Origin of the sequence: Microbacterium atlanticum, assembly GCF_015277815.1 — a bacterium.
GTDB lineage: Bacteria > Actinomycetota > Actinomycetes > Actinomycetales > Microbacteriaceae > Microbacterium > Microbacterium atlanticum.
In genome coordinates this window covers 1725379-1783049 of record NZ_CP063813.1, presented here as the reverse complement: position 1 = coordinate 1783049, position 57671 = coordinate 1725379, and the positions used below count along the sequence as shown (strand labels likewise).

The 57671-nt window shown below is 70.4% G+C and carries 47 protein-coding genes, 4 tRNA genes and 1 other RNA gene (2 of these 52 only partly in view); 22 read left to right on the top strand and 30 right to left on the bottom strand.

Translation table 11 applies throughout. From position 1 onward, the window contains the following. Together IR212_RS08010 and pdxY are read left to right on the top strand one after the other, a co-directional pair. Positions 1–810, top strand: partial view of an aminotransferase class I/II-fold pyridoxal phosphate-dependent enzyme gene (locus IR212_RS08010; RefSeq protein ID WP_194398374.1) — the 3' portion only. The gene continues 534 nt to the left of window position 1, outside the view; only the last 810 of its 1344 coding nucleotides appear in the window; its start codon lies beyond the left edge, outside the window; the stop codon is at positions 808–810. 7 nt (positions 811–817) lie between these two features. After that, positions 818–1669, top strand: a complete 852-nt coding sequence (pdxY, locus tag IR212_RS08005) for a pyridoxal kinase PdxY (protein ID WP_194398373.1) — start codon at positions 818–820, stop codon at positions 1667–1669. Positions 1670–1690: 21 nt separating this feature from the next. Here pdxY and IR212_RS08000 read toward each other — a convergent pair whose 3' ends face one another. Continuing rightward, complete coding sequence (locus IR212_RS08000) at positions 1691–2272, bottom strand: HIT family protein (RefSeq protein WP_194398372.1); 582 nt, start codon at positions 2270–2272, stop codon at positions 1691–1693. Then, positions 2269–4284 carry a threonine--tRNA ligase gene (gene thrS, locus IR212_RS07995; protein ID WP_228479541.1) on the bottom strand — a complete coding sequence of 672 codons (2016 nt, stop codon included), beginning with the start codon at positions 4282–4284 and terminating at the stop codon, positions 2269–2271. Before thrS ends, IR212_RS08000 begins: the two co-directional genes overlap by 4 nt. 307 nt (positions 4285–4591) lie before the next feature. On the opposite strand from thrS, the gene IR212_RS07990 reads away from it, so the two are divergent. Beyond that, complete coding sequence (locus IR212_RS07990; protein WP_228479540.1) at positions 4592–6166, top strand: hypothetical protein; 1575 nt, start codon at positions 4592–4594, stop codon at positions 6164–6166. A gap of 42 nt (positions 6167–6208) precedes the next feature. Here IR212_RS07990 and IR212_RS07985 read toward each other — a convergent pair. The 3 genes from IR212_RS07985 to IR212_RS07975 form a co-directional block, all read right to left on the bottom strand. Then, positions 6209–6283 (bottom strand) — tRNA-Val (locus IR212_RS07985). Between the two features lie 27 nt (positions 6284–6310). Then, positions 6311–6384: transfer RNA gene (locus tag IR212_RS07980), tRNA-Cys, on the bottom strand. Between the two features lie 53 nt (positions 6385–6437). After that, positions 6438–6510, bottom strand: a tRNA-Gly gene (locus tag IR212_RS07975). Between the two features lie 157 nt (positions 6511–6667). On the opposite strand from IR212_RS07975, the gene IR212_RS07970 reads away from it, so the two are divergent. Beyond that, positions 6668–6740, top strand: a tRNA-Val gene (locus IR212_RS07970). 47 nt (positions 6741–6787) lie between these two features. Here IR212_RS07970 and IR212_RS07965 read toward each other — a convergent pair. From IR212_RS07965 to zapE, 3 genes are all read right to left on the bottom strand, one after another. Continuing rightward, positions 6788–7306, bottom strand: coding sequence for a type II toxin-antitoxin system PemK/MazF family toxin (locus IR212_RS07965; RefSeq protein ID WP_194398371.1), 519 nt, complete (start codon positions 7304–7306; stop codon positions 6788–6790). A 76-nt stretch (positions 7307–7382) separates the two neighbouring features. Then, positions 7383–8624, bottom strand: coding sequence for an ammonium transporter (locus IR212_RS07960; RefSeq protein WP_194398370.1), 1242 nt, complete (start codon positions 8622–8624; stop codon positions 7383–7385). 180 nt (positions 8625–8804) lie between these two features. Beyond that, on the bottom strand, positions 8805–9833 hold the full coding sequence (zapE, locus tag IR212_RS07955) for a cell division protein ZapE (RefSeq protein ID WP_194398369.1): 1029 nt from the start codon (positions 9831–9833) through the stop codon (positions 8805–8807). Positions 9834–9978: 145 nt separating this feature from the next. Here zapE and IR212_RS07950 point away from each other — a divergent pair, with 145 nt between their 5' ends. Together IR212_RS07950 and IR212_RS07945 are read left to right on the top strand one after the other, a co-directional pair. Next, positions 9979–10884 carry a sulfurtransferase gene (locus IR212_RS07950; protein ID WP_194398368.1) on the top strand — a complete coding sequence of 302 codons (906 nt, stop codon included), beginning with the start codon at positions 9979–9981 and terminating at the stop codon, positions 10882–10884. A 39-nt stretch (positions 10885–10923) separates the two neighbouring features. After that, positions 10924–11364 (top strand): SufE family protein, encoded by a 441-nt coding sequence (locus IR212_RS07945; protein WP_194398367.1) that lies wholly within the window; start codon positions 10924–10926, stop codon positions 11362–11364. A 13-nt stretch (positions 11365–11377) separates the two neighbouring features. On the opposite strand, the gene IR212_RS07940 is transcribed toward IR212_RS07945, so the two are convergent. Continuing rightward, positions 11378–12607 carry an alpha/beta hydrolase gene (locus tag IR212_RS07940; protein ID WP_194398366.1) on the bottom strand — a complete coding sequence of 410 codons (1230 nt, stop codon included), beginning with the start codon at positions 12605–12607 and terminating at the stop codon, positions 11378–11380. Positions 12608–12632: 25 nt separating this feature from the next. Here IR212_RS07940 and IR212_RS07935 point away from each other — a divergent pair, with 25 nt between their 5' ends. The 4 genes from IR212_RS07935 (at position 12633) to IR212_RS07920 (ending at position 17853) form a co-directional block, all read left to right on the top strand. Next, entirely contained in the window at positions 12633–13223 is a 591-nt protein-coding gene (locus tag IR212_RS07935) for a DUF3000 domain-containing protein (protein WP_194398365.1), read from the top strand. Beyond that, positions 13216–14415, top strand: a complete 1200-nt coding sequence (locus IR212_RS07930) for a ribonuclease D (protein WP_194398364.1) — start codon at positions 13216–13218, stop codon at positions 14413–14415. The genes IR212_RS07935 and IR212_RS07930 overlap by 8 nt, the downstream gene beginning before the upstream one ends. Positions 14416–14487: 72 nt before the next feature. After that, the gene (locus IR212_RS07925; protein ID WP_194398363.1) at positions 14488–15693 is read left to right on the top strand and encodes a thiolase family protein; all 1206 of its coding nucleotides are present in this window, start codon (positions 14488–14490) and stop codon (positions 15691–15693) included. Positions 15694–15705: 12 nt separating this feature from the next. Then, on the top strand, positions 15706–17853 hold the full coding sequence (locus IR212_RS07920; protein WP_194398362.1) for a 3-hydroxyacyl-CoA dehydrogenase NAD-binding domain-containing protein: 2148 nt from the start codon (positions 15706–15708) through the stop codon (positions 17851–17853). A gap of 70 nt (positions 17854–17923) precedes the next feature. Here the strand turns inward: IR212_RS07920 and pepN are convergent, their stop codons facing one another. From pepN to dut, 6 genes are all read right to left on the bottom strand, one after another. After that, positions 17924–20443: an aminopeptidase N gene (gene pepN, locus IR212_RS07915; protein WP_194398361.1), complete on the bottom strand. Its 2520-nt coding sequence runs from the start codon at positions 20441–20443 to the stop codon at positions 17924–17926. A 79-nt stretch (positions 20444–20522) separates the two neighbouring features. Next, on the bottom strand, positions 20523–22478 hold the full coding sequence (dxs, locus tag IR212_RS07910; RefSeq protein ID WP_194398360.1) for a 1-deoxy-D-xylulose-5-phosphate synthase: 1956 nt from the start codon (positions 22476–22478) through the stop codon (positions 20523–20525). Between the two features lie 97 nt (positions 22479–22575). Continuing rightward, positions 22576–25410 (bottom strand): aconitate hydratase, encoded by a 2835-nt coding sequence (locus IR212_RS07905; protein WP_273542116.1) that lies wholly within the window; start codon positions 25408–25410, stop codon positions 22576–22578. A gap of 133 nt (positions 25411–25543) precedes the next feature. After that, the gene (locus IR212_RS07900; protein WP_194398358.1) at positions 25544–26329 is read right to left on the bottom strand and encodes a DUF3159 domain-containing protein; all 786 of its coding nucleotides are present in this window, start codon (positions 26327–26329) and stop codon (positions 25544–25546) included. Further along, the gene (locus IR212_RS07895; protein ID WP_194398357.1) at positions 26326–26925 is read right to left on the bottom strand and encodes a DUF3710 domain-containing protein; all 600 of its coding nucleotides are present in this window, start codon (positions 26923–26925) and stop codon (positions 26326–26328) included. The genes IR212_RS07900 and IR212_RS07895 overlap by 4 nt, the downstream gene beginning before the upstream one ends. Next, on the bottom strand, positions 26922–27374 hold the full coding sequence (dut, locus tag IR212_RS07890) for a dUTP diphosphatase (protein ID WP_194398356.1): 453 nt from the start codon (positions 27372–27374) through the stop codon (positions 26922–26924). The genes IR212_RS07895 and dut overlap by 4 nt, the downstream gene beginning before the upstream one ends. 12 nt (positions 27375–27386) lie before the next feature. Here dut and IR212_RS07885 point away from each other — a divergent pair, with 12 nt between their 5' ends. Continuing rightward, a complete protein-coding gene (locus tag IR212_RS07885) occupies positions 27387–27878 on the top strand; it encodes a DUF3093 family protein (RefSeq protein WP_194398355.1) in 492 nt (163 codons plus the stop codon). Here the strand turns inward: IR212_RS07885 and IR212_RS07880 are convergent. Then, positions 27853–28146, bottom strand: a complete 294-nt coding sequence (locus IR212_RS07880; RefSeq protein WP_127817896.1) for a DUF4193 domain-containing protein — start codon at positions 28144–28146, stop codon at positions 27853–27855. The two genes, IR212_RS07885 and IR212_RS07880, sit on opposite strands and share 26 nt — an antisense overlap. Positions 28147–28359: 213 nt before the next feature. Between IR212_RS07880 and sepH the strand changes: the two genes are divergently transcribed. Further along, the gene (sepH, locus tag IR212_RS07875; RefSeq protein ID WP_194398354.1) at positions 28360–29400 is read left to right on the top strand and encodes a septation protein SepH; all 1041 of its coding nucleotides are present in this window, start codon (positions 28360–28362) and stop codon (positions 29398–29400) included. A gap of 12 nt (positions 29401–29412) precedes the next feature. Here the strand turns inward: sepH and IR212_RS07870 are convergent, their stop codons facing one another. Beyond that, complete coding sequence (locus IR212_RS07870; protein ID WP_194398353.1) at positions 29413–30525, bottom strand: alkaline phosphatase family protein; 1113 nt, start codon at positions 30523–30525, stop codon at positions 29413–29415. A 68-nt stretch (positions 30526–30593) separates the two neighbouring features. On the opposite strand from IR212_RS07870, the gene IR212_RS07865 reads away from it, so the two are divergent. Continuing rightward, positions 30594–33053 carry a DNA gyrase/topoisomerase IV subunit A gene (locus IR212_RS07865; protein WP_194398352.1) on the top strand — a complete coding sequence of 820 codons (2460 nt, stop codon included), beginning with the start codon at positions 30594–30596 and terminating at the stop codon, positions 33051–33053. A gap of 17 nt (positions 33054–33070) precedes the next feature. Here the strand turns inward: IR212_RS07865 and IR212_RS07860 are convergent, their stop codons facing one another. After that, complete coding sequence (locus tag IR212_RS07860; RefSeq protein WP_420488620.1) at positions 33071–35152, bottom strand: DNA gyrase/topoisomerase IV subunit B; 2082 nt, start codon at positions 35150–35152, stop codon at positions 33071–33073. Positions 35153–35320: 168 nt separating this feature from the next. On the opposite strand from IR212_RS07860, the gene IR212_RS07855 reads away from it, so the two are divergent. Further along, a complete protein-coding gene (locus tag IR212_RS07855; RefSeq protein WP_194398351.1) occupies positions 35321–35545 on the top strand; it encodes a DUF7455 domain-containing protein in 225 nt (74 codons plus the stop codon). A gap of 8 nt (positions 35546–35553) precedes the next feature. Here the strand turns inward: IR212_RS07855 and IR212_RS07850 are convergent, their stop codons facing one another. Both IR212_RS07850 and IR212_RS07845 read right to left on the bottom strand, forming a co-directional pair. Next, positions 35554–36603, bottom strand: coding sequence for an alanine racemase (locus IR212_RS07850; RefSeq protein WP_194398350.1), 1050 nt, complete (start codon positions 36601–36603; stop codon positions 35554–35556). Continuing rightward, positions 36600–37292: an alanine racemase C-terminal domain-containing protein gene (locus IR212_RS07845; RefSeq protein ID WP_194398349.1), complete on the bottom strand. Its 693-nt coding sequence runs from the start codon at positions 37290–37292 to the stop codon at positions 36600–36602. Before IR212_RS07845 ends, IR212_RS07850 begins: the two co-directional genes overlap by 4 nt. Positions 37293–37337: 45 nt before the next feature. Here IR212_RS07845 and IR212_RS07840 point away from each other — a divergent pair, with 45 nt between their 5' ends. Continuing rightward, entirely contained in the window at positions 37338–38360 is a 1023-nt protein-coding gene (locus IR212_RS07840) for a sugar-transfer associated ATP-grasp domain-containing protein (protein ID WP_194398348.1), read from the top strand. A 155-nt stretch (positions 38361–38515) separates the two neighbouring features. Here IR212_RS07840 and IR212_RS07835 read toward each other — a convergent pair whose 3' ends face one another. From IR212_RS07835 to IR212_RS07825, 3 genes are all read right to left on the bottom strand, one after another. Beyond that, positions 38516–39211 carry a coenzyme F420-0:L-glutamate ligase gene (locus IR212_RS07835; RefSeq protein ID WP_194398347.1) on the bottom strand — a complete coding sequence of 232 codons (696 nt, stop codon included), beginning with the start codon at positions 39209–39211 and terminating at the stop codon, positions 38516–38518. Then, positions 39208–40554: an RNA polymerase sigma factor gene (locus tag IR212_RS07830; protein WP_194398346.1), complete on the bottom strand. Its 1347-nt coding sequence runs from the start codon at positions 40552–40554 to the stop codon at positions 39208–39210. Before IR212_RS07830 ends, IR212_RS07835 begins: the two co-directional genes overlap by 4 nt. A gap of 248 nt (positions 40555–40802) precedes the next feature. Beyond that, the gene (locus IR212_RS07825) at positions 40803–41723 is read right to left on the bottom strand and encodes a PAC2 family protein (protein WP_194398345.1); all 921 of its coding nucleotides are present in this window, start codon (positions 41721–41723) and stop codon (positions 40803–40805) included. 123 nt (positions 41724–41846) lie between these two features. On the opposite strand from IR212_RS07825, the gene IR212_RS07820 reads away from it, so the two are divergent. The 3 genes from IR212_RS07820 (at position 41847) to sucB (ending at position 46596) form a co-directional block, all read left to right on the top strand. Beyond that, the gene (locus IR212_RS07820; protein ID WP_194398344.1) at positions 41847–43334 is read left to right on the top strand and encodes a leucyl aminopeptidase; all 1488 of its coding nucleotides are present in this window, start codon (positions 41847–41849) and stop codon (positions 43332–43334) included. Beyond that, positions 43331–44704, top strand: coding sequence for a dihydrolipoyl dehydrogenase (gene lpdA / locus IR212_RS07815; RefSeq protein WP_194398343.1), 1374 nt, complete (start codon positions 43331–43333; stop codon positions 44702–44704). The genes IR212_RS07820 and lpdA overlap by 4 nt, the downstream gene beginning before the upstream one ends. Before the next feature lie 62 nt (positions 44705–44766). Continuing rightward, positions 44767–46596 carry a 2-oxoglutarate dehydrogenase, E2 component, dihydrolipoamide succinyltransferase gene (sucB, locus tag IR212_RS07810; RefSeq protein WP_194398342.1) on the top strand — a complete coding sequence of 610 codons (1830 nt, stop codon included), beginning with the start codon at positions 44767–44769 and terminating at the stop codon, positions 46594–46596. 19 nt (positions 46597–46615) lie between these two features. Here the strand turns inward: sucB and IR212_RS07805 are convergent, their stop codons facing one another. Next, positions 46616–47941, bottom strand: coding sequence for a hypothetical protein (locus IR212_RS07805; RefSeq protein ID WP_194398341.1), 1326 nt, complete (start codon positions 47939–47941; stop codon positions 46616–46618). A 125-nt stretch (positions 47942–48066) separates the two neighbouring features. Between IR212_RS07805 and IR212_RS07800 the strand changes: the two genes are divergently transcribed. Continuing rightward, positions 48067–48777 (top strand): DUF4191 family protein, encoded by a 711-nt coding sequence (locus IR212_RS07800; RefSeq protein ID WP_194398340.1) that lies wholly within the window; start codon positions 48067–48069, stop codon positions 48775–48777. Between the two features lie 17 nt (positions 48778–48794). Here IR212_RS07800 and IR212_RS07795 read toward each other — a convergent pair whose 3' ends face one another. Beyond that, entirely contained in the window at positions 48795–49187 is a 393-nt protein-coding gene (locus tag IR212_RS07795; RefSeq protein WP_228479539.1) for an RDD family protein, read from the bottom strand. Positions 49188–49319: 132 nt separating this feature from the next. On the opposite strand from IR212_RS07795, the gene glnA (IR212_RS07790) reads away from it, so the two are divergent. Further along, on the top strand, positions 49320–50744 hold the full coding sequence (gene glnA, locus IR212_RS07790) for a type I glutamate--ammonia ligase (RefSeq protein ID WP_194398338.1): 1425 nt from the start codon (positions 49320–49322) through the stop codon (positions 50742–50744). A 304-nt stretch (positions 50745–51048) separates the two neighbouring features. Continuing rightward, positions 51049–51672: a peptidase M23 gene (locus tag IR212_RS07785; RefSeq protein WP_228479538.1), complete on the top strand. Its 624-nt coding sequence runs from the start codon at positions 51049–51051 to the stop codon at positions 51670–51672. Positions 51673–51701: 29 nt separating this feature from the next. On the opposite strand, the gene IR212_RS07780 is transcribed toward IR212_RS07785, so the two are convergent. The 3 genes from IR212_RS07780 to IR212_RS07770 are packed head-to-tail and all read right to left on the bottom strand — an operon-like array spanning position 51702 to position 56330. Next, positions 51702–54704, bottom strand: a complete 3003-nt coding sequence (locus IR212_RS07780) for a bifunctional [glutamine synthetase] adenylyltransferase/[glutamine synthetase]-adenylyl-L-tyrosine phosphorylase (RefSeq protein WP_194398336.1) — start codon at positions 54702–54704, stop codon at positions 51702–51704. Between the two features lie 12 nt (positions 54705–54716). Further along, positions 54717–56054, bottom strand: coding sequence for a type I glutamate--ammonia ligase (glnA, locus tag IR212_RS07775; RefSeq protein ID WP_194398335.1), 1338 nt, complete (start codon positions 56052–56054; stop codon positions 54717–54719). Between the two features lie 51 nt (positions 56055–56105). Further along, positions 56106–56330, bottom strand: coding sequence for an SPOR domain-containing protein (locus tag IR212_RS07770; RefSeq protein WP_194398334.1), 225 nt, complete (start codon positions 56328–56330; stop codon positions 56106–56108). A 94-nt stretch (positions 56331–56424) separates the two neighbouring features. Between IR212_RS07770 and ppgK the strand changes: the two genes are divergently transcribed. Further along, positions 56425–57189, top strand: a complete 765-nt coding sequence (gene ppgK / locus IR212_RS07765) for a polyphosphate--glucose phosphotransferase (RefSeq protein ID WP_194398333.1) — start codon at positions 56425–56427, stop codon at positions 57187–57189. A gap of 51 nt (positions 57190–57240) precedes the next feature. Here the strand turns inward: ppgK and rnpB are convergent. Together rnpB and IR212_RS07755 are read right to left on the bottom strand one after the other, a co-directional pair. Continuing rightward, positions 57241–57608: RNase P RNA component class A (rnpB, locus tag IR212_RS07760), an RNA gene on the bottom strand. A 46-nt stretch (positions 57609–57654) separates the two neighbouring features. Further along, a protein-coding gene (locus IR212_RS07755) for a bifunctional 3'-5' exonuclease/DNA polymerase (protein WP_194398332.1) crosses the window boundary here: on the bottom strand, positions 57655–57671 show its 3' end. 1714 nt of this gene lie beyond the right edge of the window; the window shows 17 of its 1731 coding nt (coding positions 1715–1731); its start codon lies off the right edge, out of view; it ends in the stop codon at positions 57655–57657.

Genomic DNA, 57671 nt, shown 5'->3' with positions numbered 1-57671 from the left:
TTCCTCACCAGCATCCACACCGTCCGCATCGGCGGCTACCGCGCCGTTCCGGTGCCGGTCGACGACGAGGGCATGACGGTGGAGGGACTGCGAGCGGCGCTGGACCAGGGCGTCCGGGCCGTCGTCCACACCCCGCGCGCGCAGAACCCCACGGGCGCGAGCCTCTCCCCGCAGCGCGCGGCGGAGCTGCGCGCGGTCCTGCGTGATCATCCGTACGTGCTGGTCATCGAGGACGACCACTTCTCCATGCTGTCCCGGCAGCCGTTCCACTCGGTCATCGCGGCGGATCATCGGCGGTGGGCGCTGGTGAGGTCGGTGTCGAAGTTCCTCGGGCCGGACATGTGCCTGGCGGTGACGGCATCCGATCCCGAGACGGCCGAGCGGCTCGCCATGCGCCTCACCCCCGGCACCACCTGGGTGAGCCACCTGCTCCAGCGGCTGACGCTCGCGCTGGTGACGGATGCCGCCACCCTGGCGGCGATCGAGCGCGCCGGCGCCCACTACGCGACCCGCAACGCGGCGTTCGTCTCGCGGCTGGCGACGGCGGGCGTGCCCGCGCAGGCCGGGGACGGACTGAATCTGTGGATCCCGCTGCCCGTGCCGGCGCGGGCGGTGTCGGAGCAGCTCATGCGGCGGGGCTGGCTCGCCCGCCCCGGCGACGAGTTCGTGCTCGGCGACGCCCGCGGGTCCCATCGTCTGCGCCTCACGGTGCACGACCTCGACGACGCCGATGCCGACCGCCTCGCCGCGGACGTCGCGGCCGCGGTGCGGGCTGCCGGGGGGCGGCTCGTGATGCGGGAAGTGGCATGATCGAGCGGTGAAGATCCTCTCGATCCAGTCCGCGGTCGCCTACGGCCACGTCGGCAACTCCGCCGCCGTCTTCCCGCTGCAGCGCATCGGCGTCGAGGTGCTGCCGGTCTACACGGTGAACTTCTCCAACCACACCGGGTACGGCGCGTGGCGCGGCCCCCTCATCAGCCCCGACGACGTGCGAGACGTCATCACCGGCATCGAGGAGCGCGGCGCGTTCCCCCAGATCGACGTCGTGCTGTCGGGGTACCAGGGCGGTGAGGGGATCGCCGATGTGATCCTCGATGCCGTCGCGCGCGTCAAGCGGGCCAACCCCGACGCCGTGTACGCCTGCGACCCGGTGATGGGCAACGCCGCATCGGGCTGCTTCGTCGCGCCCGCCATCCCCGTGCTGCTGCGCGAGCGCGTGGTGCCGGCGGCCGACATCATCACCCCCAACCAGTTCGAGCTCGGCTTCCTGACCGGCACCGAGCCGACCGACCTCGAGTCGACCCTCGCCTCGGCCGACGCCGCGCGCGCGATGGGGCCGAGCACGGTGCTCGTCACGAGCGTCGCCCGCCCGGAGCGCCCCGACGGCACCATCGAGATGCTCGCCGTCACCGACGACGGGGCCTGGATCGTGCAGACACCGCACATCCCGATGAAGGCGAACGGCTCCGGCGACGTCACGGCCGCGCTCTTCACCGCGCACTACCGCCGCACCGGCGACGCGGCCGATGCGCTGGCTCGCACGACCTCGAGCGTCTACGACCTGCTGGAGCGCACGCACGCCTCAGGAGAGCGCGAACTGCAGCTCGTCGAGTCGCAGGAGGCCTATGCCGACCCGCGCCTCCAGTTCGAGGTCACCCGCGTGCGCTGACCTCGGAGCGGCATCCGATCCTCAGGCGTTCCAGGCGTCGAAGACGACCCGGCGCACGTCGCCGAGCAGCTGGGGCAGCGCCTTCGTCTTGGCGATGATCGGGAAGAAGTTGGCGTCCGAGCCCCAGCGCGGCACGATGTGCTGGTGGAGGTGCTCGTCCACCCCCGCTCCCGCCACATGTCCCTGATTCATGCCGATGTTGAAGCCGTCGCACCGTGAGACCTGGCGCAGCACCCGCATACCCTGCTGGGTCAGCAGGCCGATCTCGGCGACCTCCGCTTCGGTCGCCTGGTCGTACGTCGCGATGTGCCGGTACGGGCAGATCAGCAGGTGGCCGGAGTTGTACGGGAACAGGTTCAGCAGCGCGTATGCCGTCCGTCCGCGGAACACGATGAGCCCGTCCTCGTCGGACTTGCGCGAGGCCTCGCAGAACGGGCACTCCTTGCGGAGCACCTCGGGACCTGCCTGGATGTACGCCATCCGGTGCGGCGTCCACAGCCGCTGGAACTGGTCGGGCACCCCGGGGAGCCTCGCCGCGTCGACGAGCGCCGGGTCTGCATCCGTCCCGGGGACGCCCGACCCGGTCCCGTCGACGGGGGTCAAGAGAAGTCCTCCGCGGTGTTCACGAGCGCGTGGGACGCGATCGCCTCACGCACGCGACGCACGGCGTCCGCGATCGGCACGCCGTTCTCCTGCGACCCGTCGCGGAAGCGGAACGAGACCGTACCGGCCGACCGGTCCTGCGCCCCCGCGATGAGCTGCAGCGGCACCTTCTGGGTGGTGTGGGTGCGGATCTTCTTCTGCATGCGGTCATCCGAGACGTCCAGCTCGGCGCGCACACCCTCGCTCCTCAGCTGGGCGACCACCTCGCCGAGGTAGTCGGCGAAGTCCTCGGCGACGGGGATGCCCACCACCTGCACGGGGGCCAGCCACACCGGGAACGCGCCGGCGTAGTGCTCGAGCAGGATCGCGAAGAACCGCTCGATCGAGCCGAACAGCGCGCGGTGGATCATGATCGGCCGCTTCTTCTGGCCGTCGCGATCGGTGTACTCGAGCTCGAACCGCTCGGGCAGGTTCGGATCGACCTGGACCGTGGAAAGCTGCCACGTGCGCCCGATCGCGTCGCGCGTCTTCAGGTCGATCTTCGGGCCGTAGAACGCCGCCTCGCCCGGCACCTCGGTGAGCTTCAGACCGCTGGCGACGGCGACGTTGCGCAGCGCGTTCGTGGAGTAGTCCCAGAACTCGTCCGAGCCGATCCACTTGTCCTTCTCGTCGTCGCGCATCGACAGCTCGAGCTCGAAGTCGTCCAGACCGAAGTCGCGCAGCATCGAGATCACGAACTCGAGCACGCGGCTCGTCTCCTCCTCGAGCTGCTCAGGCGTCACGAACAGGTGCGAGTCGTCCTGCGTGAACCCTCGCACGCGCGTGAGCCCGTGCAGCGCGCCGGAGAGCTCGTTGCGATACACGGTGCCGTTCTCGGCGAGCCGCATGGGGAGATCGCGGTAGCTGCGGGCACGCTCCTTGAAGATCAGGATGTGCATCGGGCAGTTCATCGGCTTGAGGTAGTAGTCCTGGCCGTGCTTGATGATCTCGCCCTGCGCGTCGCGCTCCTCGTCCAGGTGGATGGGAGGGAACATCCCCTCCTTGTAGGTCACGAGGTGATTGGACTGCAGGAAGAGGTCCTGCTTGGAGATGTGCGGGGTGTAGACGTAGGTGTAGCCGCCCTCGATGTGGCGGCGTCGGGCGTGCTGCTCCATCTCGCCCCGCACGACACCGCCGCGCGGATGCCACACCGACAGCCCCGAGCCGATCTCGTCCGGGAACGAGAACAGGTCGAGCTCCTTGCCCAGCTTGCGGTGGTCGCGCTTGGCCGCCTCCTCGAGGCGTGTCTGGTAGGCGCGCAGCTCGTCCTTGGTGGGCCACGCGGTGCCGTAGATGCGCTGCAGCTGCGGATTCTTCTCGCTGCCGCGCCAGTACGCGCCGGCGATGCGCTGGAGCGCCCAGCCGTTCCCGATCATCCGGGTGTTCGGAAGGTGCGGTCCGCGGCACAGGTCCTTCCACACGGTCTGGCCGTCGCGGTCCACGTTGTCGTAGATCGTCAGCTCACCGGTGCCGACCTCGACGGACGCGCCCTCGGTCTTCGCGATGTCCGTCGTCGAGCCCCGCGAGGCGCCGCCCTTCAGGCCGATGAGCTCGAGCTTGAACGGCTCGTCCACCAGCTCCACCCGGGCCTCGTCGTCGGTCACGACCCGGCGCACGAAGCGCTGGCCCTCGCGGACGATCCGCTGCATCTCCTTGTCGATGGCCTTGATGTCGTCGGGCGTGAACGGATGCTCCACCCCGAAGTCGTAGTAGAAGCCGTCGGTCACCGGCGGGCCGATGCCGAGGTTCGCCTGCGGGTTGATGCGCTGGACGGCCTGCGCGAGGACGTGCGCCGTGGAGTGACGCAGGATCGCGAGACCGTCAGGGCTGTCGATGGTCACCGGCTCGACGGCATCCGGCTCCTCCACCACCGTCGCGAGGTCCTTGAGCTCGCCGTTGACGCGCAGGGCGACAACAGAGCGATCGGGGAAGAGGGCGAAGCCGTCGGCGGGATAGGACACAGCGTCAGTCACGGAAACTCTCCTGGGAATGGCTCGGATCAAGGCTACTCAGCTTCGGACGCACGACGCGCCCCGCCCGCTCAGGCGCCGAGCGTTCGCGTGTCGGTCTCGAGTGCCGCGGCGGCGGCTGACCGGACGAGTTCCACGCGTCGAGTCTAGCCAGCGGTCGCGGGCCCCTGTATCAGCGGCCAGATATCGATCTCCACCAGATCGTGGCGGGAGAACGGTCCGGGCAATATGCTGACTCCGTCGTCGCATGCGGTCCGGGAGCCGCGGGGGGAGCGACGGCTTTGCGCACCACGACCACTGGGGGGTCGATATGAGCGATGACGTCAGCGGACCGGCGATGACCGGGACCTTCGATGCGCGGCTGGCACCGCGCCGCGCCGGCATGGACGCGTGGCCGGCTGACCGGGTCCGGCGCGAGCACCGTCACGGGGGGCTGACGATGTCGGCCTCCGCCACGGACGACGGGGTCACCCGGCCGCAGGCGCTCGCCGACCTCGCTTCGTATCCGTTCCTCTCCGCGCTCACCGAGCGCCGAACCCGACGGGTCCCGCGCGGGCTCTCCGTCGACGCCGGCTCGCTCAGCCACGCCAGCAGCAGTGAGCCGGCGCCGCTCAGCCGCCTGGAGGAGGCGATCCTCATCACGTGCGTCACGGGCATCACCGGCTCGACGACCCACGACGGTCCGCTGACCGGGGCGAACGGCCAGACGGAGCTGGGCACGCCGTTCCTCAACATCATGGGGCGCACCGCCAGCAGCGCGGAGAACGCGCAGGCCACGCACTTCTTCATGATCAACGACGACGGGATCTTCCTGCTGCGTCCCCCGAAGGGCCAGCGCGCGCTCGAGCTGCTGAGATCCCTTCCGCGGCAGTGGGGCGACTGGACGGAAGCGGACTGGATCGGCGTCGCCGACGAATGCCTCGTGCGGGTATCGAACCGGCGCCTGGACTTCCCCCGGGAGTGGCCCTACTTCCTCGACCGCAACCGTCGCATGTCGAACGCGCCCGGCACGACGATCTTCTTCCCGGTGGTCGACTGCACGTGGCAGTACATCAACGCCATTCTGTCCCTGCTGACGGATCCGAGCGGAATGCGGCCGGTCTTCCTCGACGACTGGCGCACGTTCCACCCGAAGAACGCCTCCGAATGGATGGCGAAGCTCGCCGGCGGCCTCGGCATCGGCCAGAAGATCCCGTACCACCCGATCGGCGGCCTGGATCGTATCCGCAGCGGGTACCTCGACACCGGATGCCAAGCGCCGCTCGGCTACGGCAACACCCTGCGCACCGACCAGGAGGCGTACTTCCACCTCCAGAACCTGATGCTGCTGGGCCAGTCGATGGGCCTCGGCGGCTGGATCCACAGCGCGGTGCTCGCTCCGTACATCTGGCAGCAGGACGACGCGAAGGGCTGGCACGGTCTCGGCTTTCGCCTCCAGGAGCCCAAGCGGCACCGCTCCTGGCCGCCGGCGCCCGCGTCACAGGCGAATCCGGTCGGCATCGACGGGATCCTGGAGGGGCTCACTCCCCCGTACGTGTCGTCGATGGACGAGGCGGTCGAGCGGGTGATCGAGGCGAAGTTCAGCGCCAGCGGAGCGGCGTACGGCAACGAGCGGGTGTTCGCGGGCCCGTATCGCAGCGTCGACGACGCCCGCGCCTTCCTCGAGCGGGCGTCGCTTCCGGGTCCGGAGGAGATCGCCTACACGAAGGAGATCTGCAACTACATCTGGGACACCTACGGACGCTTCCCCGCGCACGTCGACGCCTTCCACACGCTGGGGACGTGGCTGCAGTTCGCCCACCTCGAGCAGGACTACTACGAGCGCTTCTTCGATCCGTCGCACTACGCGAGGCAGGCCGGGCACGACGACCTCTGGCACGGCTGACCCCCGCAACGGCGAAACCCCCCGGGCATCCGGGGGGTCCTTTGGTGGGCGATACTGGGATCGAACCAGTGACCTCTTCCGTGTCAGGGAAGCGCGCTACCGCTGCGCCAATCGCCCGAGTGATTCTCCGGTCGGGACCGGGAGTGGAGGTGGCGACGGGATTCGAACCCGTGTAAACGGCTTTGCAGGCCGGTGCCTAGCCGCTCGGCCACGCCACCGCGTGTGGTTTGACCCCACGTGCCGTGATCCCTGGAGAGGATCCCTGCACTCGAGCGGATGACGAGACTCGAACTCGCGACCCTCACCTTGGCAAGGTGATGCGCTACCAACTGCGCTACATCCGCATTTCGCTTCCGGGATTCGCACCCCGGGCACGTGAATGACTGTAGCCGATCCTCGCCGTCATGCAAAACCGGCAGGAGCTCGCGCGTGTCACACGGATGTGGTTCGAGCCGGGGTCCGGCATCCGGTAGGATCGGTACTCGTTCCCCCCGGGGACACGGGCGATTGGCGCAGTTGGTAGCGCGCTTCCTTCACACGGAAGAGGTCATCAGTTCGAGTCTGGTATCGCCCACCGCGAAGGAAGAGGCCGGTCTGTGGACCGGCCTCTTGCGCATCGGCTCAGTCCCCGACTGCCCAGCCGTAGCGGCGGTGCAGCGCATCGGCGACGCGCACGAAGCGCTCGAGATCCAGAGCGGATGCCTCACGCCGCAGTCCGTCCCGGTGGACGCTGTAGACCTGGTCGATGTCGACCCACGACGCTCTCCCGCGCGCGTCCCACTCCCCCGTGCCGAGAGGCAGGAAGTCGTGGTCGCCGTCGTGGGACTTGCTGGTCAGCTTCACCGCGTAGACCCGGTCGCGGCCGTGCCTGCCGATGACCAGGACAGGACGATCCTTGCCGCGGCCGTCGTGCTCGGCGTAGGGAACCCAGGTCCACACGATCTCGCCGGCATCGGGATCGCCGTCCGGGTCGGGCGCGTAGGTGATCCGCAGTGCGTCGCGTCCCGGCGGGGGCACCTCGACGGTCGCCGCCTGGCCGCGACGGGCGGGCTCCGGGGCGGCCTCGACCGACGGCGCAGCGGCGCGCCGGGGGTGGAGGATGCTGCTCAGTATGCCGCGCAGGCCGCGTCGCGGAGTCACACCGTCACCCTAGCCAAGCCCGGCGGAAACAGCGGAAGGCGCCGTGGCAAGCCACGACGCCTTCCTGAGGATGCGTTCAGACGCGCTCGTCCAGGAGGTAGCCCTCCTCGCCGTGCACGACCGTGTCGACGCCGGCGATCTCGTCCTCGTTCTTGACGCGGAAGCCGATGGTCTTCTCGATCACGATGCCGATCACGAACGAGACCACGAAGGAGTAGACCAGCACGCCGAGCGCAGCGATCACCTGGACGATCAGCTGCTCCACGCCGCCGCCGAGGAAGAGACCGGTCTCGGTTGCGAAGAAGCCGAGGTAGATCGTTCCGAGCAGGCCGCCGACGAGGTGGATGCCCACGACGTCGAGCGAGTCGTCGAAGCCGAGCTTGAACTTCAGCTCGATCGCCAGGGCGCAGACGGCGCCGACGATCACACCGAGCAGGAGCGCCCAGCCGGGGGTCAGGTTGGCGCACGCCGGGGTGATGGCGACGAGACCGGCGACGGCACCCGAGGCCGCGCCGACCGACGTGGGCTTTCCGTCCTTGAACTTCTCGATGACGATCCAGCCGATGACCGCGGCAGCCGTCGCCCCCAGCGTGTTGATGGTGATCAGGCCGACGTTGCCCATGTCCTCCGACAGCCACTCCGCGCCGCCGTTGAAGCCGAACCAGCCGAACCAGAGCAGCGCCGCGCCGAGGAGGGTCAGCGGCACGTTGTGCGGCTTGAGGATGCCCTTCTGGAAGCCGATGCGCTTGCCGAGCACGATCGCGAGCGCGAGGGCCGCGGCACCGGCGTTGATGTGCACGGCGGTGCCACCGGCGTAGTCGATGACGGCGACCCCGCTGTCCTCGCCGAACATCGTCGTGCCGAGGTTGTAGACCCAGCCTCCGCCCCACACCCAGGCGGCGACCGGGAAGTACACGAGCGTCGCGAAGAGGCCGGCGAAGATCATCCAGGCGCCGAACTTGGCGCGGTCGGCGATGGCGCCGGAGATGAGGGCGACGGTGATGATCGCGAACGTCGCGCCGTAGGCCGTGCCGAGAAGGCCGACGTTCGCGCCCTCGCCCGCGGCGAGCCCGGCGAGGCCGAAGTCGCTGAACGGGTTGCCGGCGAAGCTCCAGGTGCCGTCGACGACGCTCATGTTGGCGCCGTAGAGGATCCAGAGCACGCCGACGAGGCCGAGTGCGCCGAAGCTCATCATCATCATGCTGACGACACTCTTCGCCTTGACCAGGCCTCCGTAGAAGAACGCCACACCGGGCGTCATGAGGAGGACGAGAGCGGTTGCGGTGACCGCCCAGGCGATGTTGCCGGGTGCGTCCATGGGGTATTACCTCGCATCGGGTCGGTGACAGGGCCACGCGGCGTCACGGGTTCGCCGTCGTGGTGACCACAGTTTTGCGAGGGCTGGTTTCGCGTGCCGTGCGAGTCGTGTTTCGCGATGGTTACGGCACACCCCGGTACGTAAACATCGTGTTTCCGGGCGGTGCGCAAGCCTTGCGGATCAGGCGAGCGTCGAGGCGACCAGGCGCGAGATCGCCCGCAGGTACTTCTTGCGGTAGCCCCCGGCGAGCATCTCCTCCGGGAAGACCAGATCCAGCGACGTCCCGGTCGCCCGGATCGGCAGCTGCGCGTCGTACACCCGGTCGATGAAGGCGACGAAGCGCAGCGCCGCGGACTGGTCCGTGAAGGGTGCGACCTCCCGCAGTCCGACCAGCGAGAGCCCCTCGATGAGGCGGATGTACCGCGACGGGTGGACGCGCGCGAGGTGGCCGATCAGATTGTCGAACACGTCGTCCGAGACGAGGCCGGCGGCGGCGGCATCCGCGATCGCCGCGTCGTACTGCGGATTCTCGAGGACGACCGCGTGGCCGTCGACGGCGCGATGGCGGTAGTCGGTGCCGTCGATGCGCACGGTCTGGAAGCTCGCCGCCATCGCATGGATCTCGCGGAGGAAGTCCTGCGCGGCGAACCTTCCCTCGCCGAGGGCGTTGGGAGGGGTGTTGGATGTCGCGGCCAGGCGCGTGCCGGAGGACACCAGCTCCCCCAGCAGGCGCGTCATCACCATGGTGTCTCCGGGATCGTCCAGCTCGAACTCGTCGATGCAGAGCAGGTCCGATCCGCGGAAGAGCTCGACGGTGTTCTGATACCCGAGCGCACCCACGAGGGCGGTGTACTCGATGAAGGAGCCGAAGTACTTCCGGCGTGCGGGCAGCGCGTGGTAGACCGCGGCCAGGAGGTGGGTCTTTCCCACGCCGAATCCGCCGTCGAGGTAGACCCCCGGCTTGACCTCGGCCTGCTTGGCGCGACGGAAGAAGCCGGCCTTCGCGGGGCCGGCGGTTCCGGTGAAGGCGAGGAGCAGATCCTTCGCCTCCTGCTGCGACGGATAGGCGGGGTCGGCCCGGTAGGTCTCGAAGGTCGCGTCGGCGAACTGCGGCGGCGGCACGAGGGCGGCGACCATCTCGGCCCCGGCGAGCTGCGGAGTCCGCTCCGCGAGGTGGACGATGCCGGAGCGGGTGGCGGAGACGGTCATGCGGATCCTCGCTGGCAGTGGACGGCGCGTTACAGGAAAGCTGTGCGCGCCCGCCCGGGAATCTAGGGTCGAAGGCGACGGTTCAACCCTAACGGCCGCCCGCGCGCACCCGACCGAGCGCGCCCCCCCGAGAGCAGGAGTAGCCATGCCCGTCGAGACCGACACCTCGTCCGCCAAGTTCGCCGAGTACGCCCAGCCGGGACGGCTGGTGACCGGCGCGTGGCTGGAGAGCCGGCTCGGAACGCCGGGGCTCGTCGTCGTGGAGTCCGACGAGGACGTGCTGCTTTACGAGACGGGCCACATCCCCGGCGCCGTCAAGGTCGACTGGCACACCGAGCTCAACGATCCGGTGGTGCGCGACTACGTCGACGGGGAGGGATTCGCCGCGCTGCTCAGCCGCAAGGGGATCTCGCGCGACGACACGATCGTGATCTACGGCGACAAGAACAACTGGTGGGCGGCCTACGCGCTGTGGGTCTTCTCGCTCTTCGGACACGAGGACGTCCGGCTCCTCGACGGCGGCCGCGACAAGTGGATCGCGGAGGGGCGCCCTCTCACCACCGACGTGCCCGCTCCCTCCCCCACCGACTACCCCGTGGTCGAGCGCGATGACCGGGCACTGCGGGCCTACAAGGAGGACGTCCTCGCCCACCTCGGCTCGGGGCCGCTGATCGATGTGCGCTCCCCCGAGGAGTACGACGGCTCGCGCACCACCGCGCCGGCCTATCCCGAGGAGAGCGCCCTGCGCGCCGGGCACATCCCCACCGCGAAGAGCGTCCCGTGGGCGCGTGCCGTGGCCGAGGACGGCGGCTTCAAGAGCCGCGTCGAGCTGGAGGCGATCTACCGCGGGGAGGTCGGACTCGCAGACGACGACGCGATCGTCGCCTACTGCCGCATCGGCGAGCGGTCCAGCCACACGTGGTTCGTGCTCACGCACCTCCTCGGCTTCGGCGACGTGCGCAACTACGACGGATCGTGGACGGAATGGGGCAGCGCGGTGCGTGTGCCCATCGTCACCGGTGCGGAGCCGGGCGATGTCCCCCGCCGTTGACCGGCTCCGCCGTCAGCGTGCCGTGGGATGATGGCGGAGATGACCGACGCCGTCCTGCCCGAGAGTCTCGCCGAGATCCGCGACGAGTTCCTGGAGCTGCCGGAAGCCGACCGCCTGCAGCTTCTCCTGGAGTTCTCGTACGCGCTGCCGGCCGTTCCCGCCGAGTACGAAGGCCATCCCGAGATGTACGAGCGCGTCCTCGAGTGCCAGTCCCCGGTCTTCATCGTGGTCGACGTGTCAGGCGACGGGACGGTGGCGATGCACGCGACCGCGCCGGCCGAGGCGCCGACGACGCGCGGCTTCGCCAGCATCCTGGCCCAAGGTCTCACCGGGCTCAGCGCCGACGAGGTGCTCGCCGTGCCGGGCGACTTCCCGCAGACGCTCGGTCTGACCCGCGTCGTGTCGCCGCTGCGGATCTCCGGCATGACGGGGATGCTGCTGCGGGCGCAGCGACAGGTGCGCTCCAAGGTCGCCGCCTGACCCGGCGCCGGGCTCAGGTGGGCAGCAGGCCCTGCCCCTCGAGCCACGTGCGGATGCTGTCGCTCCACCGTTCCTGGTCGTAGTTCCAGAGCTTCGTGTGACGAGCGACCTCGAACACCTGCATCTGCACGAGGTCGGGGCGGGCCACGACCAGGTCGTGGGATGCGTCGGAGGGGACGTAGCCGTCGTCGTCGCTGTGCAGGATCAGGATCGGATGCCGCAGCTCGCCGGCCCGCGACAGCACGTCGAGCTGGTCGAGGCGGATGGCCGCACCGGTACGGGTGAGCGGTGCGGCCCACTCGGTGCGCAGCGCCTCCATCGCCAGGCCGGTCACCGCGTCGGGCACATGCTGGCCGCGCGCCTGGTACTTCACCACCAGGTTCCAGTCGACGACCGGGGACTCCAGGATCAGGCCGGCGATCGCGTCGCGATGCGCCGAGTTCAGCGACAGCTGCAGCGCGATCGCCCCGCCCATCGACCAGCCCATGACCACGATGCGGCGGGCGCCGCGCCGGCGTGCGAAGCCGACAGCGGCATCGACGTCGCGCCACTCCGTCGAGCCGAGGGTGTAGGTTCCGGTGCGACTGCGCGGCGCCTCGCCGTCGTTGCGATACGAGACGACGAGGGCGGTGATGCCGAGTGCGTGGAAGACCGGGACGGCGCGGAGGCATTCCGCGCGCGTCGTGCCGCGCCCGTGCACCTGGATGACCCAGGTTTCTGCGTCGCGGGCCGGGAAGAGCCAGGCGGGGCACGGGCCGACCGTCGATCCGATCAGTTCGGGGGTGTACGGCAGGTGCAGCTGCTCGGGACGGTCGTAGTACCAGCCGCTGAAGCCGGCCTCCGGCTCGAGCTGCGCATCGGCGCCGATATGGGTGAGCAGCTTGCGCTTGACGCTCGTGGCATCCTGCGAGAGCACGGAACCCAGCTTGATGTAGTCGGAGGTGCCCTTCGTGAACAGGCCGTACCGGCCCGGCAGCACCGTGTCGGGCGTCCGCGAGAGCGTGATCGTCTGCGCCGCCGTGTCGAGCGCCAGGATGCGGGTGTCCGGCTCCCGCCGCCGCGGCGTGACCACGCGGCGTGCCATCAGGACCGATCCGGCGGTGAGGGCGCCGAGCGTCGCCCCGAGCGCCACGCTCAGCACTGCGAGGGCGGCCTTGACCCCGGCGACGTAAGCGGGCGCGCGCGTCCGGCCGTCGGGAGTGCGGGTTGCGCCGGCCATCGCGGCGCGCCTGGAGGCGACCATCGAGGCATCACTCTAGTCTGTCCGCGTGGCAGACCAGCGTCCCCCCGCGGCTCCGAGCTCATTCGAGCAGGCAGCCGACGCGGTGCGGTCGATGTCGTTCCGCGCCGATGTGACGGTGCGCGAGATCCCGGCTCCGCAGGGGCTCGCGCCGCAGTCGCTCGCGATCGCCGGCGATGTGCGCTCCTCTCCCGACGACGTCGATTCGCCCTATGGCACGGGCCGGCTCGTCCTGCTGCACGATCCGCAGGAGCCGGCCTCGTGGAACGGCCCGTGGCGCATCGTGTGCTTCGCCCAGGCCCCGCTCGAGCCTGAGATCGGGATCGACCCGCTGCTGGCCGATGTCGCGTGGACCTGGCTCACCGACGCGCTGTCGTCACGTCGAGCCGGCTTCCACTCGGCGTCGGGCACGGCGACCAAGACGCTGTCGAAAGGCTTCGGCTCGCTGGCCGCGGAGGGAGAGGGCGCGCAGATCGAACTGCGGGCGTCATGGTCACCGGAAGGCGCGATCGCCCCGCACGTGGAAGCATGGGCGGAGTTGGTGTGCATGCTGGCCGGGCTTCCGCCCGGCTCGGAAGGGATCGCGATGCTGGGTTCGCGCAGGACGCCGCGTGGCTGACTACGAGGTGATCGACGAGATCGGCCGGCTCGCCGACGCCGCGCGCCGCCTGGCCGCCGGCCACGGGCCCGTCGCCGTCGATGTCGAGCGGGCCTCCGGGTTCCGCTATTCGCAGCGGGCGTACCTGGTGCAGGTGTTCCGGCGCGATGCCGGTGTCTTCCTCTTCGATCCTCCGCCGATCGGCGACTTCAGCGCACTCCAGGACGCGATCGGCCACGAGGAGTGGGTCCTGCACGCCGCCAGCCAGGACCTGCCGTCGCTGCGGGAGCTGGGCCTCGTCCCCGATTCGATCTTCGACACCGAACTGGCGGCGCGACTGCTCGGACACGACCGGGTCGGCCTCGGCGCCGTCGTCGAGGACACCCTCGGCATCACGCTCGCCAAGGCGCACTCCGCATCGGACTGGTCGACCCGGCCGTTGCCGCAGTCGTGGCTGGAGTATGCCGCGCTGGACGTCGAGCACCTCGTGGACGTCCGCGACCGGCTGGCCGCGGAGCTCGGCGAGCAGGGCAAGACGGAGTTCGCGGTCGAGGAGTTCCGCGCCGTCCTCGAGCGCGAGCCGAAGCCGCCGCGCGAAGAGCCGTGGCGTCGCCTCAGCGGCCTGCACACGGTACGCGGACGCCGGGCGCTCGCGGTCGCGCGTGAGCTGTGGACGGCGCGCGAGGAGTACGCCCGGCAGGAGGACGTCGCCCCGGGGCGCCTCGTGCCCGATCGTGCGCTGGTCGCCGCCGTCCTCGCCGACCCCAAGTCCAAGAGCGCCCTGGCCGCCGTGAAGGAGTTCACCGGCCGCGCGAGCCGCTCCCAGCTCGATCGCTGGTGGGCCGCGATCGAGGCCGGCCGTGCTGCCGGCGAGCTCCCCCTCGAGCGCGCCACCGGCGGCGACTCGCTCCCTCCGCCCCGCGCGTGGGCCGATCGCAATCCCGAGGCCGACGCCCGGCTCAAGGCGGCACGGCCGGTCGTCGAGGAGCGGGCGGAAGAGCTGCGCATGCCGACCGAGAACCTGCTCACCCCCGACCTGCTGCGTCGCGTCGCGTGGGCGCCGCCCGAGCCGGTGTCGGTGGAGTCCGTGGCGGATGCGCTGACCGCGCTCGGCGCGCGCCCGTGGCAGATTGCGCAGACTGCACAGTTGATCGCCGATGCCTTTGTGGGATCCGTGCAAGCCGTGTCGGAGCCCTCCGAAACCGCTTCGTAGGTTTCCGCCACCCGATTCAAACCCCTCCGGGGGCCCTCCTAGGCTGGCGTCATCCCAACTTTTGGAGGCAGAGTGGCCGAGATTTCGGACGTCTTCTTCGTCGATGGCATGCGTACGCCGTTCGGGCGCGCCGGCGAGAAGGGCATGTACTGGAACACCCGCGCGGACGACCTCGCCGTCAAGGCGACGATCGGACTGATGGAGCGCAACCCGGGCGTCCCCAAGGAGCGCGTCGACGACGTCGCGATCGCGGCGACGAGCCAGACCGGCGATCAGGGGCTGACCCTCGGCCGCAGCGTCGCGATCCTGGCCGGGCTCCCCCAGACGGTGCCCGGCTTCGCCATCGACCGCATGTGCGCGGGCGCCATGACGAGCGTCACGACGATGGCCGCGTCGATCGGCGTCGGCATGTACGACGTCGCCCTTGCGGGCGGCGTCGAGCACATGGGCCATCACCCGATCGGCGGCAATGCCGACCCCAACCCCCGTTTCGTGGCCGAGAAGATGGTCGACCCGGGCGCGCTCAACATGGGCGTCACCGCCGAGCGCATCTTCGACCGCTTCCCTCACCTCACCAAGGAGCGCTCGGACCGCTACGGCATGCTCAGCCAGCACAAGGTGCAGGCCGCGTACGACGCAGGCAAGATCCAGCCCGACCTCGTCCCGGTCGCCGTCAAGGACGCCGAGGGATCGTGGGGACTCGCCACCGAGGATGAGGGCCGTCGGCCGCAGACGACGATGGAGGACCTCGCGGCCCTCAAGACCCCGTTCCGCCCGCACGGGCGGGTGACCGCCGGCACCTCGTCGCCGCTCACCGACGGCGCCACCATGTCGCTGCTGGCGGGGGGCGGGGCGGTGAAGGAGCTCGGGCTGAAGCCGAAGATGAGGCTCGTCTCGTTCGCGTTCGCCGGCGTGCAGCCCGAGATCATGGGAATCGGGCCCATCCCGTCCACCGAGAAGGCCCTGAAGAAGGCGGGCCTGACGATCGATGACATCGGCCTGTTCGAACTCAACGAGGCCTTCGCCATCCAGGTCATCTCCCTGCTGGACCACTTCGGCATCGCCGACGACGATCCGCGTGTCAATCCGTGGGGCGGCGCCATCGCCTTCGGTCACCCCCTCGCGGCCTCCGGCGTGCGCCTCATGATCCAGCTCGCCGCCCACTTCGCCGAGCGGCCCGACGTCCGCTACGGCCTGACCGCCATGTGCGTCGGGCTCGGACAGGGCGGATCGGTCATCTGGGAGAACCCGTTCCACGACGGCAAGAAGCGGAAGTAAGGCATCCGAGGCATGACGAACTACGACGACATCGACTTCTCCCCGCTCCGTGCCGCCCTGGATGACGAGGTGATCACGCACTCCCGGGTGCGCGACATCCGTCTTCCGTCCGGCAAGGTGATGGCCCTCATCACTCTCGACAACGGTCGCGACCACACCCGCCCGAACACGCTGGGCCCCGCCACGATGTTGCAGCTCGGCGAGACGCTCGACGCGCTGAAGGCGCGGGCGGCCGCGGGCGAGATCCAGGCGGTCGGCATCACCGGCAAGCAGTACATCCTCGCCGCCGGCGCCGACCTCTCCGACATCGGCAAGCTCGGCTCCAAGGAGAATGCGCGACTCATCGCGCAGCTCGGCCACAAGGTGTTCGGCCAGCTCTCCGAGCTCGGCGTGCCGTCGTTCGCCTTCGTGAACGGGCTCGCCCTCGGCGGCGGACTCGAGATCGCCCTGAACTCCACCTATCGCACGGTGGATGCCTCGGCCGCGGCGATCGCGCTGCCCGAGGTCTTCCTCGGGATCATCCCCGGCTGGGGCGGCGCGTACCTGCTTCCCAACCTCATCGGGATCGAGAACGCGCTCGAGGTCGTGATCTCGAACCCGCTCAAGCAGAACCGCATGCTCAAGCCGCAGCAGGCGTTCGACTACGGCATCGTCGACGCCATCTTCCCGGCGGCGAACTACCTCGAGGACTCGCTGAACTGGGCCGATCGCGTGCTCGACGGCAGCATCAAGGTCGAGCGCAAGCACGAGCCGGGCAGGATCGAGCGCCTGACCAAGTGGCCGATCGCGATCAAGATGGCCCGCGGCATGCTCGAGTCGAAGATCGGGACGGTCCCCAAGTCGCCGTATGCGGCACTGGAGCTTCTCGACAAGGCGAAGAGCGGCACGAAGGCCGAGGGTTTCGCCCGCGAGGACGAGGCCCTTGCCGAACTGGCGACGGGCGACCAGTTCGCGGCATCCATGTACGCGTTCGATCTCGTGCAGAAGCGCGCGAAGCGTCCGGTCGGCGCTCCCGACAGGGAGCTTGCGAAGAAGGTCACGAAGGTCGGCATCATCGGCGCGGGGCTCATGGCCAGCCAATTCGCGCTGCTGTTCGTCCGCAAGCTGCAGGTGCCGGTGCTCATCACCGACCTCGATCAGGCCCGCGTCGACAAGGGCGTCGCCCACATCCACGAGGAGATCGGCAAGCTCGAGCAGAAGGGGCGCCTCGACGGCGACTCGGCGAACAAGCTGCGCGCGCTCGTGACGGGCACCACCGACAAGAGCCTGTACGCGGACTGCGACTTCGTCATCGAGGCCGTCTTCGAAGAGGTGGGTGTCAAGCAGCAGGTGTTCGGCGAGATCGAGAAGATCGTCGCCGAGGACGCGATCCTCGCGACCAACACCTCGTCGCTGTCCGTCGAGGAGATCGGTGCGAACCTCGCTCACCCCGAGCGCCTCGTCGGCTTCCATTTCTTCAACCCGGTCGCGGTCATGCCGCTCATCGAGGTCGTCAAGACCCCGCAGACCTCGGATGTCGCCCTCGCCACGGCGTTCGTCGTGGCGAAGAACCTCGGCAAGAACGGCGTGCTGACCGCAGACGCGCCGGGCTTCGTGGTCAACCGGCTGCTGGCGAAGGTCATGGGCGAGGCGGCGCGCGCGGTCTACGAGGGCACGCCGATCGCCGACGTCGAGAAGGCGTTCGCACCGCTGGGGCTGCCGATGGGACCGTTCCAGCTGATCGACCTGGTCGGATGGAAGGTGGCCGCGCACGTGCAGGACACCATGGTGCGGGCGTTCCCGGATCGCTTCTACGCGAACGAGAACTTCCACGCCCTCGCCGAGCTGCCGCAGGTGGTCGAGAAGGACAAGGGTGGCCGCGTCACCGGCTGGACGAAGGCGGCGGAGAAGGTGCTCAAGCCCGCCGTGGGCTCCTCGCCCGCCTCGGCTGAGACGATCCTCCGGCGTGTGCAGGACGGACTGGCGCAGGAGATCCGGATCATGCTCGACGAAGGTGTGGTGCCTGAGGTGCAGGACATCGACCTCTGCCTCATCCTCGGGGCCGGCTGGCCCTTCATCGACGGCGGCGCCTCCCCCTACCTCGACCGCGAGGGCGCCTCGCAGCGCGTCTTCGGCGACACCTTCCACCACCCGGTCATCGCGGGCATCGGCTCGCACTGACGCCTGGGACCACGAGCGGCTCCGGACTTCGGTCCGGGGCCGCTCCTCGCCGGTTCGGCGCAGCGGACCCTCAGGCGGGCTGGGCCGCGCGGACCCGCAGATCGCGCGCGAGATGATCGCGCTGCTCACGCACGATCCGTCGGAGGGCGGCGGGGGCATCCTCGTTCTGCGCGAGCCAGGCGTCGACCTGCTCGAGCGAGTCGCCCTCGGGGAACAGGCCGCGAACCAGGCGCGCCGCGATCTCGATGCTGCGCCGGCTCCACACGCCGCGGATGCGCGCGAAGTACTCGTCGTCGAAGCACCCGATGAGGTCGCGCCGACCGCCTGCGCGCGCACCCGCGATGGTCGCGCTGAGGTGATCGTTGGTGAGTGTCGTGTCGTCCCACGCCGAGTGCCAGGCCGCGGCCCGGACCTTCGCGTCGGGCCGGGAGGCGAGCACGGTGAGGTGAGCGGTCCGGCCCTTCGCGGTGGGGTCGCGCCGCAGTTCCGCGTCGGCCTCGGCGACGCTCGCGTGACCGGTCGTCGCCAACGCGGTGAGCCATGCCCACCGGAGCTCGGGATCGAGCGACAGGCCGTCCGGTGCCGCGACCGTGCCCGCCAGCATCCCCCGCAGCTCCGTCGCCCTCGCGTCGTCGTACATCGCCGCGGTGCCGAAGGCACGCGCCCACGCCAGCTGCGCGTCGCTGGATGCCTCGGCCGTCGTCAGTTCCTTCCACGTCGTCTCGAGCCACGCCGAGCGCTCCTGCGGTCGGCGTGTCGCGGCCACGTGGTGACCGATGGCGAAGGAGGCGTTCGCGAGCACGTCGGCGCGCAGGGCCGAGTTCGTCTCGGACCCGGCGTGACGACGGACGATCTCGAGGTAGCGCGCGGCGGGCAGCTCCCCGTCGCGCGTGGCGTTCCACAGCGACGACCACACGATCCCCCGGGCAAGGGGGTCGTCGATCGTCGAGAGTCCGGCCTCGACGGCGTCCAGCGACGCGGCGTCGAGCCGCACCTTGGCGTAGGTGAGGTCGCTGTCATTGGGCAGCAGGAGGTCGGGTGCTCCGATCTGTCCCAGCGGCGTGCGCTCGGCGACCACGTCGGCATCGACTGTCCGCACGCGCACCAGGCGCCCGTCGCGCACCTCGAACATCCCGATGCGCAGCCGGTGCGGTCGCGGATCGGACTGCACCAGCACGGCGCTCCGGGCGCCGCGCTCCACCTGGATCGTCGACATCCCGGTGGTCTCCAGCCACGCGCGCGACCACGCGCGCACATCGCGCCCCGAGGCGGCCGTGAGATGGCGCAGCAGGTCGTCGAGGGTGGTGTTGCCGAACGCGTGGGCGGCGAAGTACTGCCGGGCGCCCTCGAAGAACTCCTCCTCGCCGACGAACGCGACCAGCTGCTTCAGGACCGACGCCCCCTTGGCGTAGGTGATGCCGTCGAAGTTCAGCTTCGCCGCCTCGAGGTCGGCGATGTCGGCGACGATCGGATGCGTCGTGGGCAGCTGGTCCTGCAGATACGCCCACGCCTTCCTTCGCGCGGCGAAGGTGACCCACGCATCCGGGAACCGCGTGACCGCCGCCGTGGCGTGCGCCCCCATGTAGTCGGCGAACGACTCCTTCAGCCACAGGTCGTCCCACCAGCGCATCGTGACGAGGTCGCCGAACCACATGTGCGCCATCTCGTGGAGGATCGTGTTCGCACGGCCTTCGTGCTGTGCGACCGTCGCCGCGCCGCGGAAGAGGTACGCCTCGGTGAAGGTCACCAGGCCCGGGTTCTCCATCGCGCCGATGTTGTACTCGGGCACGAAGATCTGGTCGTACTTCCCCCACGGGTACGGGCAGCCGAAGGCGTCGCCGAAGAAGCCGAGGCCCTGCCGGGTGATCTCGAGGATCTCGTCGGCATCGAGATGCGCGACGAGGGACGCGCGGCACAAGACGCCCAGCGGCACGATCTGATCACCGCGTCGCCACTCGCCTTCGGCCCGGTGGTACGGTCCGGCCGCCACCGAGGTGATGTAGGTCGAGAGGGGCAGCGTCTCGGCGAACTCCACGCGGCGCGCTTCGCCCGCACGCGTGCTCGTCGCGACCGCCTGGTTCGACAGCACCGTCCACCCCGCGGGCGCAGTGACCACGAACGTGTAGCGGGCCTTCATGTCGGGCTGCTCGAAGCACGCCATCACCCGGCGAGCATCGGCCGGCTCGTAGTGCGTGTAGAGGTAGGTTTGGCCATCGACCGGATCGGTGAAGCGGTGCATGCCCTCGCCGGACCGGCTGTACGCACCGCGCGCCGCGATGCGCACGGTGTGCCGCCCGCTCAGTCCCGCGATGCGGACGCGGGCGCCGTCCCACTCGACGGGCTGGGCGACCCCGTCGATCTCGAGCGCCTCGACGGCCTCGCCGAGGAAATCGATCCACGTCGCGACGCCGGTCGTCGAGGCGCCGGCGGCCGCGGCATCCGCCTCGATCTCCAGGATGCTGACCGTCGGGAACCCGGTCTCGTCCTCGTCCGGTGCTCCGGTCACATCGAGCTCGACACGGGCGGTCAGGACGCGGACGACGGCGGACCGGGCTGCGGTCTCCGCCCTGGTCAGGTTGGCGCTCGTCATCCGCCCATGCTTTCACGATGGACGCGTGACATCCGGTCTGCACGGGGGGCTGCGCCGTGCGAGGCGTTGACTTCCCGCCTCAGCGGCGCTGCTGGTCGCGCGCAAGCGCGGGGATCGTCGCGATCTCGCTCGTCTGCGCGCCGCGCGCGACGGGGATTCGCGTTCCGAGGACCTGGGCCACGACGTCCTGCGCGATCTTGGCCGGCGTGAGACCGGCGTCCTCGAGGATCTGCTCGCGACTGGCGTGATCGATGAACTCGTCGGGCACGCCGAGCTCGTCGACGGCCGTGTCGACGCCCGCCTCGCGCAGCACCTGACGTACCCGTGTTCCGATGCCGCCGACGCGGATGCCGTCCTCGATCGTGATGACCAGGCGATGGGATGCTGCGAGCTCGATGATCGACGGCTGCACCGGAACCACCCAGCGGGGGTCGACGACGGTCGCGCCGATTCCCTGGGCGCGGAGCCGGTCGGCCACGTCGACGGCGATGTGCGCCATGGGGCCGATTCCCACGAGGAGGACGTCGTGGGCGTCCGAGCGCACCAGCACGTCCACACCGTCGTCGAGGCGCTCGATCGCCTCGAGCTCGGGGCTCACCGGGCCCTTGGGGAAGCGGACGACTGTCGGAGCGTCGTCCACGGCGACGGCTTCGCGCAGCGCCTCGCGGAGCCGGCGCTCGTCGCGCGGCACGGCGATGCGGATGTGCGGAACGATCTGCAGCATGGCGAGGTCCCAGATGCCGTGGTGGCTGGGACCGTCGGGGCCGGTCACGCCCGCGCGGTCGAGCACGAAGGTGACGCCGGCGCGGTGGAGGGCGACGTCCATGAGCACCTGGTCGAACGCGCGGTTCATGAAGGTCGCGTAGATCGCGACCACGGGGTGCAGGCCGCCGAAGGCGAGACCGGCCGCCGAGGCGACCGCGTGCTGTTCGGCGATGCCGACGTCGTAGACCCGATCCGGGAAGCGCTGCGCGAACGGCAGCAGTCCCGTCGGGCGCAGCATGGCGGCCGTCATGGCGATGATGTCGTCCCGCTCGCCGCCCACGGCCACCAGCTCGTCGGCGAAGACGTCGGTCCATGACGCTCCCCCGGACGAGCCGAGGGCCTCGCCGGTGAGCGGATCGATCTTGCCCACGGCGTGGAACTGGTCGGCCTCGTCCGATCGCGCGGGCGCGTAGCCGCGGCCTTTCTCGGTGATGGCGTGGACGATGACGGGTGCGCCGTACTCCTTCGCCAGCTCGAGCGTCTCGATGAGCGTCGCGAGGTCGTGGCCGTCCACCGGGCCGAGGTACTTGATGTCGAGGTTCGAGTAGAGCGCGGCGTTGTTGGTGAAGCGCGACAGGAACCCGTGCGTTCCGCCGCGGACGCCCCGGTACACCGCGCGAGCGGCGGGCCCGAGCTTGCGGAACAGGTCGTCAGAGCCCCGGCGCAGCGTGCGGTACGAGTCCGCTGTGCGCACGCGGTTCAGGTAGCGCGCCATGCCGCCGATGGTCGGCGCGTACGAGCGTCCGTTGTCGTTGACGACGATCACCAGGTTGCGGTCGTTGTCGTCGGAGATGTTGTTGAGCGCCTCCCACGTCATGCCGCCCGTGAGCGAGCCGTCGCCGACCACGGCCACGACGTGCCGGTCGTGGCGGCCGGTGCGGGTGAGGGCGCGCGACACGCCGTCCGCCCAGCTCAGCGAGCTGGACGCGTGCGAGGACTCGACGACGTCGTGCGGGCTCTCCGAGCGCTGCGGGTACCCCGCCAGCCCGCCACGCGCACGGAGCTGCGAGAAGTCCTGCCGCCCGGTGAGCAGCTTGTGCACGTACGACTGGTGCCCGGTGTCGAAGATCATCGGGTCGTTCGGCGAGTCGAACACGCGGTGAAGCGCGATGGTGAGCTCCACGACGCCCAGATTGGGACCGAGGTGGCCGCCGGTGCGGGCGACGTTCTCGACGAGGAATCCGCGGATCTCGTCCGCGAGCCGCTCCAGCTGATCGATGGTCAGCGCGTCGAGGTCACGGGGTCCGGTGATGGACGACAGCAGCGACATCCCCGCTCCTTTCCCGCCCGCAAGGGCCTTGTCAGTCTACCCGTGGCATGAGGAGGGGACCGGATGCCGCGGCATCCGGTCCCCCGTGAATCGGCTGTCAGACCAGCGAACGCAGCACGTACTGCAGGATGCCGCCGTTGCGGTAGTAGTCGGCCTCACCGGGCGTGTCGATGCGGACGACCGCGTCGAACACGACCGTCTGCTTGCCCTCGGGCGAGAACTCGCTCGGCTCGGCGGTGACGCGCACGGTCTTCGGCGTGACGCCCTCGTTCAGCTGCTCCAGGCCCTCGATCGAGACGACCTCGGTGCCGTCCAGGCCCAGCGACTTCCAGCTCTCGCCGGCGGGGAACTGCAGCGGCACGACGCCCATGCCGATGAGGTTCGAGCGGTGGATGCGCTCGAAGCTCTCGGTGATGACCGCCTTCACGCCCAGGAGGCTGGTGCCCTTGGCCGCCCAGTCGCGGGACGAGCCCGAGCCGTACTCCTTGCCGCCGAAGACGACGAGCGGGGTGCCCTGCGCCTGGTAGTTCATGCTCGCGTCGTAGATGAAGGACTGCGGGCCGCCCTCCTTGGTGAAGTCGCGGGTGTACCCGCCCTCGACGATCTGCCCGTCGTTGACGGCGGCGACGAGCTCGTTCTTGAGCCGGATGTTCGCGAACGTGCCGCGGATCATGACCTCATGGTTGCCGCGGCGCGAGCCGTAGGAGTTGAAGTCCTTCTGCGCGACGCCGTGCTCGGTGAGGTATTGCGCGGCGGGGGTGCCGGCCTTGATGTTGCCCGCGGGCGAGATGTGGTCGGTCGTGACGGAGTCGCCGAGGGTCGCCATGACACGTGCCCCGCGGATGTCCGACACCGGGGTCAGCTCCATGGTCATCCCCTCGAAGTACGGGGGCTTGCGCACGTAGGTCGACTCGTCGTCCCACTCGAACACGGGGCCGGTGGGGGTCGGAAGGTTCTTCCAGCGCTCGTCCCCCTCGAACACCGTCGCGTACTGCGTGATGAACTGCTCCCGCGAGATCGACGTGTCGATGATCTGCTGGACCTCCTCCGGCGACGGCCAGATGTCCTTGAGGAACACGTCGTTGCCCTCGAGGTCCTTGCCGAGCGGGTCGGTCTCGAAGTCGAAGTTCATCGAGCCGGCCAGCGCGTACGCGACCACGAGCGGCGGCGAGGCGAGGTAGTTCATCTTCACGTCGGGGCTGATGCGGCCCTCGAAGTTGCGGTTGCCCGAGAGCACGGCCGTCACGGCGAGGTCGTGCTCGTTGATCGCCTCGGAGACCTCCTCGATGAGCGGGCCCGAGTTGCCGATGCAGATCGTGCACCCGTAGCCGACCGTGAAGAAGTCGAGGCCCTCCAGCGCCTTGTCCAGGCCCGACTTCTCGTAGTAGTCGGTGACGACCTTGGAGCCGGGGCCGAGCGTCGTCTTCACCCACGGCTTGCGCTTGAGGCCCTTGTCGACCGCCTTCTTGGCCAGCAGCCCCGCCGCGATCATGACCGAGGGGTTGGAGGTGTTGGTGCACGACGTGATGGCGGCGAGCGTGACGGCGCCGTTGTCGAGGATGTACGCCTCACCGTCGGGCGTGGTGACCTTCACCGGCTTGGACGCCGACGCCGGCGCGCCGCTGTTGATGTGCACCGGACGGGTGGTGGGCTCCTCCTCGCCGGGCACGGCTCCGGGGTCGGACGCGGGGAACGAGTGCTTGGACTCGAGGTCGACGATGTCGTCAGAGGTCGACGCGGTCGCGTAGTTGACGATGTCCTTCTCGAACTGCGACTTGGCCTCGGAGAGCAGGATGCGGTCCTGCGGGCGCTTGGGGCCCGCGATCGACGGGACGACCGTCCCGAGGTCCAGCTCCATGTACTCGCTGAAGACGAGCTCGCGCGCCGGGTCGTGCCAGAGCGACTGCTCCTTCGCGTAGGCCTCGACCAGCGCCACCGCGTCCTCGTCGCGCCCGGTCAGGCGCAGATAGTCCAGCGTCACGTCGTCGATGGGGAACATCGCGGCGGTCGAGCCGAACTCGGGGCTCATGTTGCCGATGGTGGCACGGTTCGCCAGCGGCACCGACGCCACGCCCTCGCCGTAGAACTCCACGAACTTCCCGACCACGCCGTGCTTGCGCAGCATGTCGGTGATGGTGAGGACGACGTCGGTCGCGGTGACCCCGGCGGGGATCGAGCCGGTGAGCTTGAAGCCGACGACGCGCGGAATGAGCATCGACACCGGCTGGCCGAGCATGGCGGCCTCGGCCTCGATGCCGCCGACGCCCCAGCCGAGCACGCCGAGGCCGTTGACCATCGTGGTGTGCGAGTCGGTGCCGACGCAGGTGTCGGGGTAGGCGCGCAGGACGCCGTTCACCTCGCGGTCGTAGACGACCTTCGCCAGGTGCTCGATGTTGACCTGGTGCACGATGCCGGTGCCCGGGGGGACCACCTTGAAGTCGTCGAACGCGGTCTGGCCCCAGCGGAGGAACTGGTACCGCTCGCCGTTGCGCTCGTACTCGATCTCGACGTTGCGCTCGAGGGCGTCCTCGCGGCCGAAGAGGTCGGCGATGACGGAGTGGTCGATGACCATCTCGGCGGGCGAGAGCGGGTTGATGCGGTTGGGGTCGCCCCCCAGCGCCGTCACGGCCTCGCGCATCGTGGCGAGGTCGACGATGCACGGAACGCCGGTGAAGTCCTGCATCACCACGCGCGCCGGCGTGAACTGGATCTCGGTGTCGGGCTCGGCATCGGGGTTCCACGAGCCGAGCGCCCTGATCTGCTCCGCCGTCACGTTCGCACCGTCCTCGGTGCGCAGCAGGTTCTCCAGCAGCACCTTGAGGCTGAACGGGAGCTTCTCGTAACCCGCGACGGTGTCGATGCGGAAGATCTCGTAGTCGGTGCTGCCGACCGTCAGGGTGCTCTTCGCACCGAAGCTGTCAACCGTGGACACGTCTGTCTCCTTCGTCGGCGGCGGGATCGGGCCGGAGCCCGGCCTCCCCATCTTCCCCCGCGCCGGAGCCCTCGGCTAGTGAGGTCTCCCTAATCGAACGGCGGGAAAGTATCTTGATGTCAAGATAAATGTATCACTTCCGGGCGGAAGGGTAGAGCGCGCGGACGGCGAGCCACGTGACCGCGACGAGCGGCGCGAACAACGGCAGGCCCATGATGAGCTTGAGTGTGCCGAGCGCCGTGACGTCGCCCGCGAAGTACAGCGGCAGCTGCACGACCAGCCGCAGTGCGAACAGCCCTGCCCACGCGATGGAGAGCCAGAAGAAGACGCGCCGCTTGCGCCGGTCGGCGCGCCACGCCGTGCCCTCCCCCATCAGGAACCCCACCGCCAGGCCGATCAGCGGCCAGCCGACCAGAGCCGACACCAGGAATGCGGTCCCGTAGAGCGTGTTGGTGAGGAACCCGGGGACGAAGCTGTCCTCCCCCCGACCGGTCCACAGCGACAGCGCCGCGGCGGCCGCGGCGGCCACCAGGCCGCCGATCGCCGCGCTGGCGGACTGGCGCTGGATCAGCCGCACGATGGTGAACACCGCGGCGAGGCCGACCGACAGTCCGAGGCTCAGCAGCAGGTTCCCGGAGCGCGCGTCGGGAGCGGGGTTGTACGTCGCGGTCCACGCGACGAGGAAGACGACGCCCGGGAGGACCGATTCGAGGATGCCGCGCCAGCCGCCCATCGCTGCCCACACGACGTGCCCGGTGCTCCTCCCCTCGGCGGGATCGAGGCCGGCACGGCGTGCGGCGCCGCCGAGGGCGGCGCCGAGGACCTCGGAGGCCGAAGGCGGGGCATCCGTCCCCTCGTCTCCTCCGCCATCTGCGGCGGGGCGGCCCGATGCGTCGTCCGGGCGCGGGGCGTCGCTCACGCCGTGCCCGGGGTGGCCGGCATCCGCAGCGGGATGAGGTCGCGCGGCGGCATCGGGGATCCGCCTCGCACCACGACGATGGACCGGAACAGGTCCTCGACCGCAGCGGCGGCCTCCACGTCGGACGTCGCTGCGCCGCCGATCACGCCGCGCAGGAACCACCGCGGCCCGTCCACGCCCACGAAGCGGGCGAGGCGCTTGCCGGCGGCGCCGTCGGCCCCGGCCACGACGGGCACCTCCGCGAGCAGCTCCGGTCCCAGCGGACCGTCGCGCTCCTCGACGCGACCACCCTGCTGTCGTATCTGCTGGCGGATCTGCTCGCGCGTCTCCTCCCACAGGCCGGCCGACCGCGGGGCGGCGAAGGGCTGCACCTGCAGGGTGGAGCCCGCGTAGTCCAGCCCGACCGCCACGATGCGCTTCGTCTGCTCCTCGACCTCGAGTCGCAGGTTCAGGCCCTCGCGGGGCAGGATCTTGATGCCGCCGAGGTCGATGTACGGGCGCACCGGATTGGCCTCGGCCTCGTCGAAGGGACCCGCCTCCGCGCGGTCCTGCGGCGCGACCTTCGACGGCGCGTCGTCGGAAGTGGGGTCGGTCATGCCAGGACTCCGTCCTTCTGGTAGCCGGTGGAGCCGAAACCGCCCTCGCCGCGCACGCTGTCGGGCAGGCTCTCCACCGGGATGAACACGGCGCGGGGCACCGGCATCACGATGAGCTGCGCGACCCGGTCGCCGACGGCGATCTCGTGCGCATGCTCCCGGTCGGTGTTGAGGAGGATGACCTTGATCTCGCCGCGGTATCCGGCGTCGATCGTGCCGGGGGCGTTGACGATCGTGATGCCGTGCTTGGCGGCCAGGCCGCTGCGCGGGACCACGAAGGCGACGTGACCCTCGGGAAGGGCGATGCGCACGCCGGTGCCGACGAGAGCCCGGGCGCCGGGCTCCAGGCGCACCGCCTCGGCGGCGACGAGGTCCGCACCCGCGTCGCCCGGGTGGGCGTACGCCGGGACGTCGGAGGCGATAATGGGGACGTCCACCGTTTCAGTCACCCCACGAGGCTAATGCAGAACTCAGCGCGTCACGCCGGAGCGACCGGCGGCTACCGCGAGCGGCTCGGCCCCTCGCTGTGGATCCTGGTGGCGGCGGCGCTGGCCGCGCCGATGGTGGCCCTCGTGCTGACTCCCGTCGACACCACGATCGCCCTCGTCATCGGCGTCGCCGTCGGGGTGCTGCTCGTCGGCATCCTGATCGGTGCCGCGCCCGTCGTCGAGGTGCGCGACGGCGAGCTGCGGGCGGGGCGCGCCCACATCGGGGTCGAATTCCTCGGTGCGCCCGCGGTGCACACGGGCGAGGAAGCCCGCCATGCCCGGGGAGCCGGTCTGGACCCACGGTCGTGGCATCTGATCCGAGGGGGGATCGACGGCGTCGTCGTGGTGCCCGTCACCGACACCGACGACCCGACGACCGCGTGGGTGATCTCCTCGCGGACGCCGGATCGTCTTGCCGCAGCGGTGCGGCGGGCTCAGCTCAGGCGGAGCACTCAGAGCAGATAGGACCGTCGGCGGTGTCGTGATCGAGCTGCGAGCGGTGCTTGACGAGGAAGCAGTTCGAACAGGTGAACTCGTCTTCCTGAGGCGGGAGAACGACGACGTCGAGCTCGAGGTCCGAGAGGTCGGCACCGGGCAGCTCGAAGCCCGACGGGTTGTCGGCGTCCTCCACATCGACCGACCCCGAGAGCTTGTCGGGAACGCGCTCCTTGAGCGCTTCGATCGACTCGCTGTCGTCCTCGGTCTTGCGGGGGGCGTCGTAATCGGTGGCCATGCGTGAAGGTCTCTACTTCCGGGGTGTCACGGGTTGCGCTGGCCCTTGCGGGCGGCGATAGTTTGCACGACCGGTCCTCATTTCGCAAATGCGATCCGGCCGCTTTCGGGGGGCGTCGCCGCGTGAAACTCGCGGCACGCGTCGGATATTCCCGGTGCGCGCAGTCCGCTGTGTCAGCATGGGCCGACTGGCAGGATCGGAGGGGCGTTTCGCATGGAACAGCTCAAGGTGATCGGAACCGAGGACGACAAGCTCATCCTGGCGACCGAGTCCGGCGAGAGATTCTCGCTCGACGTCGACGACGTGCTGCGCAGGGAGCTGCGCAAGGCGCGCCGGGAGCGCGAGAGCGAGCCGGAGGTCCCCCGGCCGAGTCCCCGCGAGATCCAGGCCCACATCCGGTCGGGCCTGTCCGCGCGCGAGGTGGCCGAGCTCCTGGACGCGCGCGTCGAGGACGTCATCCGCTTCGAGGGCCCGGTGCTGGCCGAGCGCGAGCACGTCGTCGGTCAGGCTCTCGCCGTCCCGGTGCTCGTGGGCGGCGACTTCGAAGGCGACGGGCAGACCACCTTCGGCTCGGCCGTGCGGGCGAAGCTCGCCGAGGCGGGCGCCGTCGGAGAGCGATGGACCAGCTGGAAGGAGCCGGCCGGCTGGATCGTCAAGCTGGAGTTCATCTCGAACGACATCGGCCACGACGCGCGCTGGGGGTTCGACCCCCGCCGCTCGACCCTGTCGCCGTTGAACTCCGACGCGATCCAGCTGTCGCGGCAGGGTTCCCTCCCGGAGGGCCTGATCCCGCGTCTGCGTGCGCTGGACAGCGCGCCTGCCAAGGACGACTCCCGATTCGACAGTGGCGCCTTCGGGCCGCGGCGGCTCCCCGACGCCGACCTCGAGTCCCCCGACCTGCCCTCGCCGGCCGCTCCCGCCGTGCAGCAGGCGGCGATCAAGCGCGCGAGCGACCCGCCCGCGGCGACCTCCGCCGAGACGGCCGACCTGCTCGAGGCCCTGCGCCGGCGGCGTGGCCAGCGCGAGCCGCTGCCCGGCGCCGAGGAACTCGACGCCGCCCCCCGCGGCAGCGCGCCGGTCGCACTGTTCGATGCCCTCGAACCGGGTTACGAGGAGGCCGCGCCAGGCGACGAGCCGGCGGCATCCGATTATCAGCCCTCCTCCCCCGCCGTCGCGGAGGCCGGTCGCCGCAAGGGCCGGACCTCGATGCCCTCGTGGGACGAGATCGTGTTCGGCGCCCGTTCCGAAGAGTGACCTGCCGACGGGCTACGCGAAGGCGCCGAGCCTGATGAGCGGCACCACGCGCTCCTCGTCGGTCAGCGAGCCGTGCTGCCCGATCATCTTCTGGGGCGCCTTGTCGGCGAGTCGGTCGTCGTAGTACGCGATGCCCGAGCGTGCGGCGACCAGCACATCGCCGATGCGCTCCCGCACCTCGGGGGCCACGTCACCGATCAGACCGGAGGCCTCCAGCTCAGTGCGCGAGGCCACCCACGACCGGGAGCCCTCGGACTCCCGCCACCGGTCGAGCACGGTGTCGGCCTGCCCCGGCTCGGCGTAGAGATGGAGCATGCGAGGCTCGCCCCCGATCAGGCGCACCCCGTCCAGCAGCGGGCCGTCGTCCAGCAGGACGTGCCGGTGGCGCGGCACGTCGATCATGCCGTGATCGGAGGTGACCACGACCCCGGTGCCTCGGTCGACAGCGGATGCGAGGGTGCGCGCGGCGGCATCGACGTACTCCAGCGTCGCGACCCAGTCGTCGGACTCCCAGCCGCGCCGGTGCCCGACCGCGTCCAGATCCGGCGCGTAGAGGTACACCAGAGAGCCCGGATGCCGCGCCGCGAGGTCGGCCGCGATCCTCACCCGGTCCCCGAGGTCGTCGGCGCCGTGGAACTCCGCGTCGCCGAGGGTGGCGACGGTGAAGCCCGTGTTCCGGTACTCCTCGCGCGAGACGGCGAAGAAGGGCCGGCCGAGCGCCGCGGAGAGCGGAGTCGCCCGCTGGAACGACAGCGGCAAGCCGTCGGTGTCCCACCCGCGGAGCTGGTTGACGACGTCGTCCGTCCCGGGAACGCGGGCACGGTATCCGACGATGCCGTGCTGCCCCGGCTGCACGCCGGTCAGGAGGCTCGGGAGAGCGGCCGCGGTGGTGGACGGGAACACCGTGCGCGCGATGTCCCTCTTCGTCCTGGCCTCCGAGAGGAACCTCGCGTGGCCGGCGCGGGCCGCGAGGTTGTGCGACCCCAGCCCGTCGAGCACCCACACGATGGCGCTGCGAGCGGGCGCGAACCACTCCGAACCCCCCGCCAGCGCCGCCGACATCTCGGTCACGACACGGGTGAGGCTCCGGGCGCGAGGCGGGTCCGCGGGTAGGCTGAGGGACATCGGGGCCAGTCTCGCACACCGCGATCGCCCCACCTCGCACCCGCCGTCACCCGAGGCCCCACCGTCACATGCCCGCTTCCCGCACCGACTCCGCACCCGCCGATCACGGGCGCATCGAGGACGTCGACGTCTCTTCCGAGATGCAGACGTCGTTCCTCGAGTACGCCTACTCGGTCATCTACTCGCGCGCGCTGCCCGACGCACGCGACGGCCTGAAGCCGGTGCAGCGGCGCATCCTCTTCCAGATGGCCGACATGGGACTGCGCCCCGACCGCGGGCACGTCAAGAGCGCGCGCGTCGTGGGCGAGGTGATGGGAAAGCTCCACCCGCACGGCGATGCGCCCATCTACGACGCCCTCGTGCGTCTCGCCCAGCCGTTCTCGCTGCGCGTGCCGCTCGTGGACGGGCACGGCAACTTCGGCTCGCTCGACGACGGGCCGGCCGCGCCCCGCTACACCGAGGCGCGCCTCGCACCGCCGGCCCTCGCGCTCACCGAGAACCTCGACGAGGACGTCGTCGACTTCATTCCGAACTACGACGGTCAGTTCCAGCAGCCGGAGGTGCTGCCGGCCGCCTTCCCGAATCTCCTCGTCAACGGGACCACGGGCATCGCGGTGGGCATGGCGACCAACATGGCGCCGCACAATCTGATCGAGGTCGTCGGCGCCGCCACCCACCTGCTCGAGAACCCCGACGCGACCGTCGAAGAGCTCATGGAGTTCGTCCCCGGCCCGGACCTGCCGGGCGGCGGCATCATCGTCGGACTCGACGGCATCAAGGACGCCTACACGAACGGCCGGGGCAGCTTCCGCACGCGGGCGAAGGTCTCCATCGAATCGTTGGGGCCGCGCCGCACCGGACTCGTCGTCACCGAGCTGCCGTACCTCGTGGGCCCCGAGCGCGTCATCGAGAAGATCAAGGACGCCGTCACCGCGAAGAAGCTCCAGGGCATCTCCGACGTCACCGACCTGACCGACCGCCACAAGGGGCTCCGCCTCGTGATCGGCATCAAGACGGGGTTCGATCCGCAGGCCGTCCTCGAGCACCTCTACCGGCTGACGCCGCTGGAGGACTCGTTCGGCATCAACAACGTCGCCCTGGTCGACGGCCAGCCGCAGACCCTCGGCCTGCGCGAGCTGCTGCGCGTCTACCTCGATCACCGCATCAGCGTGGTCACCCGCCGCAGCCGGTATCGCCTCGCGCGGCGCAACGAGCGCCTCCACCTGGTCGAGGGCCTGCTCATCGCGATCCTCGACATCGACGAGGTCATCCAGGTCATCCGCACTTCCGACGACGGCGAGCAGGCGCGCGGCCGCCTCATGAACGTCTTCGATCTCTCCGAGCCGCAGGCCGAGTACATCCTCGAGCTGCGGCTTCGGCGCCTGACGAAGTTCTCCCGCATCGAGCTGGAGGCCGAGCGCGACAACCTCAAGCGCGAGATCGCCGAGCTCGAGGAGCTCCTCGGCAGCGACATCCTGCTGCGCGCGCGGGTCGCGAAGGAGCTGGATGCCGCGGCCGAGACCTTCGGGACACCGCGACGCACGCTCCTCCTCAACGGCGGTCCGGTTCAGCCGCGTTCGCGGGCGGCCGCGGCGCCGGCGGATCTGCAGATCGCCGACGCGCCGTGCCGAGTCTTCCTGTCGGCGACCGGACGTATGGTGCGCGCCGAGCTCGTCGCCGACGCGCCGGGCGGTGGCGTCGTGGCGCCCGCCCGCCGGTCCAAGCACGACGCGATCCGCTCGGCGGTCGACACGACGACCCGAGGAGACCTCGGCGCCGTCACGAGCCGCGGCCGGCTCATCCGCTTCTCGCCGGTCGACCTGCCGTCGGTGCCGGGCAACTCGGTGCAACTGGCCGCGGGGACCCGCGGCGACCAGTACCTCGGGCTCAGCGGCGGCGAGCACGTCGTCGCCATCGTGCCGCTGGACGGCTCCCCGCCCATCGCGCTGGGCACGGCTCAGGGCGTCGTGAAGCGCGTCGCGGCGGGCGAGCTCGGCAGCAAGCACGACATCGAGATCATCGCGCTGAAGGAGGGCGACCGCGTGGTCGGGGCCGCGCCCGCCTCCGACGGCGCCGAGCTCGTGTTCGTGGCCAGCGACGCCCAGCTCCTGCGCTTCGACGCCTCGTCGGTGCGCCCACAGGGCCGCTCGGCCGGGGGTATGGCCGGCATGCGTCTCGCCGACGACGCCCAGGTCATCGCCTTCGACGTCGTGGGGCCGTCCGAGTTCGACGCCGTCGTGGTCACGGTCGCCGGATCGACCACGGCGATCCCCGGCACCGACGCCGGAAGCGCCAAGGTGTCGCTGTTCAGCGAGTTCCCGGCGAAGGGACGCGCGACCGGCGGGGTTCGGGCTCAGCGGTTCCTCAAGGGAGAGGACGCGATCAACCTCGCCTGGGTCGGCACCGAGCCACGCGCGGTCGGTCCGGATGGCTCGGTCAGGACCCTGCCCGCGTCCGGAGCCAAGCGCGACGCCTCGGGCACCGCGCTCGACGGCGTGATCGGGGCGATCGGCACCGGCATCCGCTGATCCGGATCCGGCGCGCGTCAGGCGTCGATGCGTTCCCGGGCCAGACGGTCGCTCGAGTCGATGATGAACTCCTTGCGCGGCGCGACGTCGTTGCCCATGAGGAGTTCGAAGACGGATGCCGCGGCTTCGGCGTCCTCCATCCGCACCCGCCGCAGCGTGCGGCCGGCGCGATCCATCGTCGTGGTCGCGAGCTGATCGGCGTCCATCTCGCCGAGACCCTTGTACCGCTGCACCGGCTCCTGCCAGCGCTTCCCGGCCTTCGTGAGCTTGGAGAGCAGGCCGTGCAGCTCCGCCTCGGAGTACGTGTAGACGGTCTCGTTGGGCTTCGAGCCGGGGTTCATGATCACCACGCGGTGCAGCGGCGGCACCGCGGCGAACACCCGGCCTTCGTCGATGAGAGGGCGCATGTACCGGAAGAACAGCGTGAGCAGCAGCGTGCGGATGTGTGCACCGTCGACGTCGGCGTCGCTCATCAGGATGATCTTGCCGTACCGGGCTGCTTCGAGCTCGAAGGAGCGGCCCGACCCTGCGCCGATCACCTGGATGATGGCGGCGCACTCGGCGTTGGACAGCATGTCGCTGACCGACGCCTTCTGAACGTTGAGGATCTTCCCGCGGATCGGCAGCAGGGCCTGGTACTCGCTGTTGCGGGCGAGCTTGGCCGTGCCGAGCGCCGAGTCGCCCTCGACGATGAACAGCTCCGATTCGGCGACGTCGTTGGACCGGCAGTCCGCGAGCTTCGCCGGCAGCGACGACGACTCGAGCGCGTTCTTGCGGCGCTGCGTCTCTTTATGGGTGCGCGCCGAGATGCGCGCCTTCATCTCGGAGACGACCTTGTCCAGCAGCTGCGACGTCTGCGCCTTGTCATCGCGCTTGGGTGACGAGAACCGGGCCGCCAGTTCGCGCGTGACCACGGTGGACACGATCTGGCGGACGGCCGGCGTGCCCAGCACCTCCTTGGTCTGCCCCTCGAACTGCGGCTCGGGAAGACGCACCGTCAGGACGGCGGTGAGGCCGGCGAGGATGTCGTCCTTCTCGAGTTTGTCGTTGCCGACCTTGAGGCGGCGCGCATTCTGGGCGACCTGGTCGCGCAGCACCTTCATGAGGCCCTGCTCGAACCCCTGCTGGTGCGTTCCGCCCTTCGGCGTGGCGATGATGTTGACGAACGACCGCGCCACTGTCTCGTAGCCGGTCCCCCAGCGCACGGCGATGTCGACGTGGCACTCGCGCTCGACCTCGGTGGGGACCATCGCGCCGGAGGCCTGCAGCACCGGGACGGTCTCGGTGAACGTGCCCGAGCCGGTGAGGCGCCACGTGTCGGTCACCCCCGAATCGGGAGCGAGGAAGTCGGCGAACTCCGAGATCCCCCCGTCGAAGCGGTAGCTGGTCTCGACAGGCTCGCCGGTCTCGGTGCCGGGGCGCTCGTCGCGGATGACGATCTCGAGGCCGGGCACGAGGAACGCCGTCTGCCGCGCGCGCTGCTCCAGCTCCTGCAGGTTGAAGGCCGCGTCCTTCGTGAAGATCTGGCGGTCGGCCCAGTAGCGGATGCGCGTGCCGGTGACCCCCTTGGCGGCCCTCCCGACGACGCGCAGCTCGCTGCGCTCCTCGAACGGCGTGAATGCGGAGTCGGGGCTGCCGTTCGAGAAGACTCCGGGCTCGCCGCGATGGAACGACATGGCCCAGGTCTTGCCGCCGCGATCGACCTCGACGTCGAGCCGTTCCGAGAGCGCATTGACGACGGATGCCCCCACCCCGTGGAGGCCGCCGGACGCGGCGTACGAGCCGCCGCCGAACTTGCCGCCGGCATGGAGCTTGGTGAAGACGACCTCGACACCCGACAGCCCGGTGCGCGGTTCGATGTCGACCGGGATGCCGCGGGCACGGTCGCGCACCTCGACACTGCCGTCGGCGTGGAGCACGATGTCGATCCGCGAGCCGTGGCCCGCGAGGGCCTCGTCGACGGAGTTGTCGATGATCTCCCAGAGGCAGTGCATGAGCCCGCGCGCGTCGGTCGAGCCGATGTACATGCCGGGGCGCTTGCGGACCGCTTCCAGCCCCTCGAGGACCTGGAGATGGTGGGCGGAGTACTCGGCGGTCACAATCTCCCATCGTAATCGGGCCGCCCGTCACGCCCGCGCAGACACGCACCGGCGCCCGGCCCGCGTACGCGCTCAGCGAAATGTGTCGCGTTCCGGGCATTCTCAGACGCGGGCGTGGTTGTATTTCATGACCGCTACGGAGTTCTACGCATACGAGGAGGCACCGAGATGACCACGCTTTCGACACCGACCGAGAACGGCGCCGTCCTCGAACACCGCCTCACCGCGACCGACCGATGCGACTCCTGCGGCGCTCAGGCCTACATCGCCGCCGAGGTCAACGGCAGCGAGCTGCTCTTCTGCGCACATCACGGCCGCAAGTACGAAGAGAAGCTGCGCGCGGTCGCCACCACCTGGCACGACGAGACGGCACGCCTGTCCGAGGCTGACTGAGCACGACGTCACTCCCCCGCGTACACACGCGGGATGAGCGGTGACACGCGCACGGCGATCTCCTCGCCGATCGTGCCGATGAGCTCGGCGAGATCCGTCGCCGAGCTCTCGCCGTCTGATCCCGGACCGAACACGGTCACACGGTCGCCGATCGCCGCGCCGCCCCATGACTCCACGAGCGACTCGCTCCCCTCGACGGCGAGGAGGGCCCGGGGGCCGGCGGGCGTGCCGACCGTGGCGCGCCCTTGGAGGCGCGAGGGCAGCCCGTGCAGCGCGCCGATCCCGACGCGCGCGACGCCGCCCTCGACGCTGGTGACTTGCGCTTCCAGCCGGCCGATGGGCGCCAGCCCGAGCCGTTCGGCGGCGGGACCTCCGGCGGAGCGGATGCCGTAGCAGAAGGCGCCCACCCGCACCATGTCGTAGCGGAACTCGGGGCGCGCGAAGGAGGCGGCGCTGGCAGCGAGATGGCGCAGGGCCGGACGCAGCCCGGCCTCGTGGGCCTGACGCACCCCGCGTGCGAACAGCGCACGGGCGTCGTCGTCCTCGGCGTCCGACGCCTCGGCGATGTGGCTCCAGACGCCGGTGACGTGAATCGCACCCTCAGCCTGCAGCTCCGCCGCCCGTGCGACGAATCCCGGCCACGCCTCCGGACGCACGCCGTTGCGGTGCAGCCCCGTGTCGAGCTTGAGATGCACGCGCAAGGTCCGGCCGACGGAGCGCGCCGCGGCCGCCGCGTCCTCGAGAAGATCCGCGTCTCCCACACCGAGGTCGACATCCGCCTCCGCGGCGGCACGCAGCTCCGCGTCCGAGGCCGCGATCCAGGCGAACACGCGGACGTCGTCGCCCAGCAGTCGACGCACGGCGCCGGCGGTGCGCGCGTCGAACGCGCCGAACCACCTCACTCCGGCAGCTGCCGCGGCGCGCACGACCGGGACGAGGCCGTGCGCGTACGCGTCGTCCTTCACGACGAGCATCACCTCGGCGGGAGCGACCGTCTCGCGCACCCTCGCGAGATTGGCGACGAGGGCGCGCAGGTCCACGTGCAGCGCCGGGGTCACGGCGTCTCCTGGCGGGATGCCCGCAGCCCGACGGTCGTGACGAGCTCGCCCGGATGCAGCCCGGTGACGCGCACCCAGTCCGCCAGCGACGGCTCCCCCGCGGCCGGATCGCCGAGGAAGAGCGCCTCGTCGCCGCGTCGGACGGCGGCATCCCCGATGTCCACGACGCAGACGTCCATCGCCACGCGTCCGACGATCGAGTGCCGGTGCCCCGCGATCGCCACGTCGACGGCACCGCCGAGCTCGCGGACGACGCCCTGCGCGTAGCCGCCCGTGACGAGAGCGATCCGGGTGTCGGCCGGTGCCCGGAACGCGAATCCGTACGACACGCCCTCTCCGGCGCGGAGGTCTTTGACCGACAGCACGGTACCCGTCAGCCGCAGCGCCGGCGTCGCCCCGGTGGGCGCGCCGGGAAGCCCGAAGAAGGAAGCGGGCGACAGCACCTCCGCGGTGTCGGCGGGCGCGTCGTCCTCGGCGGGCGTGAGCTGCAGCTCGTCGAGGACCGCCCGCGCGCTGTCGGCCCCGTGGCCCCAGGCATCCGCCTGCAGCAGCGCCGTCGCATAGCGTTCGGCACCGCCCTCGCGTGCGGCGAGGGCGTTGGCGGCGAGCGTGGCCCGCGAGACGCGCGCGACCGGAAAGCTGCGTGGCCCGCCCCCCGGCAGCGCGTGCCCAGGGATCGACGAACTCACGCCTCTAGACTAACGGGGTCCCCCGATCCCGACCCCGGAGCACGCATGCCTTCTCAGGGCCTCGCCCTCTCGAACCGTCTTCGCTACCTCGCCTGGCGGATCCGCCGGATCGATGTGGGCTCCGTGCTGGAGCGTGCGAAGGAGACCGCGCACGCGCACGGCAAGTGGACCCCCGCGGTGGTGGTCGACATGCTCTGGTCGGCCGGCTTCCGGCAGGTCGGCTTCCAGGACTACGTCGACTACGACTTCGCGATCCTCAACCGTGCGGAGCGGGCGACGTACATGACGCATCCGGTCTCGAACGAGCTCTCGCAGAAGTACGACCACCCCGACTATCGCGGCCTGTTCCAGGACAAGGTGGAGTTCGACCGCACCTTCAGCGAGTTCCTGCGGCGCGATTGGATGGTCGTCGAGGAGGGGAACGCCGACGCCGTGCGCGCGTTCGCCGAGAAGCACGGCACGATCGTCACGAAGGAGCCGGTGGGTCAGGCCGGGACCGGGGTGCACCGCTACCACGCCGCCGAGGTGTCGGATTGGGAGGAGTTCCATCGCGGACTCCTCGCTCGCGGCGAGCTCCTCATCGAGGAGGTCATCCGCCAGCACGAGGACCTCGCGGCCGTCTGCCCCGGCACCGTCAACACGACGCGCGTGACCGCCTTCTTCGACGGCGAGAGGACCCACATCCTGGCGATGGCGCAGAAGTTCGGGCGCGGCGCGGTCAGCGACCAGATGACCTTCGGCGGGTTCTACACGATGCTCGACGACGACGGCCATGCCGTGGGACCCGGATACGACTCGCATGGGCACGTGCACGAGAAGCACCCCGACAGCGGCTTCGTGATCGCGGACTTCCAGTTGCCGATGGTCGACCAGGTCAAGGAGTTCGTCGACCGGGTCGCGCGAGTCGTCCCGCAGGTGCAGTACGTCGGATGGGACATCGTCGTCTCCCCCGACGGACCGGTGCTGGTCGAGGGAAACTGGGGCGCCGGCGTCTACGAGAACAAGCCGAGCGTCACCGGCATCCGCACCGGTCACAAGCCGCGCTACCGTGCCGCGATCGGGTTCTGACGTTGACGCGGTGCGGATCAATGCGACGAAGGAGCGTTGATGCGTGCCGGGTCAAGGTCGAGTAGCGCGCGAGGAACGAGCCCGCGTATCGAGACCCCGATAGAAGAAGGCGCGGCACCCTCGGGTGCCGCGCCTTCCGCGTATGAGGGGTGGCGTCAGACTGCGCGGATGATGCCCATCGGCGTGGACTGATGCCCCTGGCCGAGAGGGTTGTCCTTCAGGATCGCGACGAGGCGCTTCTCCTCCGCCTTGTCGACGGTCGAGCCGAGCACGTTGCCCCCGAGGTCGTTGATGTCGACGACCGCGACCTCGGGCACACCGTTGAGGAGGGCCTTGAGACGCTGAGCGACCTCGCGCGGACGTTCGGGGCCGAGCACGACAGCCTTGTTGTAGGGCGGGATCGTGCCCGACGTGGGGCCGTCGATCGCGCGGGCCCGGTCGCCGGCGATGCGGTAGAAGTCGCCCTTGCGTCCGAACAGCTTCGTGACGGCCGAGACCGCGGCTGCGAAGAGGATGCGGATCGTGCCGCACTCGCGCAGCGCCATCTCCATCGTCTCGGGCATGCCGAGGCCGATCCCGTACGGCGTGCGCGTGACGTACTTCGACAGGAAGAACGCCAGCTTGCGCGGCTGGATGTCCTCGACGAGGTACGAGCGGCCCTGAGTGATCGCCACGATCTTCTCGGTCACGAACAGCAGGTCGCCCGATCGGACTACCTCCGCGGCGTACTCGCGGACGAACGCGTCGAGGTCGTCGCCGGGCATCACGACCCGCGTGCGGATCGGGATGCGGGCGAACGACGAGCCTTCGACCTGGACGGTGAGTGCCTTGCCGGCGTTCGCCTCGCTCACTCGAGGTAGTCCCGGAGGGACTGCGAGCGGGACGGATGCCGCAGCTTGGCCATCGTCTTGGACTCGATCTGGCGGATGCGCTCGCGGGTGACCCCGAACGTGTCGCCGATCTGGTCGAGCGTCTTCGGCTGACCGTCGCCGAGACCGAAGCGCATGCGGATGACGCCCGCCTCCCGCTCGGAGAGCGAGTCCAGGAGCGATTCGAGCTGGCGCTGCAGCATCGTGAAGCCGACCGCATCGGCGGGGACCACCGCCTCGGTGTCCTCGATGAGGTCGCCGAACTCGCTGTCGCCGTCCTCGCCGAGAGGCGTGTGCAGCGAGATCGGCTCGCGGCCGTACTTCTGCACCTCGATGACCTTCTCGGGCGTCATATCGAGCTCGCGGCTGAGCTCTTCCGGCGTGGGCTCGCGCCCGAGGTCCTGCAGCATCTGGCGCTGCACACGGGCGAGCTTGTTGATGACCTCGACCATGTGCACCGGGATGCGGATGGTGCGCGCCTGGTCGGCCATGGCACGGGTGATCGCCTGACGGATCCACCACGTGGCGTACGTCGAGAACTTGAAGCCCTTGGTGTAGTCGAACTTCTCCACCGCGCGGATGAGACCGAGGTTGCCCTCCTGGATGAGGTCCAGGAACTGCATGCCGCGCCCGGTGTAGCGCTTGGCGAGAGAGACGACCAGACGCAGGTTCGCGCCCAGGAGGTGCGACTTCGCGCGCTGGCCGTCGCGAGCCACCCACTGCAGGTCCAGTCCCAGCTGCGACGTCTTCTCGGCGGCCGACATGTGCGACAGCTTCTCTTCGGCGAACAGGCCCGCCTCGATGCGCATCGCGAGCTCGACCTCTTCGGCCGCGTTCAGCAGTGGCACCTTGCCGATCTGCTTGAGGTAGTCCTTCACGGGGTCGGCGGTCGCGCCGGTGATCTGCGTCGAGTAGACGGGGACGTCGTCCTCGTCGCTGGACGAGATGACGATCGCGCCGGTCGGGAGCGGCTCGGTGAACGCCGGCTTCGTGCTCTCCTCGTCCTCCTCCTCATCCGTCGCGTTCGCGTCGTCGGAGGGGGCCTTGCCGTCGGTCTTGGCCGGGGCTGCGTCGCCCGGCTCCTCGTCGGCGTCGTCGACGTCGACGGCATCGGCCTCGAGTTCGACGTCGTCGTCGAGCTCCTCGACGTCGTCCTCGAACTCCTCGTCCGACTTCTTCGCGCGCTTGGACGCGGTCTTCGGCGCGGCTTTCGCCTTCGCGCCGGTCTTGGGTGCTGCGGCCTTCTTCGCCGCCGAAGCCTTCTTCTCGTCCGGCTCGGTGTCCTTCGCGGCCGAGGGAGCCTTGGTCTTCGTGCCTGGAGTCACGTTTCGCCTTTCACCGGTCGACGCGCCGTGCGCGTCTCCGGTCGGTTTCGGACACTAGTAAGACCCTTGTCAAGTCCACATCTTCGGCAGGCAGGCCGACGAAGACGGTTGACAACGGGTCAGAGCGTCTAGTATCGCATACTTGCCGTGCGCCGCCAGCATCGCCCTGCGGCGTGCGGCACACCTCCATCCCCAGCATCAACACGCCGTCGCCGCGCGGCATTCCGCCTCGGCTGTGGCGGGACCGATCAGCTGCCGCGCTTGTCGTCGTCGCCGGGACGCGACGCCAGAAAGCGCTCGAGCTCGGCCGCCAGCTCGTCGGCGCTCGGCAGATCGCCCGTGTGGATCATCGGCGTGGCGAGCGTCGATCCCGCCATATAGGCGTCGTAGCGCTCTTCGAGGCCCTGCACCATACGGGCGAGCTCGTCGCTGCCCTCGATCTGCTCGGTGACCTTCTCGAGGTACTCGCGGTTCTCCTCGCGCAGGTCGTCACCCGCGAACACCAGCCCGGTGGCGACCGTGAGGCTGTCCAGCGCCGCGAGCGCCGCCGCCGGATACTCGGTGTCGCCGAGATAGTGAGGGATCAGCAGGACGAAGCCGGCGATGCGCACGCCGGCCGCAGCGAGGCGGTACTCGAGGAGGTGGCCTGCTGTGGCGGGTACCTGCGTATGCGGCTGCCACACCGAGTGCGCCTCGGTGAGCTCGGATCGCGTGCCGCTGACCGTCGTGCCGATCGGCCGGGTATGCGGAACCGGCATGGGAATGGCGTGCACCCACGTCACGGTCGACACGCCGTATGCCTCGGTGAAATCGAGCACCGCCGCGGCGAAGGCATCCCATGCGAAATCGGGCTCGTAGCCGGCCAGAAGGAGGAACGGCTGGCCGAGCGCGTCGTGCGCGAACGACAGCTCCAGCCGCTGCGGGCGGTAGTCGGTGAGATGGTCCTTCTCGAAGGCCACGATCGGCCGGCGCGCGCGATAGTCCAGCAGCACGTCGTTCGAGAAGACGGCCAGCGGCGACGGCGACAGCTCGTCGCGGAAGTGCTCGATGACCTGGCCCACGGCGCTTCCGGCGTCCGTGAACCCGGTGAGGGCGATCACCAGCGGGAGTCCGCGCGGGACGGGCGGCGCGGAGGCCGCACGCTCGAACAGCGGGCCGGGAAAAGGCATGCTCCCATGCTACGAGCAGGCCGCCGACGCCGGGGCGCGTCGGTCGCGCTCAGAGCGAACATCCGTCTGCCCCTCGAGGCGGGTGCAACGGGCGAACGGGCATCGAAACCTAGGATGGAGTCCATGTCGTTCCCCGACCTCGAATACCGCACCGCACCCGTCCGAGAGTCCGAAGCCGACGCCATCCTCCTCGCCCTGCCTCCTCTCGAGGCCGAAGGCCCGCCGCAGCTCGCGGAGTGGCCGGGACTCCGCGAGTCGCTGTCCGCAGTCGGGTTCACCGGCTCGCCCGGCGCCCTCGTCCGGGTGTACGCCCCTGAGAGCACCTCGCTGCCGCTGGCCGTCGTCGGGACGGGCGCCGATCCGGATGCCGCGGCAGTGCGGGACGCGGTCGGGGCGGCGATCCGCTCGCTGACCGGCTTCGCGAGCGTCGCGGTGGCCGCGCCGCTGGCCGATCCGGCGTCGTGGATCGCGGCGGCAGAGGGTGCCGCGCTCGGCGGCTACCGCTTCGACGGCTACAAGTCCGACGCGCCGAAGCCGCGCGCCTCGAAGGTGATCGTCCACGGCACCGCCGACAGCGACGACGAGGCGCTCCGGCTCGTGGTCGAGACGGCCGCGTCGGTGGCGCTGGTGAAGGATCTCGTGAACATCCCCGCCGAATGGCTGGGTCCCGCGGACGTCGCCGACCGTGCGGCCCAGGCCGTCGCAGAGTTGCCCGTCACCGTCGACGTCCTCGACGAGGAGGCGCTCGCGGAGCAGGGCTTCGGCGGGATCCTCGGCGTCGGGCAGGGCTCGGACCGGCCGCCGCGCCTGGTCCGCCTGGAGTACTCCCCCGAGGACGCGCGGCGGCACGTCGCGCTGGTGGGCAAGGGCATCACGTTCGACACCGGCGGCCTGTCGCTGAAGCCGGCGGCTTCCATGGTGGGAATGAAGTACGACATGGCCGGTGCCGCGACCGTGCTCGGCGTGCTGCGGGCCGTGGCATCCGTCTCGGCACCCGTCAAGGTCACCGCCTGGCTGTGTCTCGCCGACAACATGCCCTCCGGTCGCGCCACCCGCCCCGGCGACGTGCTGCGCATGCTCGACGGGACGACGGTCGAGGTGCTCAACACCGATGCGGAAGGCCGCCTCGTCCTGGCGGACGGCCTCGCCGCCGCCAGTCGCGAGCATCCCGATGTCATCGTCGACGTCGCCACCCTCACCGGTGCGATCCTGATCGCCCTGGGAACCCGCCACACCGGCGTCATGGGCGACGACGACGCTGTCGCCCGCTACCTCGCCGCCGCCTCCGAAGCCGGCGAGCCCGCGTGGCAGCTGCCGCTTCCCGCCCACATGATCGAGGAGCTCGACTCCCCCCTCGCCGACCTGCAGAACGCCAAGATCGGCGACCCTGCAGGCGGCTCGCTCTTCGCAGGCCTGTTCCTGCGTCACTTCGTCGGCCGCACCGCCGACGACGCCGATGCTCCCCGGATCCCCTGGGTGCATCTCGACATCGCCGGCAGCGGGACCCACAAGGGCGCGCCGTACGGCTACACCGACAAGGGACCGACCGCCGCCACCGTGCGCAGCCTGGTCCGCTTCGTCCTTGACGACCTCGATGAGGAGGCACGATGACCGACCACACCTTCGATCTCGTCGTACTGGGGGGTGGCAGCGGCGGCTATGCGGCCGCGCTGCGCGCCGCCGAGCTGGGCAGGAGCGTCGCCCTCATCGAGAAGGACAAGGTCGGCGGAACGTGCCTGCACCGCGGCTGCATTCCGACCAAGGCGCTGCTGCATGCGGCCGAGGTGGCCGACCTGGCGCGGGATGCCGCCTCGGTCGGCGTCCGCGCATCGCTCGACGGGATCGACCCGGCGGGGGTGCGGGCGTACCGCGAGGGCATCGTCGCCAAGAAGTTCAAGGGCCTCGAGGGCCTGGTGAAGGCGCGGGGCATCACCGTCGTGGGCGGCGAAGGTCGCCTGGAAGCGGGGCCGGCCGTGCGCGTGGGCGACGATCGCTACCGCGGCACGGACGTCGTCCTCGCAACGGGCTCGTACAGCCGGACGCTTCCCGGACTCGAGGTCGGGGGACGGATCCTCACGAGCGAGCACGCGCTCGAGCTCGACGAGATCCCCGCCAGTGCGGTCATCCTGGGCGGCGGTGTCATCGGCGTCGAGTTCGCCAGCGTGTGGCGCTCCTTCGGCGTCGACGTGACGATCGTGGAGGCGCTGGATCATCTCGTCCCCAATGAGGACGTCGCGCTGAGCAAGGGTCTGGAGCGCGCCTTCCGACGGCGCGGCATCCAGTACTCGCTCGGAGTGCGGTTCCAGAGTGCGACGCAGACCTCGGATGCCGTGACGGTGACGCTCGAGGACGGCAAGAGCATCACCGCCGACTACCTGCTGGTCGCCGTCGGCCGCGGGCCCGCGACCTCCGGCCTCGGCTACGAGGAAGCAGGGGTCGTGATCGACCGCGGCTTCGTCGGCGTCGACGAGCGCCTGCGCACCGCCGTGCCCCACGTGTGGGCCGTCGGCGACATCACCCCGGGTCTGCAGCTCGCGCACCGCGGATTCCAGCAGGGCATCTTCGTCGCGGAGGAGATCGCCGGTCTTGCACCGGTCGCGATCCCCGACGCGCACATCCCCAAGGTGACCTACAGCCACCCCGAGGTCGCCTCGGTCGGGCTCACGGAGGCGCAGGCCGTCGAGACCCACGGCGGGGACGCGGTGGCGTCGTACGAGTACAACCTCGCCGGCAACGGGAAGAGCGAGATCCTCGGCACCGGCGGGCTCGTGAAGGTCGTCCGCGTGAAGGAGGGACCGGTCGTCGGCGTCCACCTCATCGGAGACCGTGTCGGTGAGCTGATCACCGAAGGACAGCTCGCCGTCGGCTGGGAGGCGCACCCCGAAGACATCGCCCCGTTCGTCCACGCGCACCCGACGCAGTCCGAGGCGCTCGGCGAAGCCTTCCTCGCTCTGGCGGGCAAGCCGCTGCATGCCCTCTGACCCTCCGAACCGCCCGCCATCACTAAGCTAGATCCGATATACCTGCAGAAGGAGACTTCCTCATGAGCACATCCGTGGTCCTCCCCGCTCTCGGTGAGAGCGTGACCGAGGGAACGGTCACCCGCTGGCTCAAGAACGTCGGCGACACCGTTCAGGCCGACGAGGGCCTGCTCGAGATCTCCACGGACAAGGTGGACACCGAGATCCCCTCGCCCGTGAGCGGTGTCATCGAGGAGATCCTCGTGCAGGAGGACGAGACCGTCGAGGTCGGCGCCGTGCTGGCGAAGATCGGCGACGGCTCCGGCAGCTCCGACGCAGCCCCCGCCCCCGAGGCTGCGGCCGCCGAGACCCCTGCCGCCCCCGCGGACGCCGCACCGGCCGCAGCGCCCGCCCCTGCTGAGGCGCCCGCCCAGGCCGAAGCGCCCGCCGCCGCTCCCGCGCCGGCCGAGGCTGCACCGGCAGCCGCGCCGGCCGCCGAGGCACCCGCTGCCGCAGGCAAGGACGTCGTCCTCCCCGAGCTCGGCGAGAGCGTCACGGAGGGAACGGTGACCCGCTGGCTGAAGCAGGTCGGCGACGAGGTCGCGGTCGACGAGCCGCTCCTCGAGATCTCGACCGACAAGGTCGACACCGAGATCCCTTCGCCGTTCGCCGGCACGCTGCAGGAGATCCTCGTCCAGGAGGACGAGACGGTCGCGGTCGGCTCGCCCCTCGCCCGCATCGGTGAGGCAGGGGCCGCGCCGGCGGCGGAGGCTCCCGCGCCGGCACAGGCACCGGCACCGGCGGAGGCCCCCGCACCGGCACAGGCCGAGGCCCCCGCACCGGCACCGGCCGAAGCCCCCGCACCCGCCGCCGAGGCGCCCGCTCAGGCGCCGGCGCCCGCGCAGGCGCCGGCACAGGCCGCGGCTCCCGCCCCGGCGGAGACCCCCGCGCCCGCTCAGAGTGCGGCTCCGGCGTCCGCCCCCTCGCTCGCGGACGACGACAGCGTCACCTATGTGACGCCGCTGGTCCGCCGCCTCGCCCAGCAGCAGGGCGTCGACCTCGCGACAGTCAAGGGCACCGGCGTCGGAGGCCGCATCCGCAAGGAGGACGTGCTCAAGGCCGCGGAGGCGGCGTCGGCTCCGGCCGAGGCGCCGGCCGCGGCCGCTCCTGCGGCGCCTGCGCCGCTGGAGGTGTCGCCGCTGCGAGGCACGACCCAGCCGATGTCGCGGCTTCGCAAGGTCCTCGCCCAGCGGGCCGTCGAGTCGATGCAGTCCACGGCGCAGCTCACCTCCGTCGTGGAGGTCGACGTCACCAAGCTCGCGGCGTTCCGCGACAAGGTGAAGGGCGAGTTCCAGTCCAAGACCGGCGACAAGCTGTCCTTCCTGCCGTTCTTCGCCCTCGCCGCCGCGGAGGCGCTGCAGGCGTACCCGGTCATCAACTCGACCGTGGACGGCGACCAGATCGTCTATCCGGCGACCGAGAACCTCTCCATCGCCGTCGACACCGAGCGCGGCCTGCTCACGCCGGTGCTGCGCGACGCGGCGACGAAGAACCTCGCCGAGATCGCGCACGAGATCGCCGATCTCGCGGCGCGGACCCGCGACAACAAGCTGAAGCCCGACGAGCTCGCCGGCGGCACCTTCACGCTGACCAACACCGGTTCGCGCGGTGCGCTGTTCGACACGCCCGTGGTCTTCCTTCCGCAGACCGCGATCCTCGGCACCGGGGTCGTCGTCAAGCGCCCGGGCGTGGTGACGGTCGACGGCAAGGACGCCATCTCGGTGCGCTCCTACGTGTTCCTGGCGCTCTCCTACGACCACCGCGTCATCGACGGGGCCGACGCCGCGCGGTTCCTGGGTGCCGTGAAGTCGCGCCTGGAGGCGGCGCAGTTCGAGGGCCAGCTCGGCATCTGATCGGGGGCCGCCCCGGCGTCTATGGCTGCTGCGCGACGTCACGGACGTCGCGCAGCAGCCATCCGGCGTCCTGACGCACGATCACGACCAGCTGGGCCGGCCCCGCGCCGTCGCGTGGATCGACGCGAACGACCGCGAGGTCGCCGAAGTCGTCGAGCAGCGTGACCGTCCGCTCCTGAGCCGGCAGGTCGACGGCTCCGCCGACGACGGAGGCGCCATCGACGGCGACCCCGGCAACACAGGCGGCCTCGTCGTCGCATTCCCGTCGGGCGTCCAGCAGACCGGCTGCGATGGTCGCGAGGTCGGCGGCGGCCGTGACGGGTGCGGTGCCGGCGTCGAGCCCGCTGCCCTCACCGCCGCCCGCTCCCTGCGGATCGGGCGTCACCGCCGTCTGGTCGCCGTCCGACGCGACGGGCGCCGTCGCCGCGGGCCCGGCGGTGCTGATGCCGTTCGCGGTCGGCCACAGAGCACCGCCCGTCAGCACGGCGGCTCCGACGGCGCCGGCCACGAGCCACGGCGCACGACGGGAGGGGCGGCGACCCGTCCGGTCCGCGGGTCTCAGCCGTCGCCAGACGCCGGTGGTCGCGCGCGACACCGTGTCGGCGAGCTCGTCGTCGACACCGCGCAGCAGCGACTGCCACAGGGATCGCGCTGGCGGTTCCTCGACGATGCGGCGGTGGCCCCCGGCGTTCGTCGCCGAGGCGCCCTCGGCCGCTCGTCGCGGGTGCAGGCTCATCGTCACCAGCGGCTCGGCTGCCGCGAGGGCGAACAGGGCTTCCTCAGCCGCTTCCAGCTCGACCGTCGACAACCGGTCGGCGCGGATCGCCCGCACCGCGGTGTCCCACGTTCGCTTCATGACCGGTGCAACCGTGACCTGGTCGAGGAGCGCGGCCGACGCATCCCGTACGCGCTCCTCCGAGGCATCCGTCGCCAGCACCGGGCGTCCGGTGTCGTCGAGCCACCACTCACCGCGGATGTCGGGCGAGCCGGCCAGCTCCGCACACCCGCGCATGACGCTGACCGCGAGTGTCACCGCCTCGCCCGGCCCGAGAGGCAGGCGCGCCTCGCGCCGTCGGATGAAGTCGTCCAGTCGCTCCAGGCACACCGGGAGGACCGCGTCGTGCCCGTCGGCGCGTCGCGCGATATCGATCGGCGCGAGCACGTGCCCCTCACCGCCGGCATCCCATCCCGCCCAGCGCTCGCCGAGCACCTCCGCGTCGACGAGGACGGACGAAAGCCCGGGGGCGGTGCGCACGAGCACACCCGGCCACGGGCCGTCCTCAGGGGCGCGCACGGCCCGTACGGCCCGATAGGCCTGGCCCAGAGGTGCGTCTTCCGTCTCCACGCACCCAAGCGTGGGCGAGCCGGCGGCCGGGGAGGGCGAGTCTGGCGGCGTCTGTGGAAGAACGGCGGTCGGGCGCCCATGGGGAGGAGCCGAGGATCCACGCGCGGAAAGGTAGGCTGGAGGCTATGGCCGCCCGCAGCTCCGCCCCCGAGAAGGGCCCTGGTTTCTTCTCCCAGATCCGCACCCTCTACACCTTCACGCAGAAGGAGTACCGCTGGCTGCCGTTCCTCCTCATCGGCGTCCTGCTCCTCGGCATCGCGGTGGGTGTGGCGATCGGATTCCTGATCCCGCCGGTCGCCATCTGGAGCGTGATCCTGTGGGGCCTGACGGGCCTGATGCTCGGCGTGCTGGCCTCGATGATGACGATGACCCGTCTGTCCACCCGCGCGATGTACAAGAAGATCGACGGCATGCCCGGTGCCACGGGCCACGTCCTGTCGACCTCGCTGGGTCGCAAGTGGTCTGCCAGCGAGATGCCGGTGGGCATCAACCCCAAGACGCAGGAGGCCGTCTACCGGGCGGTGGGTCGCGGCGGCGTCGTCATCGTCGGCGAGGGCGCGCGCGGCCGCCTCACGCGCCTGGTCAACGACGAGCGTGCGAAGGTGCAGCGGGTCGCGGCCGGTGTGCCTGTCACCGTGTTCTACGTCGGCCACGGAGACGGCGAGGTCCCCATCGGCAAGCTCGCCCCCGCGATCAAGGCGCTCCCCAAGAAGATCGACCGCGCGACCATGGCGGCGGTCATCAAGCGCATCGACTCTGTGTCGCAGACGCTGTCGTCGCTGCCCATCCCGAAGGGCATCGACCCGACGAAGGTGCGGGCGCCGCGCCCGCGCTGACTCGCCGCCGCGGACCGTCAGGACCGGACGAGGACCGTTCCGGCAGCCTTGTCGTGCAGTCCGCGCTGATCGGCGTCCCAGATGACGGCCGGGATCACCACGACGAGCAGCGCCGTGCGGACGATGGGACGCCATAGGCCGACCCACGCGCCGTCGAGGCGCATCAGCCGCAGCCCGAAGAGCCGGTGACCGGGGCTCCCCTGGAGCGTCGGGAGGAAGACCAGCTGAATCGCCGCGAACAGCGCGAGGATGGCGAGCGGATCCCACCCGAAGAAGCCGGAGATGAGGTACGCCGCGCCGTAGTCGATGAACAGCGCCCCCACCCGGCGGCCGAGCCGGCCGATCGATCCGGCGCCCTCCCGGGGCAGTCCGAGGCGTTCTCCGGGGTAGTCCTGGGTGCTCGCGGTCACCCCTTCAGCGTATCCAGGCGCCCGTAACATGCCCGAAACACGAGTGATACTGTCGGGCAATCCCCCTTGGGTAGCTTGCCAGCAAGCCCGACCCGCACGGGCGGTTCCGAATGCCCTACCTCTGGAGTCTTCATGTTCAAAGATTCATCCGAGGTGCTGAAGTACATCAAGGATGAGGACGTCAAGTTCCTCGACATCCGTTTCACGGACCTTCCTGGCGTGCAGCAGCACTTCAACATCCCGGCCTCCACCGTCGACGAAGAGTTCTTCACGGTGGGCCAGCTGTTCGACGGCTCCTCCATCCGGGGATTCGCGAACATCCACGAATCTGACATGCAGCTCATCCCCGACGTGTCGACCGCCTACCTCGACCCGTTCCGCGAGGCCAAGACGCTGGTGATGGTGTTCGACATCTACAACCCGCGCAACGGCGAGATCTACGCGAAGGACCCGCGTCAGGTCGCCAAGAAGGCCGAGAAGTACCTCGCCTCGACCGGCATCGCCGACACCGCCTTCTTCGCCCCGGAGGCCGAGTTCTACATCTTCGACGACGTCCGCTACGAGGTGAAGCAGAACGCGAGCTTCTACTCGGTGGACTCCGAGGAGGGCGCGTGGAACACCGGACGCGTGGAGGACGGCGGCAACCTGGCGAACAAGACCCCCTTCAAGGGCGGCTACTTCCCCGTCTCGCCGGTCGACAAGACCGCCGACCTGCGTGACGACATCAGCCTGCGCCTCATCGAGTCGGGCCTCCATCTCGAGCGCGCGCACCACGAGGTGGGCACCGGCGGGCAGCAGGAGATCAACTACCGGTTCGACACCATGGTGCACGCGGCCGACGACATCCTGAAGTTCAAGTACATCGTCAAGAACGTGGCGAACGAGTGGGGCAAGGTCGCGACCTTCATGCCCAAGCCGCTGTTCGGCGACAACGGCTCCGGGATGCACACCCACCAGTCCCTGTGGCTCGACGGCAAGCCGCTGTTCTACGACGAGAAGGGCTACGCGCAGCTCTCCGACACCGCGCGCTGGTACATCGGCGGCATCCTCGCCCACGCCCCCGCGCTGCTGGCGTTCACCAACCCGACGCTGAACTCCTACAAGCGCCTGGTGAAGGGCTACGAGGCGCCGGTCAACCTGGTGTACTCGGCCGGGAACCGCTCGGCGGCGATCCGCATCCCCATCACCGGGTCCAACCCGAAGGCCAAGCGCATCGAGTTCCGCGCGCCGGATGCCTCGGGCAACCCGTACCTCGCCTTCGCCGCGCAGCTCATGGCGGGCCTCGACGGCATCCAGAACCGCATCGAGCCGCACGAGCCGGTCGACAAGGACCTGTACGAGCTTCCCCCCGAGGAGGCTAGGAACATCCCGCAGGTGCCCAACTCGCTGCTCGACTCGCTCGAGGCGCTGCGCGCCGACCACGAGTTCCTCCTGAAGGGGGGCGTCTTCACGCCCGAGCTCATCGAGACGTGGATCGAGTACAAGATCGAGAACGAGATCCAGCCGCTCAACGCGCGTCCGCACCCCTTCGAGTACGAGCTGTACTTCGGCGTCTGACGCTTCCGGCACCGAGAGGGCCCCGGTCATTGCCCGACCGGGGCCCTCTGGCGTCGGACGACGGATGCCGCGACCCGCGATCGGTGCCTATGCTGAACGAGCGCCCGCGCGCCCCGTGACCGAAAGCGAACCGCCGATGCCTGCTCGCCGCCCCGCACCGTCGCGACGTCCCGCGCGCCGGACGACGGCCTCGAAAGCGACCAGGACGCCGACGTCGCCCCGGGGCAAGACGTCCACTGCACGCCGCCGCGCGAAGCGGTCCACGCGTCGAGGGCGTCGCACCGCCCGCACCGGTGCCGCCGTCGTGCTGGCGCTGACCGTCTCGCTGGCGATCGTCGCCGCCGCGCTCGTGGGCGCCGGTGCCCTGGCGGGCGCGTTCGGCAAGGCGTTCGCGGCGGACGACGGCGGTGCGGGCCCCGACGTGCCGCTGCTGCCGCCGGCGATCGTGGCGCCCGGGATCGCGGGATACGGGCCCGAGCAGCTCTCGCACGCCTGCACGATCCTCACCGCAGGCCGCGACCTCGGATTCGACGCCCGCGACCAGACGATCGCCGTGATGACCGCGATGGGTGAGTCGTCGCTGCGGAACATCGACTACGGCGACTGGGAGACGAGCGGAGTCACCAACCCGGACGGCTCGCGCACCACGTCCATCGGCCTGTTCCAGCAGCAGGACTCCTGGGGACCCCGCGAGGCGCGGCTGGATCCTTACACGGCGGCGTCCGTCTTCTACCGGGCGATGGCGCATCGCGTACCCGAGCGGGCCGCGGTGGAGCCGACGCTCGTCGCCCATCGCACGCAGATCAACAAGGACCCGTACCACTACGCACGCTACTGGGACCGTGCCGTCCGCGTGGTGGCTGCCCTGGGCGGCACGCCTCTCGAAGGCGACCGCATCGACGGCATCCCGCTCTGCCCCGCGCCCTGAACGTGCAGGGTTCGACTCGACCGGGAACTCTAGCCGTAGAACAGCTTCTCGAAGACGCGTCGCGCGCGGCGGGTGACGCCGAGGTAGTCCTCTTCGACCCGGGTGGCCGAGCGCGGCGGGTACTCGAGGAGCCTCCCGATGCCGTCGAGCTTCTTGCGGTCGACCGGAAGGACGTCGCTCGTCTGCCCTGACAGGAGGGTGTTCGCCGAGCGGAGCCGGCTTGCGAGCCGCCATGCCTCGGCGAGTCGGTCCGCTGCGCTGGTGGCAAGCAGCCCCGCCGCCTCGGCGGCACGCAGCGCGCCCAGCGTCGATGTCGTGCGCATTTCGGGAACGGCATGGGCGTGCTGCAGCTGAAGAAGCTGGACGAGCCACTCGACGTCGCTGAGCGACCCGCGCCCGAGCTTGAGGTGCCGCGAGGGATCCACGCCCTGCGGCAGACGCTCGCTCTCGACGCGGGCCTTGATGCGCTTGATCTCACGCACCGCAGCGGCGTCGACGCTCTGCGGGTAGCGCACCTGGTCGGCGAGCTCGGCGAAGTCGGCGATCAGCTTCACGCTCCCCGCAACCCCGCGGGCGCGCAGCAGAGCCTGAGCCTCCCACGGCTGCGCCCAGCGCCGGTAGTACTCGGCGTAGGCGTCGAGGGATCGCGCCAGAGGGCCGTTGCGCCCCTCGGGACGCAGGTCGGCGTCGAGCTCGAGCGGGACGCGGTGGTCCTCGGAATGGGTGCGCAGCGCTGCGACGATCTTCAGCGCGAGCTCCTGCGCGCGCTGCGGGTCGACGTCGTTCGCGCGGTAGACGTACATGACGTCGGCGTCCGAGCCGAACCCCAGCTCCGCGCCGCCGAAGCGACCCATCGCGATGACCGAGAAGTCCAGTGACGCGTCGTCCGGCGGAACGACCTCGCGACGGACGGCGCGGAGCGTCGCCTGGATGGTCACGTCGGTGATGGTCGTGAGCGCAGCGGCCACCTCCTCGATGGTCATCGTCCCGAGGATCGCGCCCATCGCCACCCGGAGCTGCTCCCGCCGCCGAAGCGCCCGCACCGCGCGCATGGCGTCGAGCGTGGTGGCATGACGCGTCTGGATCGCCCGTGCCTCCTGCTGGAGGGCCGCGCCGGAGCGGGGCCGCAGCAGCTCGGGGTCATCGAGCCAGGCCGCGGACTCCGGGATCCACTCGATCAGCTCGCCCACGTAGCGCGAGCCCGAGAGCACGCGCGACAGGCTTTCCGCGGCGCCCGACGAGTCCCGCAGCATGCGGAGGAACCAGTGCGTGTCCCCGAGCCGCTCGCTGAGCCGGCGGAACGCGAGCAGGCCGTAGTCCGGGTCGGCGCCGTCGGCGAACCACCGGATCATCACGGGCATGAGATGTCGCTGGATGGTGGCCTTCCGGCTCAGGCCGCTGGTCAGCGCCGCGATGTGGCGCAGGGCGCCGGCCGGATCGGCGAAGCCGATCGCGGCCAGGCGGTCGTGCGCCTGCTCGGTCGACAGCACCCGCTCGTCGGCGGGCAGCGCTGCCACCGCCGACAGGAGCGGGCGGTAGAACAGCCGCACATGGATGTCGCGGACCTCGCGCTTGACCGACTCCCACAGCGACCAGACTCCGTCGCCGCCGTCGGCGAGGCCGCTGGACCTGGCAAGGACGCGCAGGTCGTCCGGGCGCTGCGGCATGAGATGCGTGCGTCGCAGCTGACGAAGCTGCACGCGGTGCTCCAGGAGCCGCAGCACGCGGTAGTCACGCGAGAACGCGGATGCCTCGGCCCGGCCGATGTACCCCTCGGTCACGAGCGCCGCGAGGGCGTCGAGGGTGCCCCGCTGGCGGATGCGGTCATCCGAGAGCCCGTGCACGAGCTGCAGCAGCTGCACCGTGAACTCGATGTCGCGGATGCCGCCGGGTCCGAGCTTGATCTGATACGGCACGTCAGCGGCGGGAATGTGCTCCGTGACCCGCTCCCGCATGCGCTGCACGGAGTCGACGAAGTTCTCGCGCGCCGCGCTGGTCCACACCTTCGGCTGCACCGCCTCGGTGTAGGCGCGCCCGAGCGCCTCGTCGCCGGCGATCGGGCGCGCCTTCAGCAGCGCCTGGAACTCCCAGCTCTTGGCCCAACGGTCGTAGTACGCCAGGTGCGAGTCCAGCGTCCGCACGAGGGCGCCCTGCTTGCCCTCCGGGCGGAGGTTCGCGTCGACTTCCCACAGCGGCGGCTCGATCTCCACACCGCTGATCCCGCGCATCGTCTGCACCGCCAGACGCGTCGCGATGTCGACGATGCGACTCTCCCCCAGCTCATCGACCGCGGCGTCATCGCCGCCCGCGACGAAGATGACGTCGACATCGCTGACGTAGTTGAGCTCGCGCGCCCCGGTCTTTCCCATGCCGATGATCGCGAGCTTCGTGCGCGCCACCTGGTCGCGGGGAAAGAGCCCGGCCCCCACCGCACCGCCCGACACCCGCGTGCGCGCGACGGCGAGGGACGCCTCGAGCGCCGCGCCCGCGGCATCCGCCAGCCCTGCCGAGACTCCGGCGATCTCGTCGACCGGCGAGGGACTGAGCAGGTCGTACGCCGCGATGCGCGCCAGCATGCGCCGATAGCGGACGCGCAGGGCGACCCACGCGCCCTCCCCGCCCTCGGCCGCGAATCCGTCGACGGCTCCCACCGCTGCCAGCATCGTCTCGCGCAGCTCATCGCCGGTCGGCAGACGCACACCGGCGTCGCCGAGCTCATCGACCTCGGCAGGATGACGGAGGAAGAACTCGCCGAAGCCGCTGGAGGCGCCCAGCAGCGCCCACAGCGCACGCCAGGCGTCCGGACGCCGCCTCGCGCGTGCGACCGGATCGGGGTCCCGGCGGGCCAGCCGCGTCACGCCGAACAGAGCCTCGTCCGGATCTGCCGCGTGTGCGGCGGCATCGAGCACCTCGCTCCGCGGCGCGCCGATCAGCTGCGACAGCTCCTCGAGCAGCGCCTCCGCCTCGGTGAGCCGGCTGAAGCCCAGTCGCGCGAGCGGAGTCAGCGATCCCGGACGCTCGCTCGCCGACATGCCTGCCCGGCCTCAGAGCATCTCGAGGTTGCTCTTGAGCTCGAACGGGGTCACCTGCGACCGGTACTCCTGCCACTCGCGACGCTTGTTCAGCAGCACATAGTTGAAGACCTGCTCGCCCAGCGTCTCGGCGACGAGCTCCGACTCCTCCATGTACTCCAGAGCGTGGTCCAGGCTCGCCGGAAGAGGCGCATAGCCCAGCGCGCGCCGCTCCGCGTCGGTCAGCGACCAGACGTTGTCCTCGGCCTCCGCCGGCAGCTCGTACTCCCCCTCGATGCCCTTCAGGCCCGCGGCCAGCATGAGGGCGAACGCGAGGTACGGGTTCGCGGCGGAATCGAGGGCGCGGTACTCCACGCGCGAGGACTGCCCCTTGTTCGGCTTGTACAGCGGAACCCGTACCAGCGCCGAGCGGTTGTTGTGGCCCCAGCAGATGAAGCTGGGCGCTTCGTCGCCGCCCCACAGTCGCTTGTAGGAGTTCACGAACTGGTTGGTGACCGCCGAGATCTCGTTCGCGTGACGCAGCAGCCCCGCGATGAACTGCCGGCCGACCTTCGAGAGCTGGTACTGCGCGCCCTCTTCGTAGAACGCGTTGACGTCTCCCTCGAAGAGCGACATGTGCGTGTGCATGCCGCTGCCGGGCTTGCCGGTCATCGGCTTGGGCATGAACGTCGCGTACACGCCCTGCTCGATCGCGACCTCCTTGATGACCGTGCGGAAGGTCATGATGTTGTCGGCCGTCGTGAGGGCGTCGGCGTAGCGCAGGTCGATCTCGTTCTGGCCGGGGCCGCCCTCGTGGTGGCTGAACTCCACCGAGATGCCGAGGTCCTCGAGCATGCGCACGGAGCGCCGCCGGAAGTCGTGGGCGGTGCCGCCGGGGACGTTGTCGAAGTAGCCGGCCGAGTCCACCGGCTCGGGTCCCTCGGCACCGAACGCCGAGGACTTCAGCAGGTAGAACTCGATCTCGGGGTGGGTGTAGAACGTGAACCCCGCGTCCGCCGCCTTCGCGAGCGTGCGCTTGAGCACGTGGCGGGGGTCTGCCACCGCCGGCTGGCCGTCCGGAGTGGTGATGTCGCAGAACATGCGTGCCGTCGGGTCGATCTCGCCCCGCCACGGCAGGGTCTGGAACGTCGTCGGGTCGGGGTGGGCGAGCAGGTCCGACTCGTAGGAGCGCGTCAGGCCCTCGATCGCCGAGCCGTCGAAGCCGAGGCCCTCGCTGAACGCGCCCTCCACCTCGGCGGGGGCGATGGCGACGGACTTCAGAGTGCCGATCACGTCGGTGAACCAGAGCCGGACGAACTTGACGCCCCGCTCCTCGATGGTCCTCAGAACGAAGTCACGCTGCTTGTCCATCGCGTCCTCTCCGGTGCCCGGACCGTCGGCAAGACCGCGGTCGAAGCCAGACTACTGGTCGCCGGTGGACTCCCCCGACACGCCTTTGCCCCAGGAGTCCTCGCGGGCCTCCTCCTCCGCCCACGCACGTGAGCGCTGACTGATCACCTCCGGAGCAGCGGCCGCCTCCTCAGGGGTGTCGAAGGGACCGGCGCGGTCGACCGAGGGCGACTCGAAGCCCTTCTCGACCTCGCCGGTGCGGAGGTTGTACCAGTACTTCTCGCTGCCGTTCGTCATCGTGCGCTCCTCGATTCCGCGAGACGGTCCCCGTCAGCACGATCCTACTGACGAGTCACGTCATCGGCGGGGTCACCATCGGTAGGCTGACGGCATGGCATCTGACGCGGCACGCGCCGTCGGCGTGGACATCGGCGGCACCGGTATCAAGGCAGGCATCGTGGACCTTGATCGGGGCGAGCTCGTCAGTGACCGCGTGAAGGTCGCGACCCCCGAGGGGGCGCACCCGCCGGACGTCCTGGCGGCGGTCACGCAGGTGCTGTCGACGCTGGGCGTCGCCGATGATCCGACCGTCGCCCTCGGCGTCGCGTTCCCCGCGATCGTCAAGCGTGGGCGCACCCTCTCGGCTGCCAACGTGTCGGCGGAGTGGATCGGCTTCGAGGCCGAGAAGTTCTTCGAGGACGGCCTCGGCCGCGACATCCATTTCGCCAACGACGCCGACGTCGCCGGCGTCGCGGAGATGCGCTACGGCGCGGCGAAGGACCAGCCGGGGCTCACGATCCTCACGACCCTCGGCACGGGCATCGGGTCCGCGCTGCTGTACGACGGCGTGCTCATCCCTAACTCCGAGCTGGGCCACGTCCAGCGCGCGAAGCACGGCAAGGACGCCGAGGCGTACGCCGCGTACTCCGCCATGGAGCGGAACGAGCTGTCGTGGGAGCAGTGGGCCGAGCGACTGCAGTGGTACTACAGCCACATCGAGTTCCTCTTCAGCCCCGACCTCTTCGTCGTCGGCGGCGGGGTGTCCAAGCACGCCGACAAGTTCCTCCACCTGCTCGACCTGAAGACGCCGATCGTGCCGGCCGTGCACCGCAACAACGCCGGGATCATCGGGGCCGCGGCACTCGCGCGCGGCTGACATCCGGACGCCAGGGCGGCGCCGGCAGCGGACGGGCGATCGAGGTCGGCGCGAATGGGCCGGCCTGTACGCCGGGTTCTGTCCGGGGGCCGCAGCCCCGTGGACGGTCATCTCTCTCGGCGGCACGTTGCCGTGCCGCTCCAGCGGCCTACCCGGGGACTCGGCGGGCCGCGTCGTCATCCCCTGTCTGGCCTTGCTCCGGGCGAGGTTTGCCGTGCGGGCCGTGTCACCACGACCCCGGTGGTCTCTTACACCGCCCTTTCACCCTTACCCGGCCGAAGCCGGGCGGTCTGCTCTCTGTGGCACTGTCTCGCGGATCGCTCCGGGTGGGTGTTACCCACCGCCCTGCCCTGTGGAGCCCGGACGTTCCTCGGCGCGTGACGGCGAACCGTCCGCGACGCGACCGTCCAGCCGACCCATTCGCGTCCGAGAGTCTATCGCCGCCGCCTGCGACGGCGCTCCGCGTCAGTCCTTCGAGGCGG

What these genes read in the sequence shown, in the direction of transcription:
- IR212_RS07990 (WP_228479540.1), top strand. Translation starts at nt 4,592, where the DNA reads ATGAGCGATGACGTCAGCGGACCGGCGATGACCGGGACCTTCGATGCG.
- IR212_RS07960 (WP_194398370.1), bottom strand. Translation starts at nt 8,624, where the DNA reads ATGGACGCACCCGGCAACATCGCCTGGGCGGTCACCGCAACCGCTCTC.
- zapE (WP_194398369.1), bottom strand. Translation starts at nt 9,833, where the DNA reads ATGACCGTCTCCGCCACCCGCTCCGGCATCGTCCACCTCGCGGAGCGG.
- IR212_RS07950 (WP_194398368.1), top strand. Translation starts at nt 9,979, where the DNA reads ATGCCCGTCGAGACCGACACCTCGTCCGCCAAGTTCGCCGAGTACGCC.
- IR212_RS07945 (WP_194398367.1), top strand. Translation starts at nt 10,924, where the DNA reads ATGACCGACGCCGTCCTGCCCGAGAGTCTCGCCGAGATCCGCGACGAG.
- IR212_RS07940 (WP_194398366.1), bottom strand. Translation starts at nt 12,607, where the DNA reads ATGGTCGCCTCCAGGCGCGCCGCGATGGCCGGCGCAACCCGCACTCCC.
- IR212_RS07920 (WP_194398362.1), top strand. Translation starts at nt 15,706, where the DNA reads ATGACGAACTACGACGACATCGACTTCTCCCCGCTCCGTGCCGCCCTG.
- pepN (WP_194398361.1), bottom strand. Translation starts at nt 20,443, where the DNA reads ATGACGAGCGCCAACCTGACCAGGGCGGAGACCGCAGCCCGGTCCGCC.
- dxs (WP_194398360.1), bottom strand. Translation starts at nt 22,478, where the DNA reads ATGTCGCTGCTGTCGTCCATCACCGGACCCCGTGACCTCGACGCGCTG.
- IR212_RS07895 (WP_194398357.1), bottom strand. Translation starts at nt 26,925, where the DNA reads ATGACCGACCCCACTTCCGACGACGCGCCGTCGAAGGTCGCGCCGCAG.
- IR212_RS07885 (WP_194398355.1), top strand. Translation starts at nt 27,387, where the DNA reads ATGCAGAACTCAGCGCGTCACGCCGGAGCGACCGGCGGCTACCGCGAG.
- IR212_RS07880 (WP_127817896.1), bottom strand. Translation starts at nt 28,146, where the DNA reads ATGGCCACCGATTACGACGCCCCCCGCAAGACCGAGGACGACAGCGAG.
- sepH (WP_194398354.1), top strand. Translation starts at nt 28,360, where the DNA reads ATGGAACAGCTCAAGGTGATCGGAACCGAGGACGACAAGCTCATCCTG.
- IR212_RS07870 (WP_194398353.1), bottom strand. Translation starts at nt 30,525, where the DNA reads ATGTCCCTCAGCCTACCCGCGGACCCGCCTCGCGCCCGGAGCCTCACC.
- IR212_RS07865 (WP_194398352.1), top strand. Translation starts at nt 30,594, where the DNA reads ATGCCCGCTTCCCGCACCGACTCCGCACCCGCCGATCACGGGCGCATC.
- IR212_RS07855 (WP_194398351.1), top strand. Translation starts at nt 35,321, where the DNA reads ATGACCACGCTTTCGACACCGACCGAGAACGGCGCCGTCCTCGAACAC.
- IR212_RS07840 (WP_194398348.1), top strand. Translation starts at nt 37,338, where the DNA reads ATGCCTTCTCAGGGCCTCGCCCTCTCGAACCGTCTTCGCTACCTCGCC.
- IR212_RS07825 (WP_194398345.1), bottom strand. Translation starts at nt 41,723, where the DNA reads ATGCCTTTTCCCGGCCCGCTGTTCGAGCGTGCGGCCTCCGCGCCGCCC.
- IR212_RS07820 (WP_194398344.1), top strand. Translation starts at nt 41,847, where the DNA reads ATGTCGTTCCCCGACCTCGAATACCGCACCGCACCCGTCCGAGAGTCC.
- lpdA (WP_194398343.1), top strand. Translation starts at nt 43,331, where the DNA reads ATGACCGACCACACCTTCGATCTCGTCGTACTGGGGGGTGGCAGCGGC.
- sucB (WP_194398342.1), top strand. Translation starts at nt 44,767, where the DNA reads ATGAGCACATCCGTGGTCCTCCCCGCTCTCGGTGAGAGCGTGACCGAG.
- IR212_RS07800 (WP_194398340.1), top strand. Translation starts at nt 48,067, where the DNA reads ATGGCCGCCCGCAGCTCCGCCCCCGAGAAGGGCCCTGGTTTCTTCTCC.
- glnA (WP_194398338.1), top strand. Translation starts at nt 49,320, where the DNA reads ATGTTCAAAGATTCATCCGAGGTGCTGAAGTACATCAAGGATGAGGAC.
- IR212_RS07780 (WP_194398336.1), bottom strand. Translation starts at nt 54,704, where the DNA reads ATGTCGGCGAGCGAGCGTCCGGGATCGCTGACTCCGCTCGCGCGACTG.
- glnA (WP_194398335.1), bottom strand. Translation starts at nt 56,054, where the DNA reads ATGGACAAGCAGCGTGACTTCGTTCTGAGGACCATCGAGGAGCGGGGC.
- IR212_RS07770 (WP_194398334.1), bottom strand. Translation starts at nt 56,330, where the DNA reads ATGACGAACGGCAGCGAGAAGTACTGGTACAACCTCCGCACCGGCGAG.
- ppgK (WP_194398333.1), top strand. Translation starts at nt 56,425, where the DNA reads ATGGCATCTGACGCGGCACGCGCCGTCGGCGTGGACATCGGCGGCACC.